The following is a 43,545-nucleotide window of genomic DNA, read 5'->3' on the forward strand; positions in this document are numbered from 1 at the left end:
CGCCGCGGCCGCGCCGCTCGCCCCGGCCGCGCCGCTCGCCCCGGCCGCGCCGACCGACCTGGTGATGAACGAACTCCACTCGATGCGCGGCATGCTCGAGGAGCAGCTCGCGAGCGTGGTCTGGAACGACCGCCAGCGCCAGGACCCGGTGCGTAGCCGGCTGCTGCGCACGCTTCTTGGCGCGGGCTTCAGCGCCAAGCTGTCGAAGGCCATGCTCGAGAAGCTGCCCACCGGGCAGAGCTACGCCGAGGGCATGGCCTTCGCCCGCGCCGAGTTGATCCGCGCCGTGCCGGTGCACGAGGACGAGGATGCGTTGCTCGCGCAGGGGGGGGTCTATGCGCTGATGGGCCCGACCGGTGTCGGCAAGACCACCACCACCGCCAAGCTGGCGGCGCGCTGCGTGATGCGCTTCGGCGCCGACAAGCTGGCGCTGGTGACCACCGACAGCTACCGGATCGGCGCCTACGAGCAGCTGCGCATCTACGGCCAGATCCTTGACGTGCCGGTGTTCGCGGTGAAGGACGCGGCCGACCTGCACCTGGTGTTGCAGGACCTGCGCGACAAGCACATGGTGCTGATCGACACGGTCGGCATGAGCCAGCGCGACCGCTCGGTGTCGGACCAGATCGCGATGCTGTGCAACAGCCACCGGCCGGTCAAGCGGCTGCTGCTGCTCAACGCGACCAGCCATGGCGACACGCTCAACGAGGTGGTGCACGCCTATCGCCACGGCGGCGGCGGCAACGACCTGGCGGGCTGCATCTTCACCAAGGTCGACGAGGCCACGCATCCGGGCGCGCTGATCGACACCGTGATCCGCCACCGGCTGCCGGTGCACTACATCTCGAGCGGCCAGAAGGTGCCCGAGAACCTGATGCTGGCCGATCGTTCGCAACTGGTCGACAGCGTGTTCCAGCCGCGCCGCCACAACCCGCTGTTCGTGCCGGCCGAGGCCGACATGCCCGACGAGCCCGCGGGCGCCGCGCCCTCCGCCCAGGTCGTTCAGGCGCAGGCCGAGACCGACCGGCTGCGCTTGCAATACCAGAACCTGATCCGCGCCATGGCGCATGACGCCCAGGAGCTTGCGACCGCGGCCGGCGCACTGGCCGGGGCGCAGATCGGATTCGAGGGCGCGCGCCGCCTCTGGCGCAACGCGGGCGACGAGGCCATCGGCCAGAAGTCGGTGCTGGAGGACCTGATGGCGCAGGCGCGCAGCGAGATTGCCGCCGGCTGCGATGCCCATGTGCTGGCCCTTTCGGGACAGCTCGGCCTGCGCTCGAACGAAGGCGGCGATGCCTACGAATGCCAGGGCAGCCTGCTGTTGTCCGACCGCAGCGGCCTGCCGCTCGCCGCACCCAACCAGTGGCTGTCGACGGCGGCCGTTGGGGGCGGCATGGAGGCCCGGCGCAGGCCGGGTCTGCGCCAGGTCCAGTGGCTGCGGCAGCAGTCGCTCGGCCGCACGCTGGTGCACGTGCTGCCTCGGCTGCCGAGCCTGGAGTCGATGGTGGAATGGCAGGCCCAGAGCCAGCGCTGGCTGGCGCGGGCACCCGGCTCGACCGCGGTGATCGACCCTGTGACCGAGGCCTCGGGCAAGCTGGCCCGGCTCGGGCTGGCGTTCGGCGAGGCGCGTGCCGTGGTGTTCCGCGGCAAGCCCGCGCTGCAGTGCGAGGCGCAGGCCGAGGTGCTGCTGAGGATCAGCCCCTCGGCCGCCATCGACCCGCGTGCGCTGCCCCGGCTGCGCTGCGTGGTCACGCGTGTGCTCGATGCGCGCGGCCAGAAGATCCTGGCCCAGAGCTACCTGCTGTCGAACCTCGGCCACGCGGTGAGCGCGCAGCAACTCGCGCAATGGCAGGGCTGGGCGGCCGAGGCCGACCCCTGTTTCCGACTGCTGCGCCAGGGCGTGCAACTGATCGGCGGCATCGGCGAGCTGGGCGACCCCGACATGATGAAGCGGCTGCTCGTCGCCGGCCAGGTGAGCACCACCGTGTGGCGGCTGCTGCAGGCGAAGGGCGAGTGGGCCGATCGAACGCGAATGCTGCTGAACCAGCTCACCGGGCGGCCGGTGCGTTCCAGCAGGCCGCTGACCGGCAACGCGCTGTTCGTGGGTGTCGGCAAGCTCTTCGTGCTGCTCGAAGCGCTCGGCACCGAGTCCACCGCGCCGACCCGGCAGCCCAGGGTGCTGGCGCAACAGGGTTGAGGAGCGACGCATGAGCAAGCTGGTTGCAGATCAGGCGGACGGATTGCGGCGCCTGCTGGCGCATACGCCCACGCGCGTCATCGCCGTCGCGGGCATGGGGCCCGGCGGTGGCGCCTCGGACGCCACCATGAACCTGGGCGCGGCCCTGGTCCATCAGGGCAAGGACGTGCTGGTCCTCGATGAGCACGGCGGCACGGCGGCGGCGATCTGCGCCGCCTGGGCCATCGACCCGCTCGGCGACCTGGCCGATGTCGCCGATCGGCGCTTGACCCGCGACGGCGCGATCGCCCGCGCCGACTGCGGCGTCGGCGTGCTGCCGGCACCGCTCGGCGATCGGCATGCCGAGATCGATCCGAGGGTGCTGTGTCCCGGCGGCGTGGTGCTGATCGACGCCCAGACCGACAGCGAGGGCCGGCTGTCGCCGCTGGCCCGGCTGGCGGACGAGTTGCTGCTGGTGCTGCAGCCGAACGCGGCGTCGATCACCGCGGCCTATGCGGGCATCAAGAGACTGCACTACGCGCACGGGCTGAAGCAGCTGCGCTTCCTGGTCGACGGCGTGGCCGGCGCCGAGGAGGCGCAACGGATCACCCACAACCTCGCCAGCACCGGCAGCCGCTACCTCGCGGTGTCGCTCGAGGCGGCCGGCTGGGTGCGTTCCGATCCACATCTGGCGGACGCGCGGCGTCTGCGGCAGACCGTGGTGGAGGCCTTCCCGGCCAGCCCGGCGGCGGTGGATTTCCGCCGCATCGCGGTCGACATGGCCGGCTGGCCCTGGCGCACGGCCGTTGCGCGCGGGCGCGGCCCGCGATCCGTCGCGGCGCCGCCGGGCGGTCCGCGCATCGACCTGCCGTCCCTTCGGGCGACGCCGGTGCCGAGCACGGCCGTCGCCTGAGCGAAACGAACCGATCAACCGTCAAGCAACAAAGGACCGCACGTGTACACCGCACAGGGCACCATTGAGAAGTCTCACCTGCTGGCGCAACACCAGCCGCTGGTGCGACGCATCGCGCTGCAGATGATCGCCAAGCTGCCGGCGAGCGTCGAGCTCGACGACCTGATCCAGGCCGGCATGCTGGGCCTGCTCGATGCGTCGAGCCGCTACCAGGACAACAAGGGCGCGCAGTTCGAGACCTTCGTCAGCCAGCGCATCCGCGGCGCCATGCTCGACGAGCTGCGTGCCAGCGACTGGGGCTCGCGCGGACTGCGCCAGTCGGCGCGCGCGGTCGAGAAGGCGATCCACGCGCTCGAGCACCGGCTCGGCCGATCTCCGACCGAAGGGGAGATCGCGAAGGAACTGAAGATGGACCTGGAGGCCTACCAGTCGCTGCTGCAGGAGATCCATGGTTGCCAGCTGGTCTATGTCGAGGACTTCGCGAAGGGCGAATCGGAGAATCCGTTCCTCGACCTGCACGCGCAGCAGGCCCGCAAGGGCCAGGGTGCCAGCGACGATCCGCTCGAGCAGCTGCTCGAGAGCGGCTTTCGCCACCAGCTGATCGACGCCATCTCGGCCCTGCCCGAGCGCGACCAGCTGCTGCTGAACCTGTACTACGAGGAAGAGCTGAACCTGCGCGAGATCGGCGCCATCCTCGAAGTCAGCCAGAGCCGGGTCTGCCAGCTGCACAGCCAGGCGATCAGCCGGCTGCGGGCGCGGCTGAAGGATCTTCTGTAGGCCGACGGCCGCCCGGGGCCCGGCCGTTCACCCACCACCATCTGCATGCGAAAAACCAGCAGCCGATTGCGTGCGAAGGCAACCCCGGCTCATGTGAACAGCGTTCCGTTGAGCGCGATCCGCACCGTCCGTACCGTAAGAACCGCCAACGCCAAGCTCAGCGCGCCCAGCAGCACTGTGGCGAGGACCCAGAGCGGCCCGCTCGCCCGGAATTGCGCATACTTCAGCGCTGCGTTGGCCAGCGCCGCCATCGGAAAGCCGATCGTCCACCAAGCCGGAGAAAACTCGATGCTCGGGCGGAACACTTTCGGCGCGACCACGGCGAACATGAACAGCCCGAAGTAGAAGAGCAGCGCGGCGAAGCGGTCGATGCCGCCAACGATACTGCTGTACGCGAGGAAGCCCACTGCGAAGGGCGCCACCAGAATCATCAATGACGGCGTCATTGCGGGCGCAAGCGGGTCGCGATGCACAAGCCGGCTGACGATCATCACGCAGAGCACGAGCGCCAGCACGGCGCCGACTGCGCCGGCAATCAGATTGAGTTCCGCAGTCCAAGCCATGGGCATGTGTCCGCCGGTCACGGCGATGTCGAGCGTGGCCACGCCCGGAATCAGCCAGGCCGGCACGGCGTGCGACGCCTCCACCTGACCTCTGAGCAGGCGGGAGACAACGACGAAGCTCAGCGCGAAAGTCGCCAGCACTCCCACGGTCCAGATGGCACGCGCGGCGGGCGCGTGATACGGCCCGACGACGGCGGACAGCAAGAGAACCGAGATCACGATGGTGCCGAAGAAGTTGCCGGCCACGGGGTGATGAAACTCTGCATGCACGGCCTCCGGATGCTTTGCGAGCTTCGCCAGATAGCCCAAAGAGACAAGCAGGAAGACGCCCAGAGCGAACGCTCCGATGGCCTCGCCGACAAAGGCCGGCGCACCCAGGCTGCTGTGCGCAAGTCGCCAGGCAAGGGCCAGCCCAGAGAGGCCCATGACCGATCCAAACAGGCTGACAGGCAGGTTGCGTACGGAAGATTCGCCATGCGGATACAACGGGAGGGACGGGTTCATGGACGGGCTTTGCACAGCAGGTTCCTTTGGCAGCTTTTGCAGGGACTGCTAGTTTCTGCCAAACTTCCGTCATCGCCCTTGCCAACGTACGGCGTTTTCTGCCAATCATTGGGCTTTGTCAGCCATGCGCATCGCCATACTCGCATTTCCCCGTGTCCAACTGCTTGATGTCGCAGGGCCTGCCGACGTATTCGCCGAGGCATCGCGCCAGCTCGGCAAGCCCCGTGCCTATCAGGTGCAGGTGATCGGCACCGAGGAAGGCATGCTCAAGACCAGCAGCGGGTTGCGCCTGGCCGTCGACGCGACCGTGGCGACCCATCGCGGGTCCATCGACACCTTGCTCGTCGCGGGCAGCCCCAACATCGAGGACATGGCGAGCGACGTCCAGTTGCACGACTGGCTGCGGCGCCAGTCTCGCGCCGTGCGACGCTATGGCTCGGTATGCACCGGCGCCTTCGTGCTGGCGGCCAGCGGGCTCCTCGACGGCAAGCGGGTGGCGACTCACTGGAATTCCGCTGCCCGCCTCGCGGCGGCATACCCCCGTACGTGCGTCGAAGCGGACGCCATCCATGTGAAGGACGGCAAGCTCTTCACCTCCGCCGGGGTGACCGCCGGCATGGATCTCGCACTCGCGATGGTGGAAGAGGATCACGGCCGCGAACTCGCGCTGCGCGTGGCGCGCGAGCTGGTGATGTTCCTCAAGCGTCCCGGCGGCCAGAGCCAGTTCAGTGCCCACCTGGCGGCGCAGACGTCCGAGCATTCCGGTGTGCGCGAGGTGCAGGACTACGTGCTTGCGAATCTGAAGGACGATCTGTCCGTGCCCGTCCTGGCGTCACGCGCAGGCATGAGCGAAAGGAGCTTCGCGCGGATCTTCCGCAGCGAGACCGGGACGACGCCCGCGGAGTTTGTCGAGAATGCGAGGATCGACGCAGCTCGTCGCTTGGCCGAGGAGTCGGACTTGCCGGCCAAACGACTGGCCGATGCGGTGGGCTATGCGAATGTGGACGGCTTTCGGCGGGCGTTTGGTCGTCGACTGGGTGTGAGCCTTGTGGAATATCGAAGGCGTTTCGCGAGATGACGATGCGGGTGCGTCGATCAGGGTTTGATTGATGGTCGGGGCAGGTATTCGGCCGCGCGCTCGTCCAGACCCACTAGCCAGAATCGCGCGTCCATGGCATCGCCGTGATATGACGCGGGCAGCCAGGCACCGAGTCTGCCGTACTCGGCATGCAACTCGTCCAGCGGCGGACATGTCGCATTGCCGGCTTGCTCGTCGAGCGCTCGTGCCAGCACGGGCCGCCAGGAGTCGGGCACCTGAATGGTGGGGAGATAGGTCGCAGCCATCCTCGCGGCTGTGCGCGGCAGGCGTTCAGCATCCGCACGAAGCACGCGCAGTACGGCGAACTCGTGCGGGGTCGGCGGTCTCGGCGAGTTCATATTGCTGTTCGGCACGGTTGATATTCGTTTGTCGCGCCTGCTTCGGCTCCGACGCGGGGCCAGTGCAACATTCATGCTGCCGACCGTGAGCGGCAGAAGGCTCAGGACACCGGCTTCGGCGAGAACGCCGCCACGTTGCCTGGCTTGCGCAGCATCTTGTCGACGTCCGCGGCGTGCAACTCCTCGGCGTGGATCATCTGCCGCGCGAACTCCTCCAGCGCCACCGAGCGGCCTCCCACGTGCGACAGCAGCTCGCGGTACAGGGCCAGCGCACGCGCCTCGGTGTCGAGCGATTCGCGCAGCATGGCGGCGATGTCGTGCTGGTGCGAATCGAGCAGTGGCCCGATCGCGAGCGAGGGGTAGTCGCCGAGCGTGGTGATCCACTCGCCGATCTGCTGCGCGTGCAGCAGCGATTCGTCGGCCTGTTCGCGCAGCCACGAGACGATGGGAATGCGGCCGAAACCAAACACCAAGAAGGAGTAGTGCGTGTAGCGCACCACGCCGGCCAGCTCGGCTTCAAGTAGCCGGTTGAGCACGGAGACGACCTTCGCCTGATCGAACTGTTCCATGTCAGCGCTTCCGGATGGAGGGGCGCATATTATGCGCCGCGCGCCGCACCGGCACGAAAGGTCAGCGAGAATGGCCTGCCATCAGCCGATGTACCGGTGCGCTATTCTTCAGGCCGCCAGGAAGCGCTCCGCCAGCAGCGCCCAGTACGCCGACCCGATCGCCACGTTGTCGTCGTTGAAGTCGTAGCCCGGGTTGTGCACCATGCAGGCGCCGGCACTGTCGCCGTCGCCGTTGCCGATGAACAGGTAGCTGCCCGGCAGCTTCTCGAGCATGAAGGCGAAGTCCTCGCTGCCCGGCAGGGCCGGCCCTTGCAGCGTGACCTTGTCGGCGCCGAGCAGTTCGAGCGCCACCTCGCGTGCGAAGGCGGTCTCCTCGGGCGTGTTGACCAGCACCGCATAGCCCGGCCGCCAGTCGATCCGCGCCGTGACACCGAAGCTCTCGGCCTGGGCGGCGATCAGCGCCTTCACGCGCCGCTCGAGCGTGGCGCGCACCTCGCGGTCGAGCGCGCGGATACTGATCTCCAGCGTCGCCTGCTGAGGGATCACGTTGTTGGCCTTGCCGGCGTGTATCGCGCCGACCGTGACCACGGCCATCTGCAGTGGGTCGACGTTGCGCGACACCACGGTCTGCAGCGCCATCACGATGCTGGCCGCCGCGACGACCGGGTCGGTCGCGCGGTGCGGCATGGCGCCGTGGCCGCCGACCCCGGTGAGGGTGACCGTGGCGTAGTCGGAGGAGGCCATCGCAGGGCCTTCGCGCAGCACCAGGCGCCCTTGCGGCATGCCCGGCATGTTGTGCATCGCGAAGATCGCATCGCACGGGTACTTGTCGAACAGCCCGTCGTTCATCATCCGCAGCGCCCCGCCGCCGCCTTCCTCGGCCGGCTGGAAGATCAGGTTCAGCGTGCCCGAGAAGCGGCCCCGCTCGGCCAGATGCCGGGCGGCGGCCAGCAGCATCGCGGTGTGGCCGTCGTGGCCGCACGCATGCATCACGCCGGCGTTGCAGCTGGCGTAGCCGAGGCCGGTGGCCTCGTCGATCGGCAACGCGTCCATGTCGGCGCGCAGGCCCAGCCGGCGCCGGCCGCTGCCGCGCACCAGCCGGCCCACCACGCCGGTGCCGCCGAGTCCGCGCTCGACCTCGTAGCCCCAGGCCTGCAGCTTCTCGGCCACCAGTGCCGCGGTGCGGTGCTCGTCGAAGGCGAGCTCGGGGTGGTGGTGGATGTCGCGTCGCAGGCCGATGAATTCTTCCGCCTGGCTGTGCAGTTGATCGAGGAGTGCGCTCATGGGATTCCTGTTGCCTATTGCGGTTGCAGGTTGATCGACTTGGCGATCGCACGGTAGCGTGCGGTCTCGTTCTCGTAGAACTTCGCCGCTTCGGCCAGCGACATCGGCGGCGCCGCCAACTGCGTCTGGGCCGCCAGCTGCGAGCGCACGCCGGGGTCCTTCAAGGTGGCGCCGATCGCCTTGTGCAAGCGCTGCACCACGTCTTCCGGCGTGTTCTTCGGCACCATGAAGCCGCTCCAGATCTGGAACGAGAAATCCTTCAGCTCCTTGCCCTCGCTCACGGTGGGCACGTTCTTCAGCAGCTCCGAGCGCTGGGCGCCGAGCTGGCCGATCACCTTCAGCCGACCCTGGTCGGCCATCGCGCCCATGCCGGCGCTGTACACCAGCACCGCGAAATCGACCTGGCCGCCGCCGATGTCCTGCAACAGCGGTGCGTTGCCCTTGTAGGGTGCATGGATCAGCTGGATGCCGGTGCGGCGCTGCACGTCCTCGAGGATCAGGTGGTAGAGCGAGCCGATGCCCACGCTGCCGTAGGTCAGCGGCTTGTCGCCCGACTTGCGCGCCAGCGCGATCAACTCGTCGATGTTGTTGGCGGGGAGTTCCTTGCGCGCGACCACCACCATCACCGCATCGGTCACCGGATGCACCAGGCGGAAGTCCTCGGCCTTGAGCTTCACGGCGGCGTTGGCCAGCGGCGCAAGGATGACTTCGTTGGGCGAGCCCTGGAACAGGTAGTAGCCGTCGGCGGGCGCCGCCAGCACCTTTTGCGCGGCCAGCGCGCCGGCGACGCCGCCGAGGTTCTCGACGATCACCTGTTGCCCCAGTTCCTTGCCCAGCGGCACGGTGAAGATGCGCGCGGCGGCATCCGAAGGGCCGCCCGCGGGGTACGGCACCATCAGGTTGACCGGCTTGCTCGGGTAGGACTGGGCGAAGGCGGCGCCTGCGGCCAGCAGCAGCAGGCCGGTGATCGAACGTTGGAAGAAGCGCTTCATGGGGTTCCTGACGATGGGCTGTGGGGCCGTCCCTCGACATGGGGGACGCGCTTGCATCGTAGGAGTGGCGCATGAGAACATCCAATGCATTGTTGTCCGCCAGATGATTACTTCAATGCATGGATCTTCGAGGGCCGTCCCATGACGCTGGTGCAACTCCGGCACCTGATCGCGTTGGCCGAGAGCGGCTCGTTCAGCAAGTCCGCGCAGGCGATGTGCATCACCCAGCCGGCCTTCAGCCGCAGCATCCGCGCGCTCGAGGACGAGCTCGGCATGCCGCTGTTCGACCGCATCGGCCGCCGCAGCGAGCTCACGCCGTTCGGGCGCGACGTGGTGGTGCGTGCGAGGCAATTGGTGTTCGAGGCGGGCGAGCTGCGCGACAGCGGCCGGCAGATGCGCCAGGGGCAGGGCGGCGCCATCCGCATCGGCATGGGCTCGGGGCCGGGCGCGATGCTGATGACGCCGCTGCTGATGCACATGGCGACCCACCATCCGAAGGTGCGGGTGGTCGTGGCGCGCGGCGGGACCGAGCTGCTGACGCAGGCTCTGCGCGCCCGGACGCTCGATGCGCTGGTGCTCGATGCGCGTTCGCTGGCGCCCGGTGTCGACCTCGAAGTGAGCATGCTGCGCGAGATGCGCGGCGTCTTCATGTGCCGGCGCGGCCATCCGCTGGCGCGCAAGCGCAACGGCGTGCGCTTCGAAGATGTGCAGCGCTACCCGATCGCCTCGACGCCGCTGAGCGACGAGGTGGCCCGCAGCCTGATCGAGGCCTACGGGCCGCAGGCCCATCCGTCACAGTGCGTGACGCTGCAGTGCGAGGAGGTCTCGAGCCTGATCGAGGTGGCGCGGCATACCGATGCGGTGCTGCTGGCGATCCGCGCCGCGGCACCCGACCTGGTCGAGCTCAGGATGAAGCCGCCGATGGAGCGCACCGCGCGTTTCGGGCTGATCACGCTGCGCCGGCGCACGGAGGCACCGGGGCTGGCGATCGTGCGCCAGTTGATGGAGTCGCTGCTGCACGATTGAACGCGGCGACCCGATGTGCTGCGCTTGCTGTTCAACCGGAAGCCCAGCGCGCGGGTGCATGCCTTCGACCCCGGGTACACGAAGCTGGAGGGCGGTGGGCCGGAGGCCGGCACCGCGGCCTGAGACAGGTGCGCTCAGCCGTGTCGTCGAGCTGACTCCGCCACGCTGCGCGGCACCCGCACCGTCGCATCCAGCAGCATCTGCGCCATGCCCTTGCCCAGCGGGTCCATGCGCATCGACGACGGCCCGCCGCCGTCGAGGGCGTCGTGCAGCAGCAGGTTCATGGCCGCGATGCCGGGCAGGTGGAAGCGCTCGACCTTGCCGTGCACCAGGTGCGCGAAGTAGCCGCGCACGAACTCGGGCGTGACCCGGTCCCACAGCAGCGGCAGCCATTCGGGCCGGCGCGCGACCAGGCCGATGTTGGACATGTTTCCCTTGTCGCCGCTGCGGGCCCAGGCCAGGTCGATCAGCCGGACCTCGACCTTCTCGCCGTGGTCCCCGGTGAAGGCCGCAGGATCGGCCATCGGCGCGGCCGGCCCGCCGTCGGCACCTGACGGGATGGCGACCGCATGCCGCTCGCCGTCGAGCACGAAGGCCACCGGGACCTGGGCCTTGGCCAGCGTGAACGCGAAGGGCTTGATCAGCGGCGAGACCGCAGGCCGTCCGCCGCCGGGACTGGTGGTGCCCGGCGCCCAGGAGGTGCCCGAGGGCGCGATCTCGCGTGCGAACATTGCCAGCGCTGCCTTCTGCGGATGGTTGGCGACCACCCGCATCGTGACCTCGCGCACCTGGCGCGTGCGCGAATGCGGGCCGTAGAGCCACTCGGCGCCGATCACCTCGAAGGAGGTCGAGGTGAAGGGAGGCAGGCCCATCTGCTGCAGGATCTCGCCGGTGCGCTCGATGATCGCCTTGGCCGTGCGCACCGCCTTCTTCTCGGCATCGATGCCGATGAAGACCATGCTGCCGGCGCAGCGCAAGCCGTCGAGCTGCGTCGCCGAGACCTTGTAGCTCGGCGAGGGCGCCCGTCCGCGCGCCGGGCCCACGCGCACGCGGTCGGGGCCCGCCTGTTCGATCGCCACTGCGCGAAAATCGCAGCTCACGTCGGGCAGCAGGTAGGCGCCCGGGTCGCCGATCTCGTAGAGCAGCTGCTCGGCCACGTTGGCGCGGATCACCTTGCCGCCGGTGCCCTCGGGCTTGGTGACGACGAAGCTGCCGTCGGCATGGCACTCGACGATCGGGTAGCCCATGTGGGCCCAGTCGGGGATGTCTTCCCAGTCGGTGTGCAGGCCGCCGGTGGCCTGGCAGCCGCATTCGATGATGTGGCCCGCGAGGCTGCCCGAGGCCAGCAGGTCGTGGTCGTCGGGCGTCCAGCCGAATTCATGCATCAGCGGGCCGAGCGTGACCGCGCTGTCGACGCAGCGTCCGGTGATCACCACCTCGGCGCCGGCCGCCAGCGCGGCCGCGATCGGCAGCGCCCCCAGGTAGGCGTTGGCGCTCAGCACCTTCTCGGGCAGCGCCTCGCCCGTGAACATGTCGCGCGTGCCGGCCTCGCGCAGCTGCGGCATCTGCGCGCCGACGTCGTCGCCCTCGACCACCGCGATGCGCAGCGCCACGCCCTCGGCTTCGGCCAGCGCCTGCAGCGCGGCGGCGCAGCCGTGCGGGTTGATGCCGCCGGCATTGCTCACCACCTTGATGCCCTGGCGCTTGACCTCGGCCAGCACCGACTTCATCGCGATGTCGACGAAGTCGGTGGCGTAGCCCAGCTCGGGTTTCCTGGCGCGCGCGGAGGCCAGGATCGACATCGTGGTCTCGGCCAGGAAGTCGAACACCAGGTAGTCGAGCCGGCCGAGCTTCACGAGCTGCGGCGCGGCCACCATGCTGTCGCCCCAGAAGCCCGAGGCCCCTCCGATGCGGACGGTTTTGGCTGCGCTCGGGGGTGTGGTCATGGCGGTCTGGCTCCTCGCTGTCGATCGAATGTCGCTGGAGATGGCAGCTTAGCGAGCGGCCGCGCGCGCGGCTTGCGCCAACTCGCTGTCGCGGCACAGCCATTGCACGCAAGACGCGGGTCGCGCGCGGATGGCATCATCGACGCTCCTGCCATGCCATTGCCGCCATCTTCCGCCGAACGCACCGAGGTGCACGGCCGCACCATCACGATCCGGGGTTTCCGCCGCGCCGACGGCCTCTGGGAGGTCGAAGGCCATCTGGAGGACGTGCGGGCCCACGACTTCCGCTTCCCGGGCGGCGAGCGGCAGGGCGGGGTGCCGATCCATTCGATGTGGCTGCGGCTCACGGTCGATGCCACCGCGCTGATCGTCGACGCCGTGGCCGCCACCGATTCGGCGCCTTTCGACGGCATCTGCGGCGCGATCGCGCCCGACTATGCGGCGCTGATCGGCCTGCGCGTCGGCCCCGGCTTCAACCGCGCCGCGGTGCGATTGTTCGGCGGCGTGCGCGGCTGCACCCACATGTCGGAACTGCTGCGCACCATGGGCACCGGCGTGCTGCAGACCCTGGCCGGCACCGAGCTCGCGGTGTCCGGGACGCAGAAGCCCTTCCAGCTCGACGGCTGCCACGCGTTGGCGACCGATGGGCCGCAGGTGGCGTCGTTCTATCCGCGCTGGTACCGGGGGGCGGCGGAGGGCGACCCCCCGGATGACGGAGATGCTGCCGCCGGGTGAGCTTGAACGCTCCGGTTCGGATGTCGCAGGAACGACACCGCTCGACGCCGCGGCGCGAGACTTTCCTCACACGGATGCCGAGTTTTTACGACCCGGCATGGTTCTTTACGCGCATTTCAGCGACGCTTAAGAATCGGCGAAGAGACTGATTCCACGGCCAGGGAACAGTCCCGAGCCCCAACCCAAAGGATCAGACGCCATGAAGCGTTCCGCCGCGCCCAAGCCCCTCACGCCTTCGCAGATCAAGCTCGTGCTCGAGCTGCTCGAGCTGCACCCACTAGCCCCGAAGGAGACGGCCGCGAAGTTCAATCAGTTGAGCCAGGCCAGCGCATTTTCCAGTGAGCAGCAGGAAGCGATCGAGATTCTCTTCGCGCTCGAGGAAAAAGAGATCCCGGATGCGCTCTTCGACTTCGCGGACGACGACGCCCGGGCCATTGTTCGCGACGGGCTGCCGCACGAGGCCCGACTCAGTTTCGTAGCCGCCTGAGCGCCCGCGCGGGCGCCCGCCGGGCGGGCGCCTTGCTTCGGCGGGGTTTCGGCACCGTCTGGCGAAAGAAGGCCCGGGTGCAGACGAGGCATGATGGGCGTTTCCTTCACCGGACAGTCCTCGATGCCCTTGATCGCCTTGCTGCTCGGCGCCCTCCTGGTGCTGGCGACCCTGATCGATGCCTTCGAAGTGGTGCTGCTGCCGCGCCCGGTGCGTCGGCGGGTACGGCTGAACCGCTATTTCTTCAAGTGCACCTGGGACGTCTGGGCCTGGTTCGCCGGCCGTTGGCCCGAGGGCCGTCGGCGCGAGGACTTCATCGGGGTCTACGGTCCGCTGTCGATGGTCATGCTCTTCGCCTTGTGGGGCGCGAGCATGATCGTCGGTTTCGGGTTGATGCAATGGGCGCTGCAGGGCCTGGTGCCCGAAGCCGGCGCCGACACGCTGATCGGCCTGATCATCATCAGCGGCGACGCCTTCTTCACGCTCGGCTATGGCGACAACGTGCCGCACCACTGGCTGGCGCGGCTGCTGGTGATCGTCGAAGCCGGCACCGGCTTCGGCTTCATCGCGCTCACCATCGGCTATCTGCCGGTGCTCTATCAGCACTTCACCCGACGCGATCTTCAGCTGATCGAATTCTCCGCCCGCGCCGGCTCGCCGCCGACCGCGGCCGCGCTGCTCGGCTGGCATGTGCACGACAGCCCCGAGGCGCTCGAACGCTGGCTCAGGGACTGGGAGATCTGGGCCAGCGACCTGGTCGAGAGCCACGCCGTCTACCCGATGCTGGCGTACTACCGTTCGCAGCACGAAGGCCATTCATGGCTGGGCTCCCTGGCGGTGGTGCTGGACGTGTGCACGCTGCTCATCGCCGGGGCCGACGACGCCCGGCGTCACCAGGCCACCGCCACCTTCTCGGCCTTGAGGCGCATCCTCGACGAAGCCAGCGAGTCGCTGCGCGTGGCGCCGGTGCAGCAGGTGTCCGCCCGCCGGATGGATGACGAGGCGCTACGGGTTCTCACCCCCACCATCCGCCGGATCCTGCCGAACTGGCGTGACGACGAGGCCGCCTTGCAGGCCATCCGGCAACTGCGGCGAACCTACGAGCCCCGGCTCGAGGGCCTGGCCGTCTACCTGCTGCTGCACCTGCCGGACTGGATCGATCCCGCCGCGGCTGCGACCGAGCGCTTCGGTCGCGACGCGGTCGTCCGGCAGCTTACCGAGGGGCGTCCGGATTGAATCCGGCCACCGGCCGACACGGGTAGACCCTGACGGCGCGGCTTTGATCTGGCTCAAGCCGGAGGGGCGCCGTCCTCTTAGCATTCCGGGTGTGTCCGTTCGGCCCCGCGGCGGATGCCCTGAAGACTTCGGCTTGGAAGAATCAATTGCCAGGAGGACGGATATGGCCAAGAGCAACAAGAACGAACGCGCGGACCCATCGAATCCAGCGAAGACGCCCTACGAATCCGTCGAGCAACGGCGCGCCAAGGGAAAGGCGCTGCGCGACAAGGTGCCGCGCGTGTCGCATGCCGGTTGGAAGGCGCCGAAGGGCCGGCGCGATCCGGTCGAGCTCCTCCTCGAGACCAACGAGGGCCGCGTGGAGAACCTGGTCCCGATCCGTTTCGGGCGCATGTCCGCGTCGCCGTTCGCCTTCTACCGCGGCTCCGCCGCGCTGATGGCCGCGGACCTCGGCGGCACGCCGAACAGCGGGATCCGGGTGCAGGCCTGCGGCGATGCCCACCTGATGAACTTCGGCGGCTTCGCGACGCCGGAGCGCAATGTCATCTTCGACATCAACGACCTCGACGAGACGCTGCCGGCCCCCTGGGAGTGGGACCTCAAGCGCCTGGCCGGGAGCGTGGTGATCGCGGCGCAGCATCTGCGGCTTCCCGACAGCGACGCGGCGCGCGTGGCGACGGACGTGGCGCGCGAGTATCGCGAACGAATGGCCAATTACGCGTCGATGCGGGCCCTCGACGTCTGGTACGACAAGATCGATCTGCAGCGCTACGCGGATCGTTCGGGCGATCCGGCCGTCCTGCAGGATATCCGCAAGCGGCTGGCCGAGCGGATCGAAACGGAACGGCGCAAGACCGTGCCCGACCACCTGTACCCGAAGCTGGTCTCGGAGGAGGGGACAAGGCCCAGGATCAAGGACGAGCCTCCCCTGATCTTCCACCCGACGGCCGAGATGGCCCCGGGCCTCACGTCGGGGTATGCCGAGGTGATCGCCTCCTACCGCGAAACCCTGCCCGAGCACACGCGCACGCTGTTCGACCGTTTCCACTTCTTCGACCTGGCGTTCAAGGTGGTCGGCGTGGGCAGCGTCGGCACGACGTGCGCCGTCGCGCTGTTCATGGCGGCGGACGACGACCCGCTGTTCCTGCAGGTGAAGGAGGCGCGCCCCTCGGTGCTCGAGCCCTTTGCGGGGAAGAGCATCCATTCCAACAACGGCCAGCGCGTCGTGGTGGGGCAGCGCGTGATGCAGTCGGCCAGCGACGTGTTCCTCGGATGGACCCAGAGCATGAACGGCCGCGATTTCTATGTTCGCCAGCTGCGCGACATGAAGATGTCAGCGGTCATCGAGGACTGGGACACGGCCCTGCTTCGGCAATACGGCCGCATGTGCGCCCAGGCGCTGGCACGCGCCCATGCCCGCTCCGGCGACGCCGCGATGATCTCCGGCTACATGGGCTCGGGGCAGACCTTCGACGATGCCATCGGCGAGTTCTCGGTCGAATACTGTGACCAGAACCGCAGCGACTACCGGGCGTTCGTGCAGGCGATCCGGGAGAAGCGCTTCGAGGTCATCGTCGAAGGCTAGGGCCTGTTCACACTATTTCCGGCAACCCGCAGGGAAGGCCTGCCAGGACGAGCCACTCGGCGTTGCACGCCTTGCATGTGCCAACGCACATGCCGCGTCGCGCGCCTTGATTGGCCCGTCCTGGCAAGCCTTCGCGACCCCGGAAATAGTGTGAACAGGCCCTAGGGCCACTCACATGAGGCCCAGTGCCTTGAGCGAGTTGTTGATGATCTGGAGTCCGAGCGCGACCTGAACAATGCCGAGCACGGCACCCAGGACCGGCAGCACCACGACCAGGACCGACAGGATATGCCGGGTCATGAGCATGAAGAACAGGTTGATCCCCATGATCGCCAGCATGATGGCGCCGATCGTCAGGCGGCCCCGATCGTCCGGGCTCAATGCCAGGAACACGACCAGCGACGCGATCCCGTACGGCGTGACGATCGCCGGAAAGGCCAGCGGCGTCAGCGCGGTCTTCATGGAGGGCGTCGGCGCGGGGCTCCCGGCGTCGTCGCTGTGCGAGGCCGGCGACAGGAACTGCTGGAGGATGTTGATCAGGGCCACCAGAAGCAGGATCAGCCCCCCGGAGAGGGCCAGCACGGGCAACGGAATTCCGTAGCTGCTCAGGATGCCCTCTCCGAGGAAGGCCGCGACCAGCAGCGCCAGGCTCGCGTAGAGCGTCGCCCACAGGGCGATGCGACGCGTCAACCCGGGGTCCGCTCCCCTCGTGGCGCTCGCGAACGGCCCGATGATCTTGAAGGGCCCGAGCATCAGGAACAGGAATGTGAAGACCTGCTTCACGGGAAAGCGCGTCGACGTCATCTGGTCCGTGATGGCCTCGGCTGCCGATGCCGTGGCCGGACGGGTCAGGCACCATGCGCCCAGGAGCAGCGCCGCGACCAGGAGCAAACGGTTGCCGTGCGGCCGAAGGCCTCGCTCGCGGCCTGGAGTCGATCGGTCGGGGATCATCCGGCGTCCTCGATCAGGGCGCCATCAGCACCGGCACCTTCATGCGCGTGAGGATCTCCTGCACGACGCCGCCAAGCACCATCTCGCGCAGGCGGGTGCGCTCGTAGCCGCCCATCACGACAAGGTCGATGTCCTCTTGCGGCGGATGCGACCGCAAGGCGTCCGCGAGGCCCATGGTGCGAGGGTGCTGGATGGCTTCGGCCCGGATTCCGAAGCGTCCCAGCCAGGCGAGGGTCCTCGGCACCGGCAACGTGCCGGCGCCCGGGGCGCGGTTCTCCCTGAGCGGGGAAATCAGGCTGATGCTCGAGGCGCGGGAGAGCAACGGCGTCAGCCCGCGAAGTGCCATCGCCGACTCCCGCGTGCCTTCCCACGCGACCAGCAGATGCTTGCCGACCGATGCAGAGATCCGCTCGCAGGGAACGATGAGGACGGGCCGCTCCGCCTGGAGCGCGAGCTGTTCGGGCAGGCATCCGTGGCAGGTGGCTTCCGAGTTGTCGCGGTCCACCTGGCCGACGACGACCAGCTCGCCGGCGCGGCCGCAACGGGCGATGGCTTCGGGCGATGCACTGTCGATCCGGCGAAGGTCGAAGGACAAGGGACCGGACATCCTGATGCGCTCCCTGAAGTCATGTTCGATCGCCTTCGATGCCGCGCTGCCGTCGCGGTGGCCCGTCGGCAGGAGACCGATCAGGTGGCTGCCCCGGGCCCGGGCGAGCGAAGCCGCCAGATCGACGCGAACTGCGCATTGCCTCGAGCTGTCGAGATGCACAAGGATGGTTCTGAATTCCACGGGCGTCCGTTCGAATGCGAATGGACCATCTTCGGTCGCGGGATGGCCGCTGCCCTTGACGAAGATCAATCGCCACCGAGCCTCCGGGCCCGGCCTGGGGTCAGCGCTCTTGCGGACATCGCCTGCGCCGCTCTACGCTGTTCACATCGTTCGTTGCGTTCAGGTTTCAATGGCAAAGCGCATTGCAGTAATCTTCGTCTCGCGCCGCAATTCCTTGCGCAGCATCCTTGCCCAGGCTTGTCTTGCCCACCTCGGAGGAGATGGTTTTTCCGTCACCTCGTGCGGCCAACCCGGACATATCGGTGCGGTGATTCATCCCGCCGCGGTGGGCGCCCTCGCCAGCGCGAGCATCCCGGTTCCGCCTATATCGCCCCACAGCTGGGTCGATCTGGCGCGGGCAGGCGCGCCTCGGGCGGATTTCGTCATCACGCTCGACGAGGCGACACTGCCGGTGCAGCCCCGATGGCCGGGCCAACCCGACGCTGCCTTGTGGGACTTTCCGGATATTGCCGCACTCGGCAGTCCCGAAGAAACCGCCCACGCGGCGATCCAGATGCTTTACGCGCTGCGCCGCCGATTGGAACTGCTGATCAGCCTGACGCTGCATCGGGCAGATCGGGCCGCGATTCGCTCCGACATTCGCGACCTGGCGTACCTGCGGTAGCGCTGCAGCACGGGCCGGCGTCAGGCGAGAAGGCCGGAGGCGTCCACGTAGTCGCGTCCGAGGCTGCGCGCGACGGCTTCGTGCGTCACGTGGCCGTGCACGACGTTGAGTCCGTCTCGCAGATGCGGGTCGTCGATGGCCGCTCGCTTCCAGCCCTTGTCGGCGATCGCCAGGGCGTGCCCGAGGGTTGCGTTGTTGAGCGCGAACGTGGATGTGCGCGGGACCGCGCCGGGCATGTTGTCGACGCAATAGTGGATGACGCCGTCGACGACGAACGTGGGGTCGGAGTGCGTCGTTGCATGCGAAGTCTCGAAACACCCGCCCTGGTCGATGGCGACATCCACGACGACCGCTCCTTTCTTCATGCCGGCCACCATTTGCCGCGTCACCAGCCTGGGCGCGGCGGCGCCTGGAATGAGGACGCCGCCGATGACCAGATCGGCGCCGGCGATGCGCGCTTCCACCACGTGCGTCGTCGAGTACGCGGTCTCCACGCGATTGCCGAAGATCAGGTCGAGGGACCGAAGTCGATCGATGTTGCGGTCGAGGATCGTGACCCTCGCCCCGAGGCCGACGGCCATCTGTACGGCGTTCGTTCCGACCACGCCTGCGCCCAGGATCACGACATGGGCGGGCGGCACGCCGGGCACGCCACCGAGCAGGAGCCCCAGGCCGCCCTTGGACTTTTCGAGGTAGGCGGCGCCGGCCTGGATCGCCATGCGCCCCGCCACCTCGCTCATCGGGGCCAGCAGCGGCAGGCCGCCGCCGGGACCGGTGATGGTCTCGTAGGCGATGCAGACGGCGCCGGATTTCACCAGGGCCGCCGTCTGGACGGGGTCCGGCGCCAGGTGGAGGTAGGCGTAGAGGATCTGGCCTTCACGCAGCAGCAGGCATTCCGCAGGCTGCGGTTCCTTGACCTTGATGATCATTTCCGCCCAGGCATAGACCTCTTCGGCGCTTGGCGCCAATGCCGCGCCGGCCTGCCGGTACTGCGCGTCGTCGAGACCGATCTCGATTCCGGCACCGGATTGCACCAGCAGTTCATGCCCGTGCGCCCGCAACTCGTTGACGCCCGATGGCGTCAGGCCGACGCGGTACTCGTTGTCCTTGATCTCTTTCGGTACGCCGATGCGCATGATCGAACTCCATGGCCGAGGTCCTGCCGCCCATTGTGGCTCGCCGCATGGCGATCGCGCGCGAGGCCCGATTCGAACTGTATGCGCATGCAGTATTCCTTCTCGCATAGCGCTTCCGGCGCCTTCGCAATCCCGGCGACCGCCCTACACTGGCCCTCGAGAAAATGAGAACCAATTTCGTATATGGAGGTGTCATGGAGCCGTTCACACAGGATGCCGCCCAGTTGAGGGCCGCGGCGACATTGGCGGATGCGCTGGCCAGGCGGGCGCAGCGGGCAGCGGACGAGGCGTTCCGGCTGTTTCTCAAGAACGATGGCGCTGCGTCGCCCGATCAAGCGGTGGACGCGGCGAAGGCGAGCGCCAGGGCGGCGCAGGCGGCATGGCGCGACTACGTGAAGCACATTGCCCGGTACGGCAGCGGCGGGCCGCCCGCGTCCCCGCAGGGGCCGGACGCACGCCAGCCGGCGCCGCCACATTGATTTCGCGTCCGCGAGGCCGGGAGGGGCTTGCGCTCAGTCGCTAGCTTCCGTCCGCAACTGCGCCTTGTGGATCTTCCCCGCCGGTGTCATCGGCAGCGTGTTGCGCAGCACCATCTGGCGCGGCATCTTGTAGTCGGCGATGCGCCCGGCGCAGTAGGCCAGCAACTCGGCCGCCTCCAGCGAGCGACCCTCCTTGGGCACCACGAAGTAGCGGCCGACCTCGCCCAGCACCGGGTCCGGCACGCCGATGCCGGCCACCATCAGTACATCGGGATGGGTGGCGATCAGCGCCTCGACCTCGGCCGGATAGACGTTGAAGCCGCCCTGGATGTACATGTCCTTCATACGGCCCTTGAGCGTGATGAAGCCGCGCTGGTCGATCATTCCGAGGTCGCCGGTGTGCAGCCAGCCGCCGGCGAAGGCCGTCGATCCTGCCGCTGCACCGATGTAGTCGCGCACCACGCCCAGCCCGCGAAAGCGCAGCTCGCCGATCTCGCCGGGCGGCAGCACGCGGCCATCGGGCGCGATGGCCTGCACCTCCACGCCCTGCAAGGGCTGGCCGATGGCCTGCATCAGGTCAGCGTCGGCACAGCCGGCCGGCGACATCACGAGCGCACCGGACGCTTCCGAGAGGCCGTAGAGGTTCATGAGCGTCGCCTTCGGCATGCGCGCCTGCAGCTGCGCAAGCAGCGTCTGGTCGACGTTCGAGCCACCGGTGATGATGAGCCGTACGCTGCCGAGATCGACCGATGCCGAATCCGGGTGCATCAGCAGCAGCGTCAGCATGGTCGGAACGCCGACCAGGATCGCCGGCGGATGTCGGCGGATCATGTCGAGCACCGTCTTGGCCTTGAAGGCCGGCACCAGCTCGCAGCTGCCGCCCGCCAGCAGCTGCGACAGGATGCCGCAGGTGATTCCGCCGACATGGTTGAAAGGGTTGGCCAGCGGCAGCAGCTCGCCGGGCCGTACCTGGGTGTGCTGCGCCTGCCCCCAGGCCGAGGCCAGCAGGCTGGCGTGCGTGAGCGCGCAGCCCTTGGGCCGGCCGGTGGTGCCCGAGGTGTAGATCACCATCGCGAGGTCGTCGGCCCGCACGCCGGCCGAAGCGGCCTCCACCTGCCCATCGGCATCCTGCCGTGCCATCCCGGAGAAGCGCTCGCCGTCGATCGGCAGCACATGGCGCAACGCGGGCAGCCGCTGCGCCAGCCGCTCGAACATCGCGAGGCAGTCGAAGTCGTCGGCCCGGCTCAGCGTGAACACCGCCTGGCATCGACTGTCGGCCAGCATGTATTCGATCTCGGCATCCCGGTAGCGCGCGCTCAGCGCGACCACCGCCACGCCGATGCGCGAGGCAGCGAAGAAGAGCTGCAGCCACTCGATCTGGTTGTGCGAGAGCAGGGCGATGCGGTCGCCGCGCCGCAGCCCCAGTTCCAGCAGGGCGGCGGCCAGCCGCCGCGAAGCCTCGGCTGTCTGCGCGAACGAGAAGGATCGCTCGCCGTCGATGTAGGCGGCAATGTCCGGGTGTTTGCGGGCGGCGCGATCGAGCGCGGCGAACAGGGTCATGTCGGTCTCGGGTCCGGCGGATGGCATGGCGGCTTCCAGAAGGCTGTCGATTCCTCCAGCGTAAGGCGACCAGGCTTGCGTGGCTTGTGTCTACATGCTGACGCGCAGCCAGTCGGCGCAAGACCGGCCGCTCCCGCAGCGCTAGCCTTGCGGCAGACAGGAGACACCATGGAATTCCTCGAGGCACCGCCGCTGCCCTTCTATTTCACGCCCGAGCACGAACAGTTCCGTGCCGGCCTGCGCGAGTTCATCTCGCGCGAGATCACGCCCTTCGTCGCCGAGTGGGACGAGGCCGAGACCTTTCCGCGCGAACTCTATGCGCGCGCTGCATCGCTCGGCGTGCAGGGCCTGGGCTACCCGGAGGCCTACGGCGGCACGCCGGCCGACGTATTCTTTCAGCTCGTCGTCTCCGAGGAGTTCGCGCGCTGCGGCGGCGGCGGGCTGCAGGCCTCGCTGAATTCGCACAGCATCGCGCTGCCGCCGATCCTCCACGCGGGCAGCGAGGAACTCAAGCAGCGCGTGATCCCGCCGGTGCTGGCCGGCGAGAAGATCGCCGCGCTGGCGGTCACCGAGCCCTCGGGCGGCTCCGACGTCGCCGCGCTCAGGACCACCGCGGTGCGCGACGGCGACCACTACGTCGTCAACGGCGAGAAGACCTTCATCACCTCGGGCATGCGGGCCGACTTCATCACCACCGCGGTGCGCACCGACCCGGCCATCCAGGGCGCCGGCGGCATCTCGGTGCTGCTGATCGAGGGCGACACCCCGGGCCTCACGCGCACGGCGCTCAAGAAGATGGGCTGGTGGAGTTCCGACACCGCGCACCTGCGCTTCGACAACTGCCGGGTGCCGGTCGCCAACCTGGTCGGGGTCGAGAACAAGGGGTTCAAGACCTTCATGAACAACTTCAACACCGAGCGCTTGTTCATGTCGGCATCGGCCTGCGGCTTCGCCGAGGTCTGCCTGAAGGAAGCGGTCGACTGGACGCGCCAGCGAATCTCCTTCGGCATGCCGCTGTCGGAGCGCCAGGTGGTGCGGCACAAGCTCATGGACATGACGCTGCGCATCGACGCCGCGCGCACGCTGGTCTACGAGCTGGCCTACCGCATCGAGCACAAGCTGGCCGATCCGGCGCGGCTGGTGGCGAGGGTCTGCCTGGCCAAGGTGCAGGCCACGCAAGCGATGCAGTTCTGCGCCGACCAGGCGGTGCAACTGCTCGGCGGCATGGGCTACATGCGCGGCACGCAGAGCGAGCGCATCTACCGCGAAGTCAAGGTCATGATGATCGGCGGCGGCTCCGAGGAGGTCATGAAGGACCTCGCGGCCCGGCAGCTGGGCCTTTGACACCAACCCCGGAATCACGATGAAGGACACCGCCGACGACCTGCGGGCCGAGTACCGCGCGCTCGCCGATCTCTGCCGCACGCTGACGCCCGCGCAATGGCGCCTCGAGAGCGACTTCTACCGCTGGACGCCCTGGGACGAGATCGCGCACCTCTGCTATTTCGACCAGACGGCGACCCTCTCGGCGACCGATGCCGAGGGCTTCGCGCGCGACACCGCGGCGCTGACGGCCGTGCTCGCCACCGGCAAGGAGATCGGCGCCATTGCGCGCGAGAAGTACGGCCAGCTCGACGGCGCCGCGCTGCTCGCGCACTGGGAGCCGATCGCGATGCGGCTCACCGACCTGCTGGCCGCGCTCGACCCCAAGGCGCGGCTGCCCTGGTACGGGCCGACCATGAGCGCGCGCTCGTTCGCGTCGGCGCGGCTGATGGAGACCTGGGCGCACGGGCAGGACGTGTGGGACGTGGTCGGCCGCGAGCGCGCCGGCACGCCGCGGCTCAAGCACATCGCCCACATCGGTGTCACCACCTTCGGCTGGAGCTTCGTCAACCGCAAGCTGCCGGTGCCGGCGGTGGTTCCATTCATCGAGCTCGATGCACCGGACGGGGATCACTGGCGCTGGGGCGATCCGGCGTCGCCCGAGTTCGTGCGCGGCAGTGCGCTCGACTTCTGCCTGCTGGTGACGCAGCGGCGCAACCTGGCCGACACCGTGCTGCGCTACAGCAATGGCGCCGCACGGCAATGGCTCTCGATCGCGCAGTGCTTTGCGGGGCCGCCGGCCGATGCGCCTGCGCCCGGCGTGCGCAAGGTGGCCCGCGTGACTGCATGAGTGGCTTGCCGCTCACGCTGGCGCTGCAGCGACCGATAGAGGCGGCCCTGGCGCGGCTGCGCGAGGGCAGCTCGGAGCGATGCCTGTCGGACCACGCCTTCTCGAACCTCTATCTCTTTCGCAAGGCGCACGACTACCGCTTCCTCCCAGGCGACTGGCCCTGCATCTCGGGCCGGGCCTACGACGGTGCGCGGCACCTGATGCCGCTGTTCGTGTTGCATGAGGCGCCGCCCGAGGTGCTGCGCAAGCTGCTCGAAGGCCACGACTGCCTGTACCCGATCGCGCTGCATCACGCCGAAAGGCTCTCGCCGTCGCAGTTCCGCCAGTGGAGTTCAGCCGACGACGCCGACTACCTGTTCGAGGCCCGGCAGTTCACCGACTATCCGGGCCGGGCGCTGGCCAGGAAGCGCAACCAGGTGCGGCAGTTGCTGGCCGGCTGCACGCCGTACAGCCTTCCTTTCGGCGCCGGCACGGCCGATGCCGCGCGGCAGGTGCTGTGGGGCTGGATGGCGCAGAAGGGCAAGGCCCAAGGCGAGGCCGACGAGTCTGCCTGCCTCGAGGCCATTGCCGAGGCCTCGACCTTCGGCCTCGAAGGCTTCATGCATTTCGCGGGCGACCAGCCTGTGGGCTTCGTGCTGGCGCAGGAGCTTCGGCCCGGTGTCTTCGTGATGCGCTTCGCCAAGGGGCTGGACAGCCACGTCGGCATCTATCCCTACATGTTCCAGCTCTTCTGCCGCAACTTCGCGCGACCGGTGCGATGGCTCAATTTCGAGCAGGACATGGGGCTGCCTGGATTCCGGCGCAGCAAGCGCTCCTACGGCCCCGCGGCGCTGATCCCGAAGCTGCGGGTCGCGCTGCGGGAGTGAGGCGCAGGGCCTGTTCACAGCGGGCTCTCACACCCGATCACGTTTTTGACGTGACGACGCAGTATGTCTAGCGGGTGCATCGAACGGAGCCTTAGAAGCGAAGGGTGCAACCCCGCCCGCCGCCGCGCCGCCGCGACAACGCGGAACCGCGCCAGCGCAGCGAGTTTGCGCAAGACGGCGCCCCCCCCGGTGCCTAAGCTTCCCTGACACACACACCATCGACCCGCCCAGCGCGGCGGGCAAAGCGCACATGGCAACCATCGAATCGACCATCTCCCCCGGCAGCGAGGCCTTTCAGGCCAACCGCGACGGCATGCTCGCGCTGATCGAGCGCGTGCACGGCTGCGAGCGGCGCAGCGTCGCCACCTCGGCCAAGTCGCGCGAGCGATTCGAAAAACGCGGCCAGCTGCTGCCGCGCGAGCGCCTGTCGCTGCTGCTCGATCCGGGCACGCCCTTCCTCGAGATCTCCTCGCTGGCCGGCCTCGGGCTCGACAACCCCGACCTCGAGAAGAGCGTGCCGGGGGGCGGCGTGATCGGCGGCATCGGCTGGGTTTCGGGCGTGCGCGTGATGGTCAACGCCTCGGATTCGGGCATCGATGCCGGCGCGCTGCAGCCGATGGGCATCCCCAAGCAGTTGCGCCTGCAGGAACTGGCGCTCGAGAACAAGCTGCCCTACATCCAGCTGGTGGAGAGCGCGGGCGCCAACCTCATGACGTACAAGGTCGAGGAGTTCGTGACCGGCGGCAGCCTGTTTCGCAACCTCGCGCGCATCTCCGCGGCCGGACTGCCGGTGCTGACGGTCACGCACGGCTCGTCGACCGCGGGCGGCGCCTACCAGACCGGCCTGTCGGACTACATCGTGATGGTGCGCGGCCGCTCGCGGGCCTTTCTGGCGGGCCCGCCGCTGCTCATGGCCGCGACCGGCGAGATCGCGACCGAGGAAGAGCTGGGCGGTGCGGTCATGCACACCTCGATTTCGGGCCTGGGCGACTACCTGGCCGAGGACGACCGCGACGCGATCCGGATCGCGCGCGAGATCATGGCCCACATCGACTGGAACCGCGACCTGCCCGCGGAGCCGCCGCGCCGCTTCAAGCCGCCGCGCCACGACACCGAAGAACTGCTGGGCATCATGCCGATGGACCACAAGCGCCCGGTCGACATGAAGCAGGTGATCGCACGCATCGCGGACGACTCCGAGTTCCTGGAGTTCGGCGAGAACTACGGCGGCGCCACGGTGGTCGGCCATATCAAGATCGAGGGGCTGCCGCTGGGCATCGTGACCAACAACGGACCCATCGACACCGCCGGCGCCACCAAGGCGACGCATTTCATCCAGGCCTGCTGCCAGTCGAAGACGCCGATCCTCTACCTCAACAACACCACCGGATTCATGGTCGGGCGCGACCACGAGGAGGCCGGCATGATCAAGCATGGCTCGAAGATGATCCAGGCCGTGACCAACGCGACGGTGCCGCAGATCACGATCTACTGCGGCGCCTCCTTCGGCGCCGGAAACTACGGCATGTGCGGCCGTGGCTTCTATCCGCGCTTCTGCTTCTCATGGCCCAACGCCAAGACCGCGGTGATGGGCGGCGAACAGGCGGCCAAGACCATGGTCATCGTGACCGAGGCTGCGATGAAGCGAAAGGGCGAGGTCGACCAGGCCAAGCTCGACGACCTGGAGCGCCGCATCATCGACCGTTTCGACAGCCAGATGAGCGTCTTCACCACCAGCGCCCGCCTGCTCGACGACGGCGTGATCGACCCGCGCGACACCCGCGCCGTGCTCTCCAAGGTGCTGTCGATCTGCCGCGACGCCGAGCTGCGCGAGCCGCAGAAGATGCAGTTCTCGGTGGCCCGGCCTTGAGGGACCCTTTCGCCATGAACGTACCGACCTCCACCACCACGCCGTTCCACAAGATCCTCGTCGCCAACCGCGGCGAGATCGCGTTGCGCGTGATCCGCAGCGCGCGTGCCATGGGCTACCGCACCGTGGCCGTGTACTCCACCGCCGACGCCGGCGCCCGCCACGTGCAGGAGGCCGACCAGGCGGTCTGCATCGGCGAGCCGCTGCCGGCGCAGTCCTATCTGCGCGTTCCGGCCATCGTCGAAGCCGCGAAGCTCAGCGGCGCCGACGCGGTGCACCCGGGCTACGGCTTCCTGGCCGAGAACGAGCATTTCGCGCGGGCCTGCAAGGACGCCGGGCTGGTCTTCATCGGGCCTTCGGCCGAGGCGATCGTGTCGATGGGCAACAAGGCCGGCGCCAAGACGCTGATGCAGGCGGCCGGCGTGCCTTGCATCCCGGGCTATCAAGGCGAGGACCAGAGCGAATCGCGGCTGGCCGACGAGGCCGCGCGCATCGGCTTCCCCGTGATGATCAAGGCCACGGCCGGCGGCGGTGGCCGCGGCATGCGGCTGGTGCCTTCGGCGAAGGAGTTTCCCGAACTGCTACGCAGTGCGCGCTCGGAGGCGCAGAGTGCCTTCGGCGAGCCGGAGGTGATCCTCGAGCGTGCCATCGTCGAGCCGCGCCACATCGAGATCCAGATCTTCGCGGACCGCTACGGCAACGCGATCCACCTGGGCGAGCGCGATTGCTCCGTGCAGCGGCGGCACCAGAAACTGATCGAGGAGGCGCCGTCACCCGCGGTCGATGCGGCCTTGCGAGAGCGCATGGGCGCGACCGCGGTGGCGGCGGTGAAGGCGATCCGCTACGAAGGTGCGGGCACGCTCGAATTCCTGCTCGACCGTGAAGGCAACTTCTACTTCATGGAGATGAACACGCGGCTGCAGGTCGAGCATCCGGTGACCGAGGCCGTGACCGGCCTCGACCTGGTCGAACTGCAACTGCGCGTGGCGGCGGGTGAGCCCTTGCCGCTGACGCAGGAGCAGGTGCGTTACGAAGGCCATGCCATCGAGGTGCGCTTGTGCGCCGAGGATGCCGACCACGGCTTCATGCCGCAGAGCGGCACGGTGGCGCTGTGGAAGATGCCGGCGCAATTGCGGGTCGAGGACGCGCTGCGCTCGGGCGCCGAGATCCCGCCGTACTACGACTCGATGATCGCCAAGATCATCAGCCATGGCCGCACCCGCGACGAGGCGCGGCGCAAGCTCGCGGCGGGACTGGAGGACGCGGTGGCGCTGGGCGTGACGACCAATCAGGCCTTCCTGCGCAGTTGCCTCGGGCATCCGGTATTCGCCGCGGGCGGCGCCACGACCGCGTTCATCGGCCAGCATCAGGAAGCCTTGCTGGCGCCCGATGAAGCCGTGCGGGCGCGTGCCGCGGCGCTGTCGGCCGTGCTGCTCTACGAAACCACGGGCGAGCGCCGGCAGCACGCGGCGGGCCGGCGCTTGTCGCACAACCTGCCGATCTCGCTGCGCTTCGCGGTCGCCGGCAAGACGCAGAACGCCAGCGTGACCTTGCCGCGACAGCATCATTTCGAGGTCGCGCTCGGCGAGCGAAGCTTCGCGATCGACCTGATCGCACTCGGCACCGACACGATCCGCTTCGTCTGCGATGGCCTGCAGGAGCAGGCCACGTGGTTCCGCGATGGCGCGATCCTGCTGCTGCAGTACCGGGGACTGGCGCTGCGCATCGAGGACAAGACCCGCGCCGCCTCGGCGCGTCAGGGCGAAGCCGGCGGCGACGGCAAGCTGCGCGCCTCGATGAACGGCCGCGTGGTCGCGGTGCTGGCGGCCGTGGGCGACATGGTGGAGGCGGGGCAGCCGATCGTCACGCTGGAGGCCATGAAGATGGAACACGTGCATACGGCGCCGGTGGCTGGCAAGCTGACAGCGCTTCATGTTTCGAATGGGGAGCAGGTGGCGGCGAGCCGGGTGGTGGCGGAGATCGAAGTGGCCGTGGCTGCGCCCGCGTGAGGTGGTCCTCCGATGAGATTGCTTTCCCTTGGAAGGGCGCCCGGCACGCGGTGCGGGCCGAACGACCCCACTGCGCCGGCCCTTCGGGCTGCCTTGCGCTGCTCGCCTTTCGCGGGGTCTCGCTCAAACTCGCTCCGCTTCGCTCCACTCAAACAGTCGCGAGCCCTGATCCGCGAAAGGCTGCGCTGCTCAGCGGCGCAGAGGGGATCGCCCGTCCCGCACCGCATGCCGGGCTCCGTGGGGGTGCGAGCAGCACGTGCGTCTCTAACGTCGAAAGCCTGCGCGCAGCGAGACCGTCGAGGCGAACTGTGCACCCCAACGTATCAGCGGTGGCGGGCGGTATGCCCYGGGCCGGCCGTTGAGGCACCGCCGAGCAGCGCAGCGGTGCGCGGAAAAAGAGCCGCGCGTGTTTGAGCGAAGCGAGTTTGCGCGGACCCCGCGTACCGCGAGCAGCGCAGGGAAGCCCGAAGGGCCGGTGACGTCGGCCGGCCCAGGGCATACCGCCCGCCGCCGCCGCCCCTGAGCAACGAGCCGAAGAGCAGAACAAGGAGACTTCATGAACGAACAGACCCCATCCGTACTGCACGAGAAGCGCGACAGAGCCTTCTGGATCACCATCAACCGCCCCGACAAGCGCAACGCGATCAACAAGGACGTGATCGAAGGCATCCGCGAAGGCTATCGGAGAGCCCACGCCGACCCCGAAGTGCTCGTCATCGTGCTCACAGCCGCCGGCGACAAGGCCTTCTGCGCCGGTGGCGACCTGCAGCCCGGCGCGGGCTTCGCCTTCGACCTGTCGCGGCCCAATATCGACTACGCCGACATGCTGCGCGAGGCGCAGAACTCGACCCTGCCGAGCATCGCCCGCGTCAACGGCGTGTGCATGGCCGGCGGACTGGGCCTGCTCTGCATGACCGACATGGCGGTGGCTGCCGATCATGTGCAGTTCGGCCTGCCCGAGGTCAAGATCGGCCTGTTTCCGATGCAGGTGCTGAGCCTCCTGCAGCGCATCGCGCCGCGCCGCACGGTGCGCGAATGGTGCCTGACGGGCGAGCCCTTCGATGCCGCCGAGGCGAAGGAAGCCGGCTTGCTCAACCACGTGGTTCCGGCCGCCGAACTCGACGCCAAGACCCAGTGGCTCATCGAACGTCTCGCCGGCAAGTCGCCGACCGCGATCCGCCGCGGCAAGTACGCGATGCGCGCACTCGAGGCCATGTCCTTCGACGAAGGGATCGCCTACACCGAGAGCCAGATCGCACTGCTCGCGATGACCGAGGACGCGAAGGAGGGCCTGGCCTCGTTCAACGAGAAGCGGAGGCCGACATGGACCGGGCGCTGACCGGCGCGGCCACCGATCGCAGCGCCCATGCGGTCGGCCTGCACGAATGGCTCTCGCGCCGCGCGGGGCGCGTGCCGAATCGGCCGGCGCTGAGCTGCGGCGATGTGCGCTGGAGCTACGGCGATCTCCAACAGCGCATCGAAGTCATGTCGGCGGTGCTCGCGGCCGGCGGTGTCGCGGCGGGGGACCGGGTCGGCTACCTGGGCCTCAACGATCCGATGTTCGTGGTCGTGATGTTCGCGACCTCGCGGCTGGGCGGCGTCTTCGTGCCGCTCAATTTCCGTTTGAGCGGACCGGAGCTGGCCTGGATCATCGGCGACGCCGGCATCCACACGCTGGTGGCGGGTGAGGAGCATGTGCCGGTGATCGACGGCGTGCGCGGCACGCTGGCCTGCCAGCGATTCGTCCAAAGGGCTGGCGGGGCACCGGGCTGGGAGCCGGCCAATGCGTTGATGGCCCAGGCCGGCGAGGCGCCGGCCGCGGTGCCGGCCACGGCCGACGCGCTGGCCGTCATCATGTACACCTCGGGCACCACCGGCCACCCGAAGGGCGCGATGCTCACCCATGGCAACTTCTGGGCCAACAACCTCAATGAGATGTTGCTGTGGGACATGGTCTCGACCGACGTCACGCTCAACTTCGCGCCGATGTTCCATGTCGGCGGCCTTTTGTGCGGCAGCCTGAGCACGCTGCTGGCCGGCGGGCACCTGGTGCTGCAGCGCGCCTTCGACGTCGCGGCGGTGCTCCAGGCGGTGCGCGAGCACCGCATCACGGTCAGCTTCGCGGTGCCGGCGATGCTGCTGTTCATCAGCCAGCATCCGGAGTTCGCGGACGCCGACCTGAGTTCGCTGCGCCTGATCGCCGTCGGCGGCGCGCCGATGCCCGAGCCGCTGCTGCGCCTCTATGCGGCCCGCAGCGTGCCGGTGCACCAGGGCTACGGCATGACCGAGACCGCCTCGATGATCACCTTCCTGAGCCCCGATCGAGCGACCGACAAGCTCGGCTCCAGCGGCACGCCGCCGCTGCTCACCGAGATCCGCCTGATCGACGCGGTGGGCGAGCCGATCACCGAGGCCGGCGCCGCGGGCGAGGTCTGTGTGCGGGGCGCCAACGTCATGGCCGGCTATTGGAAGCAGCCCGAGGCCACAGCGGCGGTGTTCACGCGCGATGGCTGGTTCCGCAGCGGCGATGTGGGTTATCGCGACGCCGAGGGCTTTCTGTTCATCTGCGATCGACTCAAGGACATGGTGATCAGCGGCGGCGAGAACATCTACCCGGCCGAGGTCGAGAGCGTGCTCTACGACCATCCCGACATCGCCGAAGTGGCCGTGATCGGCGCGCCCGACGAGCGCTGGGGTGAACGCGTGGTGGCGGTGGTCGCGGCCAAGCCGGGCAGGGCGGTCACGCTCGAAGGCTTGCAGGCCTTCGCCGAGACGCGGCTCGCGCGCTACAAGCTGCCGCGCGAGCTGCGGCTGGTCGACGCGCTGCCGCGCAATCCGACCGGCAAGGTGCTGAAGGCGAAGCTGCGCAAGCCGGAAGCGGGAGCCTGACATGGCCGGTCCCGACGCCGCCTTCTGGCAGGCCCGCTTCGAGACCGGCGCCACGCCGTGGGACCGCGGCGCCGCGAGCCCGCAGTTGCTGCGTTGGCGCGACGCCGGCGCTTTCCCGGCCGGCAGCAGCGTGCTGGTGCCGGGCTGCGGCAGCGGCTGGGAGCTGGTCGAACTGGCGGCCGCCGGCGCGGCCGTGACCGGCATCGACTATGCGGCCGCGGCGGTTGAGCGCAGCGCGAAGCGGCTGGCCGAGCGCGGCTTGAACGCCAGYGTGCTGCAGGCCGACGTGCTGCAGTGGTCGCCGCCGCAGCCGGTCGACACGGTCTACGAGCAGACCTGCCTGTGCGCGTTGCATCCCGATCACTGGACCAACTACGCCGACCAGCTGCATGCCTGGCTCAAGCCGGGCGGCCGGCTGCTGGCGCTGTTCATGCAGGCCCCGGCGGCCGGTGCGCCGGACGGCTACATCACCGGCCCGCCCTACCACTGCGACATCCATGCCATGCGCGCGCTGTTCCCGGCGTCGCGCTGGTCCTGGCCCAAGCCGCCGTACGAGCGCGTCTCGCATCCGCTGGGCGCGCACGAACTGGCGGTGGTGCTCACCCGCCTCTGATGCAGAAGGACACCCGATGGACTTCAGCCATTCCGAGCGCTCGCTGGCCCTGCAGAAGCGGCGCGTCGAGGAATTCATGCAGGTGCATGTCTATCCGGCCGAGAACGCCTACGACGACGAGGTGCACCGCAACCAGATCGGGCAACTGGAGCTCAGGAAGTATCGGTCGCACCGAGACCGCCCCGGAATCGACAGAACAGAAGCAAGGAGACACGCATGCACATCGAACTCGAATCTTCCGCATCCTCGATCGCCGTGCGCGGCCATGCGCCCGTGCGGCAGGAGCCGCTGATGTGGCTCAACGCCGATCGCGTGCTGTACGTGGGCCTGCTCGGCGAGCCCTCGGTGCGCACCTTCGGCGCCTATTCGATCTACGTGTCGCTCAGCAAGCCGCACCGCATCAGCGTCGCCGGTGGCGCGTTGCAGGAGGCCGAGGTGTCGGTGATCCCGCCCTACGTGCCGCATCGGATCGCATCGTGCGAACGCATGATCTGCAACATCCTGATCGAGGCCGACAGCGTGGAGCGCGAGCGGCTGCCGTCCTTCATCGCGCAGGGTCGCGGCGATGTGCGCGACGACGATGTGTTGCAGGGGCTGCGAGCCGCGCTCGACCGCTTCCGTTGCAGCAGCACGCGGCAGTTCCCGCAGACGGCCGACTTCGACCGCAGATTCTTCGGCGAGGCGCTGGCGCCGCGGGCCATCGACCGGCGCATCCGCGCCACGCTGGCACGGATCAAGGACGACCCCAACAGCCACACCTCGGCCCAGGATTGCGCCGACGCCTCGCACCTGTCGATGTCGCGCTTCCTGCACCTGTTCAAGGCCGAGGTGGGCACGCCGTTCCGCAGCTTCCGCACCTGGCAGCGGGCCCGCAGCGTGCTCTATTACGTGACCCAGAACGCCAACCTCGCGAACATCGCGCTCGATGTCGGCTACCCCGACTCGACCCACTTCAGCCACTCGATCCGGCAGGTCTACGGCCTGACGCCGAAGTCGATCTTCGCGGGCAGCCGCAGGCTCGAGCTCTACGGCCGGGCGGCTGCGGGCTCGCCGCGCTATCAGTTCGCCTGATTCTTTCGATTTCACCGGCAAGCACGTGGTGGTGTTCGGCGGCACCACGGGCATCAACTTCGGCATCGCGCATGCCTTCGCGCGCCAGGGCGCCAGGCTCACGGTGGCCAGCCGCAAGCCCGAGAACGTGGAGGCGGCGGTTGCCGAACTTCGCAGCCACGGCGGAGAAGTGCACGGCGTGAGCGCAGACGTGCGCGACTTCGACGCGGTGGGCCGCGCCTTGCAGGAGTCCGTCGACCGCTTCGGCGCCATCGACGTGCTGGTATCGGGTGCCGCCGGCAACTTCCTGTGCGAGGCCAGCGACATGTCGTCCAACGGCTTCAAGGTGGTGGTCGACATCGACCTGGTCGGCAGCTTCCACGTGTTGCGTCAGGCGCATGCGCACCTGCGCAAGCCCGGCGCGTCGGTGATCAACATCACGGCGCCGCAGTCCTTCGTGCCGATGCGCTACCAGGCCCACGCCTGCGCCGCCAAGGCCGGCGTCGACCAGCTCACGCGCGTGCTGGCGCTCGAGTGAGGCGGGGAAGGCGTGCGCATCAATTCGATCTCGCCGGGTCCGATCGACGGCACCGAGGGCTTCCGCGAGCTGATGGCGCCGTCGGTCGCGGCGCGCGACGCGGCGCAGAACGCGGTGCCGCTGAAGCGCTTCGGCACGCTCGACGACATCGCCAACCTGGCGCTGTTCCTGGCCTCGCCCTTTGCGGGCTACATCTCGGGCGCGCTGATTCCGTGCGATGGCGGCGCAGCGGTCGAGAGCGTCAAGCCGGCGCTGGAATCCGCGGGCGCGTCGCTCTAGAGGGGACCGTTCACGCTGTTTCCGGGCACCAGCGCGCGGGTGCGCGCCCGGCCTTCGAGCGCCGGGGGATGCGGCGGCGGCCCCTCGGGGCCGCGCCCCCCCGGGCCGCGTTCGCCCGGTGCGGGCGGCCGTTCGGCGACAGGCCTGGCCGCCGGGTCCACCACCAGGGTCAGGCTGGCGACATAGGCCCTGGCTTCCTCGCGGACGCTGCCGTGCACGGTCGGGCCGGCCTGCAGCGCGATGCCGTCGTTGCTGTTGAGCGTGTCGCGCAGGCTGGCGCGCCGGTAGTCCGGCAGCTGCGTGTACAGGAACTCGCTCAGCGCATCGGGCAGGAAGAACTGCGAGGTGAGCACCTCGTGCGCGCCGCCGAAGACCTTGAAATGGACGTGCGTCGTGCGCCCGCGGTACCAGCCGGGATAGATGGTCGAGAACGCGGCGACGCCGTGCGCATCGGTGCGCTGCGAACCGCGCAGGAAGGTCTCGCCCACGGTGGAGAGCTGGCGATCCTCGCCCTGTCCGGCATAGCCCGAGTAGGTGCCCTGCGCGTCGCAATGCCAGACGTCGACGCGGGCGTCGCGCCAGGGCCTGCGGTCAAGGCCCAGCACCGTGAAGCGGACCTCCAGCGGCACGCCCCGCCGACCTTCGGTGATGTCCGGGCGGAACTTGCCGGCATCGAAGTAGTAGGGGCCTTCGGTGGCGGCCGCGGTCAGCGGCAGCGATCCGGCACCGGCAGGTGCGGCGGTCGCGGCCGTCGCGGCGCGCGAGCCGCCGCCGAGCGTGGCGGCCAGTCCGGAGAGCAGGACGCCGCGGCGCGAGCTGCGAAAGGTGTTCGGGGCGCTCGTTGGCACGGAGTTGTTCATGGATGGCGGGATGTGGCGGTGGCGCACCGCTTCGGCCCTCCATGCTGCCCGGACATTGTTGATAAAAATGGGAGAAGGCCGAGCGTCCATCCACGCCGGGGCGACGGCCCGCGGCGCATCGCGGGCGCTCAGCCCTTCTTGCCGTCGCCGGCGGCGGCCGCGTTCCGCCGGGTCTTGCGGGTGCCTTCGGTGCGCGGGCCTTCCGTGCCCGGCGCGCTGCTGCCGTCCGTCGCCTGATCGAGCCACAGCAAGGCATCGACATAGGACATGAACCGGTTCAGGTAGTCGGGCGACAGGTCGCGCATCAAGGTCAGCGACCGATGCACGAGGTGGTGCGAGTTGAGCGGGCCCGCGTTCCCCGGCATCTTCGCGAGCGACTGCGTGAGCCGCCGATCGGCGCTGAGCTTCGACCAGGTGCTTCGGAAGTAGCTCAGCGTCTTCAGTTCGGACGAGGAGGGCGCGAGCCCGGACATGGCATCGTGTGCCGTCGCGCCGGTCCCGGGGGGGACCGCATGCCGGGCGGCATGGTCGACCAGCGCCGCCAGCGGCCCGCGACGCGGCGGCACCTTCCCTGGCTGCCCGGCGCCGTCGCCTACCGCGCCGGGGGCCTGCGCGAGCGCGTCGCCGTAGGCCGCAAGCAGTCGGGCCAGCTTGGCGTCGAGAATGCGCCGCGCGTCGCCGCCATGGGCCGCGGCCCGCCGGGCCAGCGCCTCGATGAAACGAAAGCGCACCGGATCGAAGCGATGATCGCCGCGCGCCCGCCAGGCCTCGAGCATCGCGCCGCTGTCGTCGGCCGGGTCGCTACTCACGGGGCTTCGCGCCGGCGTTGGACGGCCTCGGCGTGGGCGACATCTCCACGCGGCGGTTCCGGGACCGGCCCTCGGCATCGGCGTTGGACGCCACCGCCTGCCCGGCACCGAAGGCCGCGGCGAACACCGAGGACGAGGGAATGCCTTCCTCGACCATCGCCCGGGTGACGGTCAGGGCCCGCTGGGCCGACAGCTCCCAGTTGTCGGCGAAGCGGCGCGCGCCTTCGCGCATCTGCCGGTCGTCGGTGAACCCGCTCACCATCAGGATCTCGTCGCGGGCCTGGAGATAGGCGGCCAGCGGCGCCGCCAGGCTTCTCAGCAGCTGCCGGCCTTCGGGCTGCAGGTCGGCCGAGTTGAAGGCGAACAGCACGCTGCCGCTGATCCCGATGCGGCCGTTGTTCAGCGTCACGCGGCCCGCGGCCAGGGGCCCGGCCAGGGCCTGCTCGAGCGTCTGCAGCCGCTGGGCCGCCGCCTGCCGCTGCTTGACCTCGGCTTCGAGCCGGGTCGCGAGGTCCAGCTGCATGCCGAGCACGCACACCAGGATCAGCACGAAGGCGCCCAGCAGCCCCGACATCAGGTCGCCGAAGACGGCCCAGACCGGCACCGTCGGCTCCAGGCCATCGTCGAGTTCCTCGGTCGTCACGCTTCGCTGCCCTCGGCGGCGCGGCTGCTGGCGATCTGCTGCAGGTCCTCGACGATCTGCTTCTGCGACATGATGCTCAGGTCGATGACTTCCCGCGCCTGCGCCACGTAGTAGTCCAGCTGCTCGTCGCTGCGCGCGATGGCCTTGCCGAGCGCGCCTTCGATGCGCTGCAGCTGTGCCACCAGCTTGTCGTTCGATTCGCTGAACAGCTGCACGCCGAAGCCGAAGGCTTCGCCCAGGCTCGCGACTTCGACCGCGCTGCCGGTGATCTGCGCGGCGACCTCGGCCATCTTCGCGGATTCGGCGTCGACCTTTTCCGTGAAGCGCGCGCCGACGCGGTCCAGCAGGTCCGCGGAGCTGCCGACCAGCGCATCGATCGCCGAGCGCTGCTCGGTGGAGGCATGGTTCACGGCGCCGAGCAGGGTGTCCAGCGTTTCGAGGATGCGGCTGCGCTCTTCCAGCATCGCGTTGTCGCGCGCCATGCTGTCGGACAGCTTCTGTCGCAGCTCGGCGATCACCTCGGCCGCAGCCCGCGGGGCTTCGGAAGCGGCCTGCATCAGCTGGGCGATCTCGGCGATCGTGCTGCGTGCCTGCGCTTCCGTCTGCGCCGAAATCTCGCGGGCGGTGTCGGCCAGCGTCTTGCAGATCGCCTGCTGCTGGGCCTCGGTGCGTGCGCCGGCCTGCTGCCATTCCTGCTGCAGCGACGCGGCCATCGATTCGAGGGCCTGGGTCCAGGCTGCCAGCCGCTGCTGGTCGCGCGAGGCCATCCCGGCCTGCAGGCCGGCATGCGCCTGCTCCACCGTGTGCAGCAGCGAGGCCGCATGCTGCTCGAAGCCGGCCGCTGCGGCCGACAAGGCACCCCGCGTGTCCTTCGCGAGCTTCTCGCTCGCGCGCTCCTGCAGCGCCAGCGCATCGCGCCAGCGGTCCGACAGGCTGCCGACCGTGCTTTCGAGCCGCGCCGAGACGCTGTCCACCAGCGAGGCCGAGCGCTGCTCGAAGGTCTGGGAGAACTGGTCGAGCGCGCCGCGCAGGGCGCCGGACTGCGCTTCGCTGGTGTGCTGCTGGGCGGCGAGCGCGTCCTGCCAGAGCGCCGACACGGTCGCGGTGCTGGCCTCGAAGCGGCTCGACAGCCCGTCGAGCTGGCGCTGCACGCCATGCTCGACCGTCTGGTGCAGGGCGGCGGCCTCGCGTGCGATCGCGGCCATGGTGGCTTCGACCACCGGCTGGATCGTCGCGCCGGCTGAGCGTGCGCTTTCGGTCAGGCTCTGTTCGAGGGAGCGGCCGACGGTCGCGGCGAGGCCGGCATAGGCGGCCTCGGCCTTGCCGTGGAAGTGGTCCTGGCTGGCGATCAGGCGCTCGTGCAGGGCCTGGCTCTGTCGTTCCATCGTCGTCATCATGGCCTGCAGCCGATCGACCAGCTCGGGCATCGCCTGGCCCTGCCGTTGCAGCAGCTTGAAGGATTCATCGCGCTGATGGGCCTGCGAGAAGACGCGCAGGAGGGTCGCGATCCGCGTGTCGAGCCGCTGCGCGGCCTGCAGCCGGTCGCGTCGGCACAAGGCCGAGACCAGGCCCAGCATCGCCGACGCGGCCACGCCCGCGAGCGAGGTGCCGAAGGCCAGCCCCAGGCCCTTGACCGGAGCGGCCAGGGAGCTGCGGATGGCCTGCAGGTCCGATGCGCTCTCGAGCGCGGTGCCGGTGCCGCTCAGGGTGACCACCATGCCGACGAAGGTGCCCAGCATGCCCAGCAGCACCAGCAGGCCGGTCAGGTAGGGGGTCAGGGCCGGCCCGGGCAAGCCGACGCGCTCGCCCTCGATGCGCAGGCGCACCGCGTTCTGCAGCGACGGATGCAGTTGGTCGAGCCACTGGCCGATGCTCGGCGGCGGTGCCGGCATGTCCGCCACGGCGTCTGCCAGGGTGGAGGTGGCCTGGTGGAAGCGATGCAGTTCGAGCGCGCCCATCAGGTAGAAGGCGGCGATCAGCAGCGTGATCGCCAGCGCCAGCGGGTTCGAGCCGATGTAGCCGGCACCGACCCAGCAGACGGCGGCGAGGCCGACGAGGAAGGCGGCGTATTGAAGAAATCTGGTCATGAAGGCCTGTCAGCGGTCAGCGCTTGCGAAGGGCATCGAGCAGCCCTTCGATCGGTTGCAATCGAATATCCAGTTCGGCGAGCAGCACGCCCTGCATGTCCTTGCAGAACACCTCCAGCCACGCGCCGGAGTCACCCCCTCCATCGCTCTCGTCCGGCGACCGAGCGGCCTGGTGCAGACGCTCGAAGTGCTTCTCGAGCAGTCCGGGCACGGTCGACAGCAGGCGGTGCGCCTGCGCACCCAGCACCTGCTCCATGACCACGTCCACGGCCGCCAGCCGGGCCATGGCGGGCGAACCGGCTGCCAGCTTGGCGCGCAGGCGGCCTCGCAGGGGGCCGATGGCCGTCTCCATGGCCTGTTGCCGGGCCAGGTAGCGCCGACGGTGCGATGCGAAGTCGGACGCGAAGGCGCCGCGTTCGGCGATGGCCTTCGCCAATGCCGATCGCACGCCGGCGCATTCGCGTTCTTCGGCACTGGCCGAAGAATGCGCCCGCGATGCGGCGAGCGCCGGACCGCCATCCAGCGCCGCGGACAGCGAGATGGCGTCGGTCCAACCGAACCATTGACTCAAGCGATCCGCGAAGCCTTGCCTGGATTCGGGGACGTTGATGTCGGTCAGTCGAGCGAGCAAGCGAACCAGCGCCGAGTCGGTGAAACCTGTGCGCCGTGACACTTGCACCTACTGGAAAAACCGAGCATTTTACATCGGTGATCCCGCCTGACCGAGCCGCCGCGCGCGGTCGAAACTTCGGCCGCAGGACCTCTTTGGAGGCCCGGATTTCTGCTATGCATTCCGGGGTCGTGGCGCGGGGTGGCGTCGTTTGCTGCTTTCGGAGGCATCGCGTTGCAGGCCCCGCCAGGCAACGATTCCGTTCGAAGCCAGTGCGGTTTTCCCCAAAGTTGTCCCCAGCAACCAGGGAAAACTATGGCGGCAGGGGGCGCTCTCGGACTAGTCCAGGGTGGCGTTCCGGTACTCGGCCAGCGTCGTGCGGCGGAACTCGGTCACCGGTACCAGCCGGTCACCCAGATCCTGAAAATGGGCGCGAATATAGGCTTGTTCGCGGACCCAGCATCCGCGTGACGTTCCGCCATCCCACAGGGTGAGGTAACAGACACGGCGGGGTGCTGGGCATCCTTCTTCCGCATCGGTCAGCTGCAGCACCTGGTAGGGGCTTCCGCCAGTCACAAATAGAACGCGTGGCTGCATGTCGCAGCCGAGAAGGATCGTGCAACCGGCGACGACTGCCATGATGGACGACGTCTTCATGCCTGACTTTCCAGGGGCGCTCGGGAAGACTAGATTTGAGCGCTTTGGTATTAACTGCGTCAACTCTAAAAAAGGGGTTGCCACGGGGGTTTCGGAGGCGCCGTCGCATCGGATCCGAGTGGCACGCGGCTTGCAAGCCACACCCTCGGATAACATTCACGCTCGCAGGCCGCCGGCTCCATGGCCTTTCATGGACGGCTTCCCTGGACAAGGTCTTCTGAATTGGGCACCGAGAACGCTTTCGCCGAACTGGGCTTGGCACCTGACGCGACCGAGCGCGAGGTGAAGGCGGCATGGCGCCGGCTCGCCTCGCAATGGCATCCGGACCGCAACGACAGCGCCGGGGCCATTGCCAAGATGCAGCGCATCAACCAGGCCTTCGACGAGATTCGCCGCGCCGGATTCAGTGCCCCGGCAAACGCCGATGTCGACACGCCCGACGCACCGGACGACGACGCCCCGGACGGATTCGGCGACGACCCCGCCACCACGGCGTCCCGCGCGGCCGGCACCGAACGGCGGCGCCGGCCGCTGCACCGCAAGGTCAGGATGACGCTGGAGGAGGCGGCCGTCGGCTGCATCAAGGTGCTGCGGGGCAAGGTCACCGACATCTGCGCCACCTGCGCGGGTGCCGGGCACCAGGTGCTGGGCGGGAACTGTGCCCGGTGCGGGGGGTCGGGCGCGATGCCGAAGCGCTCCTTTTTCGGCTGGCCTTCCGGCGTGACCGAGTGCGAGGCGTGCCTCGGCGGCGGCATCGCGAGGCAGCCTTGCGCGGCCTGCGGCGGCCTCGGCAAGATGGAAGCGCGCGGCTACAAGATGAACGTGCGCATACCGCATGGCGTGCGTGATGGCGATCTGCTGCATGTCGACGCAAGGCGCGCGGGCGCCGAAGGCCCTCCCGCGGACATCGAGATTCGCGTCGAGGTGTCGGAGCACGCGTTCTTCAAGCTCGATGACGACGGCACCATTCGATGCGAGATGCCGGTCGACGGATTCGCATGGATCGCCAATCGGCAGGTCAGGGTGCCGACCGTCACAGGCTTCCAGGCCCTGCAGCTGAGCCGCGACCGGCTGTCTTACCGCTTGAAGGGCCAGGGCTTCCCGGTGCAGCGCCGCGGCCCGCGTGGCGACCATCTGCTCACGCTGGTGCCGATATTTCCGCAGCAGCTCAGCACCGACCAGCAGATCCTGCTCGACCAGCTCTCGGCCACCAGCTCGGGCGCTGGCGGAGAAGCCCTGGACGATCGTCTTCGCGCATGGAACCGGGGGCTGCGCGCCTGGGAACGAAGCCTGTAGACGGCGGCGCCCGGCGCCCGGAAAAAAGCCCCCTCACATCGCTGTGCGGGGGCCAATCCATCGAAGGACGATGGAGGAGACAACCGGGGATCTGCTCGTCAGTGAAGCTCGTCCAGTTTCTTCGAGGTCACATAACCGGAAACGACGATGGCAGCGACGGCAACGAGGCAGATCAAGACAGTGAACATTCGGGACTCCAGAATGAGTGTGCTGGCGTGATTATAGGGTAAACCCCAATATCTTGCACGACACTTGTCGCAACCCGCCGTTGCCCGTGTTTACGCCATCTTTGCATTCCCTCCGTGCACGCGGCGCGAGGCACCGGCGTTGGACAGGCTCGGGGCAGCTGTTGCCTCGCACAGGAGATTTCACATGCACGCAAGTCGCTCGCTGTTGGTCAAGTTGGCCGTTGTCGGAACCGTTGCTGTCGCGGCACTCGCGGGCGCCGCTTCGGCAAGCGCCGGCACGAACTGGTCGGTCGGCATCTATGCGCCTGGCGTGGCCATCGGGGTCGCCGAGCCGGCACCGGTCTATTACGAGCCGGCGCCGGTCTACTCGCGCCCGGCCCCTGTCTACTACGAGCCCGCCCCGCTGTACCGCCGCCCTGCGCCGGCGGTGGCTTACGCACCGGCGCCCGTCTACTACGAGCCAGGGTATCGCGCAGAAGGGCGCCGGTCCTATCGCGCCGACTGGGAGGGTGGTCGCCGCTGGGATCGCCGCGACTGGGGGCACGAGCGCCGCGAAGACCGTCGCGGCTGGGGCGATCGAGACTGAGAACGGCGCTCAGTGCGTCGGCTTGCGCCACACGCTCGCCAGCCAAGGCTGCTGTTCGACCGGCATGCCGGATGGGCGGTAGTAGTGGGCCAGTTCGATGAACCGGGCCGCCGACATGTACCGGCGCCAGGCATCCAGATCGTGGAACGCGCCGTAGCGATCGCCGTTCCAGCCCTCCTGGCCATTGCCGCGGGGATTCGAGCAGAACAGCACGCCACCCGACTTGAGCGTCGTGTGGAGGTCCTCCAGTACACGCGGCAATTCCTGGCCGGGGACGTGGAACAACGACGCATTGGCGAACACGCCGTCGAAGCGGCTGGCCGGCAATTGCAGTTTGAGGAAGTCCTGCTGCAGGACCTCGCACCCACTGTGCGCCCGCGCCATCGTGGCGAGCCGCTCGGACCCTTCCAGTCCTGTCGCGAGATGCCCAAGCCGCTTGAATGTCTCGAGGTCCCGACCGGGGCCGCAGCCGAAATCCAGAATCGCGAACGGGGGGGCCGTCTCGATGTACTGGAGCAGCGCCGCGATGTTCTGGCTGACGTCGTGATCACGCGTGCCTTCCCAGAACGCTTCCGCGTGCTGGTCGTAGTGCGCGAGCGTCGCTGCGGCGATGCGCTCGAGGTCATCGATGGACAGATGCATGTTCGGATCTTCCCAGATCCTCGCCTGGGTGCCTGGCTTCGATGCCGTCAGGCCAGGGGCGGAGGGAGATCGCAACCTGGCCTGGAGAATGCCATCGCGGCGGCCTGCAGTTCGGGGACCAGCGTCAGCAGCCGGCGAGTGAGCCAGTACAGGTGGGCGGCGTCGATCGGATTCGGCAACCTGAGGGTGTTGATCAGCCGTCGCGGACGATCCCCAAAGCCAAGAGCGGTCAGCGGCTCGAGGACCGCCGCCAAGTCGCTTCGTGCCCGCTCGTCCAGCAGATCATGTTCATCCAGACTGCGCCAGATGGTATGCACGGCGCGGTCGCACAACTGGGCATCCGACAGCGGCGTCGTCGCCTCGGGGTCGCCCAGCGAGCCCAAGGGCATCGGGGGCATGCGGCGCACTTCTGCGCGAACCAGTTGTCTCCGTGAAGGCATCTGCACCTCCTTCATGCCAGACACGATACGCCGGACCGAAGCGAACGGCAATCCTCGCGCGGCGACACGCGACCATGCGCTGATGCCGAGTGCCACGCCGTCGCGCTGAACGATGCCGCTCGGAGAACAGTATCCGGTGCGGCCGTGGCCAGCGGGGCGGTGAGTGCTAGCGGCGGAAATTGAACACCACCGACACATGGGAAACCGGTTGGGTGCCGATGTCCTCGATGCCATGCAGCGCGGAGGCATCGAAGCGCAGCGAGTCGCCGACGCCGAGTTTCACGTAGGCGACTTTGCAAGTGCAGATCATTTTGGCGCACCGCGCTCATAGGGTCGCCACTGTCAATCCCCCCCGCACCCGCTGCGCTGGAGCACGAGCAACAGCTGCGGCCCCAGCGACTTCAGCAGCTCGGTCGGCAGCGCGCTCGTGAACCGATAGCGGGCGGCATAGGGTTCGTGCACGTAGGCCATGATGGTGCCGAAGTAGCGGTCGCCGATCATGAAGACGAAGGCGGCCGTGCGGTCGATCTTGCGCTCCGAGATCACCCGCCCGCCGCGGCCGATGCGTTGCAAGCGGTGGTCGCCGGTGCCGGTCTTGCCGCCGATCTCGATCACGCGGCCGTCCGCGTC

Annotated in this window: 42 protein-coding genes and 2 pseudogenes; 24 read left to right on the top strand and 20 right to left on the bottom strand. The window is 68.8% G+C overall.

Annotation, left to right across the window (positions count from 1 at the left end):
• From flhF to AC1DYD_RS33210, 3 genes are all read left to right on the top strand, one after another.
• The coding region (gene flhF / locus AC1DYD_RS33200) for a flagellar biosynthesis protein FlhF (RefSeq protein ID WP_478176992.1) at positions 1-2,197 on the top strand (2,197 nt) is incomplete at its 5' end.
• A 10-nt stretch (positions 2,198-2,207) separates the two neighbouring features.
• Positions 2,208-3,089, top strand: coding sequence for a MinD/ParA family ATP-binding protein (locus AC1DYD_RS33205; RefSeq protein ID WP_478176993.1), 882 nt, complete (start codon positions 2,208-2,210; stop codon positions 3,087-3,089).
• 42 nt (positions 3,090-3,131) lie between these two features.
• Positions 3,132-3,866 (top strand): RNA polymerase sigma factor FliA, encoded by a 735-nt coding sequence (locus tag AC1DYD_RS33210; RefSeq protein WP_478176994.1) that lies wholly within the window; start codon positions 3,132-3,134, stop codon positions 3,864-3,866.
• 89 nt (positions 3,867-3,955) lie between these two features.
• Here AC1DYD_RS33210 and AC1DYD_RS33215 read toward each other — a convergent pair whose 3' ends face one another.
• Complete coding sequence (locus AC1DYD_RS33215) at positions 3,956-4,933, bottom strand: SLAC1 anion channel family protein (RefSeq protein ID WP_478176995.1); 978 nt, start codon at positions 4,931-4,933, stop codon at positions 3,956-3,958.
• A gap of 124 nt (positions 4,934-5,057) precedes the next feature.
• Here AC1DYD_RS33215 and AC1DYD_RS33220 point away from each other — a divergent pair, with 124 nt between their 5' ends.
• Positions 5,058-6,011: a GlxA family transcriptional regulator gene (locus AC1DYD_RS33220; RefSeq protein ID WP_478176996.1), complete on the top strand. Its 954-nt coding sequence runs from the start codon at positions 5,058-5,060 to the stop codon at positions 6,009-6,011.
• Between the two features lie 17 nt (positions 6,012-6,028).
• On the opposite strand, the gene AC1DYD_RS33225 is transcribed toward AC1DYD_RS33220, so the two are convergent.
• The 4 genes from AC1DYD_RS33225 to AC1DYD_RS33240 all read right to left on the bottom strand — a co-directional run bounded on the left by AC1DYD_RS33225 (position 6,029) and on the right by AC1DYD_RS33240 (position 9,215).
• On the bottom strand, positions 6,029-6,385 hold the full coding sequence (locus tag AC1DYD_RS33225) for a hypothetical protein (protein WP_478176997.1): 357 nt from the start codon (positions 6,383-6,385) through the stop codon (positions 6,029-6,031).
• 86 nt (positions 6,386-6,471) lie between these two features.
• Positions 6,472-6,939: a ferritin-like domain-containing protein gene (locus AC1DYD_RS33230; RefSeq protein ID WP_478176998.1), complete on the bottom strand. Its 468-nt coding sequence runs from the start codon at positions 6,937-6,939 to the stop codon at positions 6,472-6,474.
• A 108-nt stretch (positions 6,940-7,047) separates the two neighbouring features.
• Complete coding sequence (locus tag AC1DYD_RS33235; RefSeq protein WP_478176999.1) at positions 7,048-8,223, bottom strand: M20 aminoacylase family protein; 1,176 nt, start codon at positions 8,221-8,223, stop codon at positions 7,048-7,050.
• A gap of 14 nt (positions 8,224-8,237) precedes the next feature.
• Positions 8,238-9,215: a tripartite tricarboxylate transporter substrate binding protein gene (locus AC1DYD_RS33240; protein WP_478177000.1), complete on the bottom strand. Its 978-nt coding sequence runs from the start codon at positions 9,213-9,215 to the stop codon at positions 8,238-8,240.
• A 141-nt stretch (positions 9,216-9,356) separates the two neighbouring features.
• On the opposite strand from AC1DYD_RS33240, the gene AC1DYD_RS33245 reads away from it, so the two are divergent.
• Entirely contained in the window at positions 9,357-10,241 is an 885-nt protein-coding gene (locus tag AC1DYD_RS33245) for a LysR family transcriptional regulator (protein ID WP_478177001.1), read from the top strand.
• 134 nt (positions 10,242-10,375) lie between these two features.
• Here AC1DYD_RS33245 and AC1DYD_RS33250 read toward each other — a convergent pair whose 3' ends face one another.
• Positions 10,376-12,187, bottom strand: a complete 1,812-nt coding sequence (locus AC1DYD_RS33250) for an acyclic terpene utilization AtuA family protein (protein ID WP_478177002.1) — start codon at positions 12,185-12,187, stop codon at positions 10,376-10,378.
• Between the two features lie 153 nt (positions 12,188-12,340).
• Here AC1DYD_RS33250 and AC1DYD_RS33255 point away from each other — a divergent pair, with 153 nt between their 5' ends.
• From AC1DYD_RS33255 to AC1DYD_RS33270, 4 genes are all read left to right on the top strand, one after another.
• Positions 12,341-12,922 (top strand): DUF2889 domain-containing protein, encoded by a 582-nt coding sequence (locus tag AC1DYD_RS33255; RefSeq protein ID WP_478177003.1) that lies wholly within the window; start codon positions 12,341-12,343, stop codon positions 12,920-12,922.
• A gap of 199 nt (positions 12,923-13,121) precedes the next feature.
• Positions 13,122-13,409: a hypothetical protein gene (locus AC1DYD_RS33260; protein ID WP_478177004.1), complete on the top strand. Its 288-nt coding sequence runs from the start codon at positions 13,122-13,124 to the stop codon at positions 13,407-13,409.
• 90 nt (positions 13,410-13,499) lie between these two features.
• The gene (locus AC1DYD_RS33265; RefSeq protein WP_478177005.1) at positions 13,500-14,645 is read left to right on the top strand and encodes a potassium channel family protein; all 1,146 of its coding nucleotides are present in this window, start codon (positions 13,500-13,502) and stop codon (positions 14,643-14,645) included.
• A gap of 163 nt (positions 14,646-14,808) precedes the next feature.
• Positions 14,809-16,230, top strand: a complete 1,422-nt coding sequence (locus AC1DYD_RS33270) for a DUF2252 domain-containing protein (RefSeq protein WP_478177006.1) — start codon at positions 14,809-14,811, stop codon at positions 16,228-16,230.
• Positions 16,231-16,401: 171 nt separating this feature from the next.
• Here the strand turns inward: AC1DYD_RS33270 and AC1DYD_RS33275 are convergent, their stop codons facing one another.
• Complete coding sequence (locus AC1DYD_RS33275) at positions 16,402-17,181, bottom strand: MarC family protein (protein WP_478177007.1); 780 nt, start codon at positions 17,179-17,181, stop codon at positions 16,402-16,404.
• 13 nt (positions 17,182-17,194) lie between these two features.
• The gene (locus AC1DYD_RS33280) at positions 17,195-17,971 is read right to left on the bottom strand and encodes a universal stress protein (protein WP_478177008.1); all 777 of its coding nucleotides are present in this window, start codon (positions 17,969-17,971) and stop codon (positions 17,195-17,197) included.
• A 169-nt stretch (positions 17,972-18,140) separates the two neighbouring features.
• On the opposite strand from AC1DYD_RS33280, the gene AC1DYD_RS33285 reads away from it, so the two are divergent.
• A complete protein-coding gene (locus AC1DYD_RS33285; protein ID WP_478177009.1) occupies positions 18,141-18,635 on the top strand; it encodes an arsenate reductase/protein-tyrosine-phosphatase family protein in 495 nt (164 codons plus the stop codon).
• Positions 18,636-18,655: 20 nt separating this feature from the next.
• Here the strand turns inward: AC1DYD_RS33285 and ald are convergent, their stop codons facing one another.
• A complete protein-coding gene (ald, locus tag AC1DYD_RS33290) occupies positions 18,656-19,771 on the bottom strand; it encodes an alanine dehydrogenase (protein ID WP_478177010.1) in 1,116 nt (371 codons plus the stop codon).
• A gap of 194 nt (positions 19,772-19,965) precedes the next feature.
• On the opposite strand from ald, the gene AC1DYD_RS33295 reads away from it, so the two are divergent.
• On the top strand, positions 19,966-20,250 hold the full coding sequence (locus AC1DYD_RS33295; RefSeq protein WP_478177011.1) for a hypothetical protein: 285 nt from the start codon (positions 19,966-19,968) through the stop codon (positions 20,248-20,250).
• 33 nt (positions 20,251-20,283) lie between these two features.
• Here the strand turns inward: AC1DYD_RS33295 and AC1DYD_RS33300 are convergent, their stop codons facing one another.
• Positions 20,284-21,837, bottom strand: coding sequence for a class I adenylate-forming enzyme family protein (locus AC1DYD_RS33300; RefSeq protein ID WP_478177012.1), 1,554 nt, complete (start codon positions 21,835-21,837; stop codon positions 20,284-20,286).
• Positions 21,838-21,978: 141 nt separating this feature from the next.
• Here AC1DYD_RS33300 and AC1DYD_RS33305 point away from each other — a divergent pair, with 141 nt between their 5' ends.
• From AC1DYD_RS33305 to AC1DYD_RS33355, 11 genes and pseudogenes are all read left to right on the top strand, one after another.
• Entirely contained in the window at positions 21,979-23,154 is a 1,176-nt protein-coding gene (locus tag AC1DYD_RS33305; RefSeq protein WP_478177013.1) for an acyl-CoA dehydrogenase family protein, read from the top strand.
• Between the two features lie 19 nt (positions 23,155-23,173).
• Positions 23,174-23,983 carry a TIGR03084 family metal-binding protein gene (locus AC1DYD_RS33310; protein ID WP_478177014.1) on the top strand — a complete coding sequence of 270 codons (810 nt, stop codon included), beginning with the start codon at positions 23,174-23,176 and terminating at the stop codon, positions 23,981-23,983.
• The gene (locus AC1DYD_RS33315; RefSeq protein ID WP_478177015.1) at positions 23,980-24,849 is read left to right on the top strand and encodes a phosphatidylglycerol lysyltransferase domain-containing protein; all 870 of its coding nucleotides are present in this window, start codon (positions 23,980-23,982) and stop codon (positions 24,847-24,849) included. Before AC1DYD_RS33310 ends, AC1DYD_RS33315 begins: the two co-directional genes overlap by 4 nt.
• Before the next feature lie 250 nt (positions 24,850-25,099).
• Positions 25,100-26,719, top strand: coding sequence for an acyl-CoA carboxylase subunit beta (locus tag AC1DYD_RS33320; protein WP_478177016.1), 1,620 nt, complete (start codon positions 25,100-25,102; stop codon positions 26,717-26,719).
• A gap of 14 nt (positions 26,720-26,733) precedes the next feature.
• The gene (locus tag AC1DYD_RS33325) at positions 26,734-28,728 is read left to right on the top strand and encodes an acetyl/propionyl/methylcrotonyl-CoA carboxylase subunit alpha (protein ID WP_478177017.1); all 1,995 of its coding nucleotides are present in this window, start codon (positions 26,734-26,736) and stop codon (positions 28,726-28,728) included.
• 556 nt (positions 28,729-29,284) lie between these two features.
• Positions 29,285-30,067 (top strand): enoyl-CoA hydratase/isomerase family protein, encoded by a 783-nt coding sequence (locus AC1DYD_RS33330; RefSeq protein ID WP_478177018.1) that lies wholly within the window; start codon positions 29,285-29,287, stop codon positions 30,065-30,067.
• A complete protein-coding gene (locus AC1DYD_RS33335) occupies positions 30,052-31,617 on the top strand; it encodes an acyl-CoA synthetase (protein ID WP_478177019.1) in 1,566 nt (521 codons plus the stop codon). The genes AC1DYD_RS33330 and AC1DYD_RS33335 overlap by 16 nt, the downstream gene beginning before the upstream one ends.
• Position 31,618: 1 nt before the next feature.
• Positions 31,619-32,230 carry a methyltransferase domain-containing protein gene (locus AC1DYD_RS33340; protein ID WP_478177020.1) on the top strand — a complete coding sequence of 204 codons (612 nt, stop codon included), beginning with the start codon at positions 31,619-31,621 and terminating at the stop codon, positions 32,228-32,230.
• Positions 32,231-32,246: 16 nt separating this feature from the next.
• A complete protein-coding gene (locus AC1DYD_RS33345; protein ID WP_478177021.1) occupies positions 32,247-32,522 on the top strand; it encodes a hypothetical protein in 276 nt (91 codons plus the stop codon).
• Positions 32,447-33,301: a helix-turn-helix transcriptional regulator gene (locus tag AC1DYD_RS33350; RefSeq protein WP_478177022.1), complete on the top strand. Its 855-nt coding sequence runs from the start codon at positions 32,447-32,449 to the stop codon at positions 33,299-33,301. Before AC1DYD_RS33345 ends, AC1DYD_RS33350 begins: the two co-directional genes overlap by 76 nt.
• Positions 33,288-34,097: pseudogene (locus AC1DYD_RS33355) on the top strand (SDR family oxidoreductase). Before AC1DYD_RS33350 ends, AC1DYD_RS33355 begins: the two are co-directional and overlap by 14 nt.
• Here AC1DYD_RS33355 and AC1DYD_RS33360 read toward each other — a convergent pair.
• From AC1DYD_RS33360 to AC1DYD_RS33385, 6 genes are all read right to left on the bottom strand, one after another.
• Positions 34,094-34,945, bottom strand: a complete 852-nt coding sequence (locus tag AC1DYD_RS33360) for an intradiol ring-cleavage dioxygenase (protein ID WP_478177023.1) — start codon at positions 34,943-34,945, stop codon at positions 34,094-34,096. The pseudogene AC1DYD_RS33355 and the gene AC1DYD_RS33360 overlap by 4 nt on opposite strands.
• A gap of 140 nt (positions 34,946-35,085) precedes the next feature.
• Positions 35,086-35,766: a DUF2894 domain-containing protein gene (locus tag AC1DYD_RS33365; protein ID WP_478177024.1), complete on the bottom strand. Its 681-nt coding sequence runs from the start codon at positions 35,764-35,766 to the stop codon at positions 35,086-35,088.
• Complete coding sequence (locus AC1DYD_RS33370) at positions 35,759-36,409, bottom strand: OmpA family protein (protein ID WP_478177025.1); 651 nt, start codon at positions 36,407-36,409, stop codon at positions 35,759-35,761. Before AC1DYD_RS33370 ends, AC1DYD_RS33365 begins: the two co-directional genes overlap by 8 nt.
• Positions 36,406-38,496 carry a DUF802 domain-containing protein gene (locus AC1DYD_RS33375; RefSeq protein WP_478177026.1) on the bottom strand — a complete coding sequence of 697 codons (2,091 nt, stop codon included), beginning with the start codon at positions 38,494-38,496 and terminating at the stop codon, positions 36,406-36,408. The genes AC1DYD_RS33370 and AC1DYD_RS33375 overlap by 4 nt, the downstream gene beginning before the upstream one ends.
• 16 nt (positions 38,497-38,512) lie before the next feature.
• A complete protein-coding gene (locus tag AC1DYD_RS33380) occupies positions 38,513-39,175 on the bottom strand; it encodes a DUF3348 domain-containing protein (protein ID WP_478177027.1) in 663 nt (220 codons plus the stop codon).
• Between the two features lie 270 nt (positions 39,176-39,445).
• Positions 39,446-39,763 carry a hypothetical protein gene (locus AC1DYD_RS33385; protein WP_478177028.1) on the bottom strand — a complete coding sequence of 106 codons (318 nt, stop codon included), beginning with the start codon at positions 39,761-39,763 and terminating at the stop codon, positions 39,446-39,448.
• A gap of 222 nt (positions 39,764-39,985) precedes the next feature.
• On the opposite strand from AC1DYD_RS33385, the gene AC1DYD_RS33390 reads away from it, so the two are divergent.
• Together AC1DYD_RS33390 and AC1DYD_RS33395 are read left to right on the top strand one after the other, a co-directional pair.
• Positions 39,986-41,059, top strand: coding sequence for a DnaJ C-terminal domain-containing protein (locus tag AC1DYD_RS33390; RefSeq protein ID WP_478177029.1), 1,074 nt, complete (start codon positions 39,986-39,988; stop codon positions 41,057-41,059).
• A 372-nt stretch (positions 41,060-41,431) separates the two neighbouring features.
• On the top strand, positions 41,432-41,833 hold the full coding sequence (locus AC1DYD_RS33395; protein WP_478177030.1) for a PXPV repeat protein: 402 nt from the start codon (positions 41,432-41,434) through the stop codon (positions 41,831-41,833).
• Between the two features lie 9 nt (positions 41,834-41,842).
• Here AC1DYD_RS33395 and AC1DYD_RS33400 read toward each other — a convergent pair whose 3' ends face one another.
• From AC1DYD_RS33400 to AC1DYD_RS33415, 4 genes and pseudogenes are all read right to left on the bottom strand, one after another.
• Entirely contained in the window at positions 41,843-42,475 is a 633-nt protein-coding gene (locus tag AC1DYD_RS33400; protein ID WP_478177031.1) for a class I SAM-dependent methyltransferase, read from the bottom strand.
• 47 nt (positions 42,476-42,522) lie between these two features.
• Positions 42,523-43,011, bottom strand: a complete 489-nt coding sequence (locus AC1DYD_RS33405) for a hypothetical protein (protein ID WP_478177032.1) — start codon at positions 43,009-43,011, stop codon at positions 42,523-42,525.
• Between the two features lie 70 nt (positions 43,012-43,081).
• Positions 43,082-43,183 (bottom strand): annotated as a pseudogene (locus AC1DYD_RS33410) (XRE family transcriptional regulator); the annotation flags it as partial.
• 74 nt (positions 43,184-43,257) lie between these two features.
• The coding region (locus AC1DYD_RS33415; protein ID WP_478177033.1) for a hypothetical protein at positions 43,258-43,545 on the bottom strand (288 nt) is incomplete at its 5' end.

Source organism: Variovorax sp. P4_B11, from assembly GCF_056402355.1.

Coding starts and splice junctions, on each gene's coding strand:
- AC1DYD_RS33230 (WP_478176998.1), bottom strand. CDS start 6,939: ATGGAACAGTTCGATCAGGCGAAGGTCGTCTCCGTGCTCAACCGGCTA.
- AC1DYD_RS33350 (WP_478177022.1), top strand. CDS start 32,447: ATGCACATCGAACTCGAATCTTCCGCATCCTCGATCGCCGTGCGCGGC.
- AC1DYD_RS33270 (WP_478177006.1), top strand. CDS start 14,809: ATGGCCAAGAGCAACAAGAACGAACGCGCGGACCCATCGAATCCAGCG.
- AC1DYD_RS33320 (WP_478177016.1), top strand. CDS start 25,100: ATGGCAACCATCGAATCGACCATCTCCCCCGGCAGCGAGGCCTTTCAG.
- AC1DYD_RS33285 (WP_478177009.1), top strand. CDS start 18,141: ATGGCAAAGCGCATTGCAGTAATCTTCGTCTCGCGCCGCAATTCCTTG.
- AC1DYD_RS33310 (WP_478177014.1), top strand. CDS start 23,174: ATGAAGGACACCGCCGACGACCTGCGGGCCGAGTACCGCGCGCTCGCC.
- AC1DYD_RS33330 (WP_478177018.1), top strand. CDS start 29,285: ATGAACGAACAGACCCCATCCGTACTGCACGAGAAGCGCGACAGAGCC.
- AC1DYD_RS33205 (WP_478176993.1), top strand. CDS start 2,208: ATGAGCAAGCTGGTTGCAGATCAGGCGGACGGATTGCGGCGCCTGCTG.
- AC1DYD_RS33375 (WP_478177026.1), bottom strand. CDS start 38,496: ATGACCAGATTTCTTCAATACGCCGCCTTCCTCGTCGGCCTCGCCGCC.
- AC1DYD_RS33295 (WP_478177011.1), top strand. CDS start 19,966: ATGGAGCCGTTCACACAGGATGCCGCCCAGTTGAGGGCCGCGGCGACA.
- AC1DYD_RS33315 (WP_478177015.1), top strand. CDS start 23,980: ATGAGTGGCTTGCCGCTCACGCTGGCGCTGCAGCGACCGATAGAGGCG.
- AC1DYD_RS33265 (WP_478177005.1), top strand. CDS start 13,500: ATGATGGGCGTTTCCTTCACCGGACAGTCCTCGATGCCCTTGATCGCC.
- AC1DYD_RS33245 (WP_478177001.1), top strand. CDS start 9,357: ATGACGCTGGTGCAACTCCGGCACCTGATCGCGTTGGCCGAGAGCGGC.
- AC1DYD_RS33395 (WP_478177030.1), top strand. CDS start 41,432: ATGCACGCAAGTCGCTCGCTGTTGGTCAAGTTGGCCGTTGTCGGAACC.
- AC1DYD_RS33335 (WP_478177019.1), top strand. CDS start 30,052: ATGGACCGGGCGCTGACCGGCGCGGCCACCGATCGCAGCGCCCATGCG.
- AC1DYD_RS33260 (WP_478177004.1), top strand. CDS start 13,122: ATGAAGCGTTCCGCCGCGCCCAAGCCCCTCACGCCTTCGCAGATCAAG.
- AC1DYD_RS33385 (WP_478177028.1), bottom strand. CDS start 39,763: ATGAAGACGTCGTCCATCATGGCAGTCGTCGCCGGTTGCACGATCCTT.
- AC1DYD_RS33300 (WP_478177012.1), bottom strand. CDS start 21,837: ATGCCATCCGCCGGACCCGAGACCGACATGACCCTGTTCGCCGCGCTC.
- AC1DYD_RS33220 (WP_478176996.1), top strand. CDS start 5,058: ATGCGCATCGCCATACTCGCATTTCCCCGTGTCCAACTGCTTGATGTC.
- AC1DYD_RS33400 (WP_478177031.1), bottom strand. CDS start 42,475: ATGCATCTGTCCATCGATGACCTCGAGCGCATCGCCGCAGCGACGCTC.
- AC1DYD_RS33275 (WP_478177007.1), bottom strand. CDS start 17,181: ATGATCCCCGACCGATCGACTCCAGGCCGCGAGCGAGGCCTTCGGCCG.
- AC1DYD_RS33325 (WP_478177017.1), top strand. CDS start 26,734: ATGAACGTACCGACCTCCACCACCACGCCGTTCCACAAGATCCTCGTC.
- AC1DYD_RS33345 (WP_478177021.1), top strand. CDS start 32,247: ATGGACTTCAGCCATTCCGAGCGCTCGCTGGCCCTGCAGAAGCGGCGC.
- AC1DYD_RS33215 (WP_478176995.1), bottom strand. CDS start 4,933: ATGAACCCGTCCCTCCCGTTGTATCCGCATGGCGAATCTTCCGTACGC.
- AC1DYD_RS33255 (WP_478177003.1), top strand. CDS start 12,341: ATGCCATTGCCGCCATCTTCCGCCGAACGCACCGAGGTGCACGGCCGC.
- ald (WP_478177010.1), bottom strand. CDS start 19,771: ATGCGCATCGGCGTACCGAAAGAGATCAAGGACAACGAGTACCGCGTC.
- AC1DYD_RS33250 (WP_478177002.1), bottom strand. CDS start 12,187: ATGACCACACCCCCGAGCGCAGCCAAAACCGTCCGCATCGGAGGGGCC.
- AC1DYD_RS33240 (WP_478177000.1), bottom strand. CDS start 9,215: ATGAAGCGCTTCTTCCAACGTTCGATCACCGGCCTGCTGCTGCTGGCC.
- AC1DYD_RS33305 (WP_478177013.1), top strand. CDS start 21,979: ATGGAATTCCTCGAGGCACCGCCGCTGCCCTTCTATTTCACGCCCGAG.
- AC1DYD_RS33235 (WP_478176999.1), bottom strand. CDS start 8,223: ATGAGCGCACTCCTCGATCAACTGCACAGCCAGGCGGAAGAATTCATC.